We start from the raw sequence: 57671 nt of genomic DNA on the forward strand, positions 1-57671 counted from the left end.
CCACACCACGCCGGACCAACTCACCCGCCAGCCCACGCACCCGCACATCAAGCTCAGCGAACGTCAGCTCCACACCACCACACACCACCGCCACCGCATCCGGCGACAACTCCACCTGCCGCCCGAACAACTCCGGAACCGTCAACTCCGGCCCCACCACAGCCGTCTCATTGAACCCAGCCAGCGCCACCACCTCATCCGCCACCAACACATCCACCGAACCCACCAACAACCCCGGGTCGGCGGTGAACTGGCGCAGGATGGAGAGGAAACGCTTCCCCATGGACTCGATGGTGGAGCGGTCGAACAGGTCGGCCGCGTACTCCAGGACGCATCGCATCCGCTGCCCCGCGGTATCCGCGGCGAAGCCGAACTCGAGGTCGAACTTGGCGAACTGCGTCTCCACCGCCTCAAGGCGGGCGTCCAGCCCGGGCAGGCCGAGGTGCACCGTGTCGTCGTCCTGCCAGGTGAACATCACCTGGAACAGCGGGTGGTACGCCGTGGAGCGCTCCGGGTTGAGCAGCTCAACCAGGCGCTCGAACGGGGCGTCCTGGTTGTCGTAGGCACCCAGGGCCTTGTCCCGCACCCGGTCAAGGACCTGCGCCAGTGACGGATTGCCGGACAGGTCGGTCCGCAGCACCCAGGTGTTGACGAAGAATCCCACCAGGTCCGCGAGCGCCTCGTCGTTGCGCCCCGCGATCGTGGACCCCATGGCCACGTCGTCGCCGGCTCCCAGGTGGTGCAGCAGCACGGCCAGCGCCGACTGCATGACCATCGGCGTGGTCACACCGTGGTCGCCGGCCAGCTTCTCCACCGCGGCCGTGAGGGCGGGGTCGACCTCGAACTCGACCATGCCGCCGCGGTGGCTCGCCACGGCCGGCCGGGGGCGATCGAGGGGCAGCTGCGTCTGCTGCGGCGCCCCCGCCAACTCGCCCTGCCAGTAGTTCAGTTGGGTGGACAGCACACTTTCGGGGTCGTTCTCGTCGCCGAGGAACTCCCGCTGCCACAGGGCATAGTCGCCGTACTGGACCTCGAGCTCCGGCCAGTCCGGGTCCCCGCCGTCCAGGCGCGCCGTGTAGGCGGCGGCCAGGTCGCGGGCCAGCGGCACCATCGACTCACCGTCCGCCGCGGTGTGATGCACGATCAGCACCAGCACGTGCTCCTGGGGGCCGCAGCGAAGCAGTCGGGCCCGTACGGGAATCTCGGCGCGCAGATCGAAGACGTAGGACGCCGCCTCGGCCACCGCGGCGGGGACGGCGCCGGCAGCCACCTCGGCCACCGGCACCTCCCACCGCAGTTCGTCGGACGGCACGGGGCGCTGCGCGGGCGTGCCGTCCGCGTCCTCGACGAAGACCGTGCGCAGGCTCTCGTGCCGGACGACGACGTCACGCAGCGCCGAGGACAGGGCGAGCACATCCAGCTTCCCCGTCAGCCGCACCAGGAACGGGATGTTGTAGATCGCCGACGGTCCCTCGAACCGGTCGAGGAACCAAAGCCGCCGCTGGGCAAAGGACAGGGGGATCATTTCGCGACTACTCCTCGATCAGTCGTCCGGCGGAAGCGGACGAATCACATCGCGCTGCGTTCGAATCTTCGTTTTATGGGGGCTGAACGGAAATCCCGTTCACCGAAGCAGAACTGGGCAGCAATATGCCCAGCGCGACGCTCTCCCCCGAATACTTCCGATGCTTCATCCCTGCACCGCACAGCGTCAAGCTGTTTATGTGGCGCCGTGGTTCACGTTCCCGGTCCGTGCCGCAGGACGGATTCCGCCATCCCGGCCACGGTGGGATTCTCAAAGAGTTCCTGCGTGGTGACCCGTACGGCCAGATCCTGGTCGACCATCGCCAGGAGCCGGGTCGCGCGCAACGAATTGCCGCCGAGTTCGAAGAACGACTCGTCCCGGCCGAGGACCGGGCGGTTGAGGGCCTCCGACCAGATGGCGGCGAGCTGCCGCTCCAGGTCCGTGGCCGGCGCCTCCACTGCGCGCTTCACCCTGCCGGGAACGGCTTCCAGCAGCAACTGGGCGACGTCGGCGGCGCCCGTGGCGTCCCGTGGGATGAGCGGCGTCTCGATCAGCCGTACCGGCACCGGACAGTCGCGGACGCTCGCGGCGACGGCCTCCCGGACAGCTGCCTGGTCGACGCCGTCCCCTGTATAGGCGAGGACGACTTCGCTGACCCGGAGCTGATCCGGCATCAATTCCTCGACCATCGCCGGGTTCGCGAGATCGAGGCCGATGATCAGAGAGTGGTGGGGCATGGTGAGCGTGTCAAGGAACAACTGCAGTCCCCCGGCGGGCTCGATGATACGGAATCCACGACTGCGCGCCGCCGCGGTCGACTGACCGCGGTTCATCCCGATTCCGGTCCACATGCTCCAGGCGAGATACCGAACCGTGCGGCGGCGCTCATGGTGCCAGTAATCGGCGAACCCGGAAAGGAAACTGTTCGCCGCGGCATAGGCGCCGAACGAATGGCCACCGAATTCCGCCGTGACCGAACCGAAGAGCACGAGCGACGCGTCCTGCCGGGTTTCGAGCACGGTCGCGATGGCCAGGGTGCCGTCGACCTTCGCACTGTACTGCTCGGCGTAGGTCGCCATGGTCTCGTTGACCACGGTGTGCGCATCGGACTCGGCCCACTGGGCGGTCGGGTCCGAGCCCGCCAGATGCAGCACGCCGTCGAGCGGACGGCCCCAGCGCTCCTCCGCCGACGTCACCGCCGCCGCCAGTGCCTGCGCGTCGGCGACGTCGAGCTGTTCGTAGACGACCTCGCCGAGTCCGGTCAGCTCGGACAGCCGGTCGGCCTTCTCGCCGTCCGCGGCCGAACGGCCCACGAGCAGCAGGCGGGCGCCGTACCCGGCGACGAGGTAGGCGGCCACGTCGTGCGCGATGCCGCCCAGGCCGCCGGTGACCAGATAGAGACCGCCCGCGATCACGGGCGGACCCGTCATGCCCGGGTCGGCGTCGTCGGCGTCGGTCGGCAGCAGCCGCGGCTGCCACCGCTTGCCCTGCCGTACGGCGACGATCCCGCTGTGGCCCCGGTCGGCGAGCTCGGCACGGAGTGCGTCCCCCCAGCCGGGGCGGTCCGCGGGCAGGTCGACCTGCCTGATCGTCAGCTTCGCGGCCTCGCTGACCGCGGTCCGCACGAGGCCGAGCAGGGCGCAGGTGCCGAGGTCGACGCGGTCGCCGTCCAGGACGTGCACCGCCCCCGAGGTCAGGACGAGCACCGACGGCTGGCCGTACGCGCCGTCCGCGAGCACCCCGAGCAGCGCGGACAGTTCCGCGGTCGCGTCGGTGAGCCGGGCGGCGGGGTCGCCTCCGCGCGTCAGCGGCCGGGCGAACACCACCGTGGCGAGCGGACCGTGCTCGGCGGTGACGGCCTTGAACAGCCGGTGCAGTTCGGCTCGGTCGGCCGACGGGACCCGGAACCTGCCCGCCTCGTCCTCGCCGTACTCCTCGCCCTCGCGGACGGTGACGACCTGCCCGTCGAGCGGGAGGTGCGCCAGCTCCTCGTCCTCGCCGAAGACGAGGCGCACCCCGGCTCCGTCGTCGGCGGACCCGGCGTAGGGGAGCTGCGCCCACTGCCGCCGGACGAACCAGCCCTCCGGCTGCTGCTCCTCCGCGCCGGATCCGGCCACGCGGTCGGCGAAGGAGCCCGCACGCAGTTCGTTGGCCAGGGCCGCCCGCTGGACCTTCCCGCTGCCCGTCTTCGGGAACTCGGCCTCGGTGACCGGGATGAGCAGGTCCGGAGCGAGTCCGGACTCGCGCACCAGGACGGCGCGCATCTCTTCCGTGGTCTTGGCCAGGCGGTCCGGGTCCCAGTTCTGCGGTACGAAGAAGATCACCAGCTGGTCGCTGTCGGCACCCGGCTCCCGCACGCCGACCGCGCCGACGAAGGTGACCCGTACGTTGTCGATCTGTTCGACGACGTTCTCCAGCTCGTGCGCCATGTAGTTGATGCCGCGCACGATGATCTGGTCCTTGATCCGCCCCGCGATCACGACCTCGCCGTCCGTCACGAACGCGGAGTCGCCGGTGCGGAACCAGCCGTCCTCGTCGAACGACTCACGGTTGGCCTCGTCGTTGGCGAAGTAGCCGTGCATCATCGTGCGGCCGCGGATGCGCATCTCCCCCATGCTGCCTTCGGGCAGCACCGAGCCGTCCTCGTCCACGACGCGGATCTGGACCCCGGGGATCGGCTCTCCGACCTTGGAGAGGACGACGGCCCCGTCCGCCGCCGGATCGACGTAGCGGATGGTCGTGTTGAGCGAGGCCGGGTCGATGGCGACGGTGCCGGCGGCCCGGTCGTCCCGGCTCTGCCGGCTGTAGGTCACGGCGGTGCACGTCTCGGACATGCCGAACGCCGGGACCATGGCGTCGGCGGGCAGCCCGTAGGGAGCGAGCAGCTCCAGGAAGCGATGGCTCGTGCCCGCGATCACCGGCTCGGCGCCGTTGATGATCTCGCGCAACGAGGAGAGGTCCCAGGAGCGTTCGGCGTGCTGGTCGGCGAGTTCGTTGACCATGGCGAACGCGAAGTTCGGGGCCCAGGTGGTGGTCACCCGGTACCGGTCGACCCAGTCCAGCCAGAGCAGCGGGTCGGTGAGGAAGTGGGAGATCTTGGCGTTGACGTGCATGCAGCGCAGGAACATGTCACGGACGTTGTAGTGCACGACCGTGACGTGGTCGAACGGCATCCAGATCAGGCTCACGTCGTCACCGGTGAGGCCGAGGTACTGGATGGCGGACAGCGAACGGTCCACCACGCTCGCGTTGGTGTGCTGCACGCACTTGGGCACGCCGGTGCTGCCGGAGGTGAGCAGGTTGAGCACCGGAGAGTCCCGCTTCGCCGGGAACCAGTCGCTGTCCGGCGGGCACGTGGCCAGCTCCTCGACGGTGAGGATCCGTACGTCCGGCTCGTCCCAGAGTTCCCGCACCCCGGCGAGCGGTGCCGCGGTGGCGGCGTCGGTGACGAGCACCGGGCGGCCGAGCAGGTCCCAGGCGTTGCGCAGCTTGCGGTTGACCTCGTTCGGTGTCGCGTACGTCGTGGCGACGGCCACCGGGGTCGGCACGAAACCGCCGAGCACACAGGCCCAGAACGTCGTGAGGTAGCCCCGGTTGTCGTCGAAGACGAACAGCGCGGGGTCGCCGGGGCGCAGCCCGGCCGCCCGCAGCCCCGCCAGCACGCGCTCGGCTTCGGCGAGGAGCTCGGGGTAGGTCTGCAGTACGTCCTCGTTGCCCCGGGTGACGTAGATCGTGCCCTTGTCCGTGGCCAGCTCGGCGGCCGCGCGCAGCGCTTCCTGGAGCGTGGCGGGCGCGCCGTCCGGGATGTGCAGGGGGCCGCCGTCGAGGTCGGCCAGGGGCCGGTCCGTGGCGTCGGCCTCGACCGGGCCGGTCGCCTGCGGGGCGGCGGGGGCGGAGGCGGGGGCGGTGGGGGTCACGGCGCGTACGCCCTTGCGGGCCACGGCGATCGCGTCGCCGACGCCGGGGACGCCCTTGGCCGCGGCGGTGATCTCGTCGAGAACGGCTGAGCCGAGCAGGTCCGCGGCGGTCATGCGGCGCTCCCGCTCCGTGCGGATTCCAGCATCTTCGAGCCGATGAACGACACCACTTCGGCGGCTTTCTCCAGGAAGTAGAAATGGCCGCCCGCATATATTCGTTCGCTGAACTGGGCGTTCGTGTGCTGGCGCCAGCGCCGGACGGAATGAAGCGGTGCCTGCGGGTCCGCATCGCTGCCGAGCGCGGTGATCAGGCAGTCGAGAGGCTCCTCCGACTTCACCTGGTGTCGCTCCCAGAGCCCGAAGTCGGCCCGGAGGACTTCCAGGAGAACACTCATGACGAATTCATCCGCAGCGATTTCGGGGTCGATCCCGCCGAGTTCGAGCACCGCGTTGCTGAATTCTTCGTCGGAGAGCTCGTGCAGCTGCCTGATCCCGGTCACGTCCGGGGCCGCGCGTCCGGAAAGGAAAAGCTGTTCCGGGCCGCGCCGGCCCCGCGCGCGCAGCGCGGTCGTCAGTTCGTAGGCGAGTGCCGCGCCGCAGGAATGACCGAAGAAGGAGAACGAACCATCCATAACCGGGCGAAGGGCATGGGTGAGCGCGTTGACGAGCGGGCCGACCTCGGTGAACGGCTGCTCGGCGATGCGGTTCTGACGGCCCGGCAGCTGGACTGCCACCAACTCGATCTCCGGCGGCAGCCAGCGGACCCAGTCGGCGTAGGCGGCCGCGCCGGCGCCCGCGTGCGGGAAGCAGATCAACCGGTGCGTGTGTCCTGGTTGTTTCGCGCGCCAGATGTACGGGGTCTCGGGGACAAGTTCCCTGGTCTGTACGGTCATCTGCAGGCAACTCCATGCTCGACGTTGTCCCGTCGACAGGACAGCGGAATGTCTTGTGGATCACCGGGGCACGGGCGCACGACGCTGTCACTGACCGCCGTCGGCTTCACCAGCCCAACCACCCGTATTGGCCAGGCGGTCTATTAAATCCGGCCACCACATAACCATCGCACTCACATCGAGCGCAAGGTATCCGCTGCCCCCGCAGAGCAACCTGTCCGGCCGACAGGACAGGAATGGATTGCGGAGAGAAGCATGACGTAATAGGAATCCGCTTGACGGTTGGACGTCCGGCCCCTCCAGTGATCCATGAGCAGCCGGACCGATACGGCTGCGCGTTCCCGGACTCTGGACACAAGCAAATTGGTGGGGTTGTGTCGGGTGCACGCGTGTTGAATCCCACCGAGAATCTGTGAGGCTTTCGATGGAATACCGCATTCTCGGCCCCGTGGACATACAGGACGGCGGCCTCGCGGTGCCGCTGGATGGGGCAAAACAGCGGACAGTCCTGGCTGCCCTGCTCATCGCCGAGGGCTCACTCGTGTCCGACACGGAACTGAGCAGGCTCCTGTGGGGGGAACAGCCGCCGGCGACGCATGGCGCCCAGATCTACAATCACGTCTCCCGGTTGCGCAAGACACTCGGCAGCGAGGTCAGCATCACCCGCTGTTCACCCGGATACCTCATGGAGATCGGCGACGACTCCTTCGATCTCCGCGAGTTCGAGAACCTGGCGATGCGCGGGCAGTCGGCGTTGCTCGCGGGCCGTTTCGAGGAGGCGAGCCAGCCTCTGCACCTCGCGCTCTCGCTGTGGCGCGGGCCCGCGCTCGCCGACGTCTCGGAGGCACTGGCCCTCACCGAGGGACCACGGATCGAGGAGCGCCGGATCTCCGTGGTGGAGAGCAGGATCGAGGCGGACCTCGCGATCGGCAAGCACGCCGAGGTGCTCCCCGAACTGACCAGGCTCGTCGAGCAGTACCCCTTGCGTGAGCGGTTCCGCGCCCAGCTGATGACCACGCTGTACCGGTGCGACCGCCAGGCCGAGGCGCTGGTGCTGTACGACTGGAGCAGGAAGATGCTCGTCGAGGAGCTCGGCGTCGAGCCGGGAGCGCTGCTCCGCCAGGTTCATCACGCCATCCTCACCGCCGACCCCAGTCTGCACAGTCCGTTCGGCCTCCAGCTCGCCCGCTGACGCGTCAGGCCCGTTGGCCGGCCGACACGTCGGCAGGCGACCACCGGCCGTACGAGCGCAGGCCGTACAGCAACGGGCGGCAGGCATCCTGTCCGTGCACGCGCGTCGCCTCGCCGAACACCACCACGTGGTCGCCGACCGATTGCGTCATCGCGACCCGGCAATCCGCGATCGCGTGCGCGTCATCGGGGAGGTGCGGCCCGGCGGCGTCGACGTCCTGCTCCCAGCGGACGCGCTCGAACCGGTCCGGATCGCCGGACGCGAACAGTTCCGCGGTGGCCCGCGCGTCCTCGTGGAGCAGGTTCACCGAGAACGCGCCACGTGCCTCGATCGCCGCCAGCGTAGGGCTGCCCGCGCGCAGGCACACCAGCAGCGTCGGCGGGTCCAGCGAGACGCTGCACACCGACGAACACGTCAGTCCCCACGGCTGTCCGTCGAGGTCGACCCCGGTGACGACGGCCACGCCGGTGGGGAAGCCGCGCATCATCGCGCGCAACCCCTCGGACGCGGACGCCTCGACCGGGCGGGTGATGCTCAAATCAGTCATGGAGAATCATCCTGTGACTTGGATCCGACAGAGGTGCGGACGGGCTGGCCCGGGCTCCATTTGGTCAGCAGCAGCAGGGGTCCGGTCATGACGGTCGTCGCGACCGCCATGACGATGAGGGCGACGAACACCGGACGGGTCAGGATGTCCGCGTTGTAGCCCACCTTGAGCACGATCAGTTCGGTGAGGCCGCGGGTGTTCATGAGGATGCCGACGGTGACCGCGGTCTGCTTCGGCTGGCCCGCCATCCGGGTACCGAAGTAGCTGCCCATCCCCTTGCCCAGAACCGCGAGCAGGATCGCGCCCGCCGTGAGCGCCCAGGGCAGCGGGCCGATGCCGCCCGCGAACACGGTCACTCCCGTCACCACGAAGAAGAACGGGATCATGCCTCGGCCCAGGTTCGTCACCCTGTTGGCCACCTGCTGCCACGGGCCGTCCGGCGGCAGGGCGAGACCGACGAGCACCGCTCCGAAGATCGCGGTGAGACCCAGCCGTTCCACGGTGAGCGCCATGGTGAGCGCGATCGCGCCCAGGAGCACCGCGGTGACGAGGGGCCGCTGTTCGCACAGGTTGTGGGCGGCCCGGGTACGCAGAGCGCTGCGCACTCCCAACGCCGCCGCCGCGCCCCCGCCGAGCACCACGACGGACTGGACGAATCCGTTCAACTCGCCGGTGCTGAGCCCGACCGCCACGGACAACAGCAGCCAGCCGACCGTGTCGATGACCACGGCTGCGGTCATCGACAGGCGTCCCTCCAGGGTGTCGGTCGCGTTCCGCTCGGCGAGGATCCTCGCCAGCACGGGCACCGCCGTGATCGACAGCGCCACGGCGCACATCAACACGAAGGCGGGCAGCGGTGCGCTGCCCCGGACATCGGGGTCGTCCGACAGGAGGATCCAGCCGGCGAACAGCACGCCGGAGAACATGGCGGGCACGAGTCCGCCCGCCACCAGCCACGCGGACGTCCGCAACGAACTCCGGTGGGCACCGAGCCGGAGCTTGTGCGCCAGCCCGACGAGGAACAGCACCAGGCCGACTTCGGCCACCAGCTTCATGATGTCGAGGACGTCGCCCGGCAGCACCGCGTCGAACTTCGAGCGGCCGAGGAGTGCCACCGCGGCAGGCCCGGCGAGCAGGCCTGCCACGATCTCACCCACGGTTTCCGGTTGCCGCAGCAGGCGCGCCGCGCTCCGACCGGCATAGCCGATCACCAGCACGACGGCCAGGGCCGCGGCAACATGGACCCCCGTCAGCAGGAAGTCAGTCACGACCGTTCACGCATCGACGCGAAGTACTCGTAGGTGCTCGGCAGCGTCTCGATCAGGTGCCGCGACTTGTCACGGATGGCCGCGAACTCCTTGTGGGCCGCCGCGGTGTCGGACATGCCCAGGGAGGGCGTCGCCCTGGCCGGGATGGCGCCGGTGCCGAGCAGGATGCACATGTAGGAGTACGGCGGCAGGCCGTGGTAGTAGGGGAAGACGTTCTCCGAGTCGGGCAGCTGCACCTTCCAGCGCTCCAGGCGCTCGGCGAGCCCGTCCGGGACGGCCCGGGTCTTGGTGTCCTTCCAGTACTGGGTGTCGTCGCGACCCGCGCCCTGGTAGTGCAGGACCAGGAACTCCCGTACGCCGTCCATGACGTTGGCGATGGACGAGTTGTAGCTCTTGCGCAGCTCCGGGCTCCAGTCGGCGGCCGGGAAGTGCTTCACCATCTGCTCGATCGCGTGGTGGATGAAGAAGATCCCGGTCGACTCCAGCGGCTCGACGAAGCCGCTGGCCAGGCCGATGGCGACACAGTTGTTCTTCCACGACTGCTCGCTGCGGCCGATCCGCATCCGGATGTGGTTGGCCTCGACCTCGGCGGCCTCCGGGCCGACGAACTCGCGCAGCGTGCGCTCGGCCTCCTCCGGCGAGAGGTAGTCCTTGGCGTAGACGTAGCCCGTGCCGATCCGCCCGAACAGCGGGATCGTCCAGATCCAGCCCGCGTCCTGCGCGGTGGCCTGGGTGTACGGGTTGATGCCGCGCTTCTCCATGTCCAGCGGGACCTGGAGGGCGACCGCGCTGTCGTTGGGCAGCGTGTCCTGGTAGGAGATGAACGGCACTTCGAGCGCCTTGTTCAGGAGCACGCCCCGGAACCCGGTGCAGTCGACGAACAGGTCGCCCTCGAGGGACCCGTGGTCCTTGGTGACGATGTGGTCGATCCACCCGCGCTCGTCGAGCCGCACGTCCTGGACCTCGTCGATGATGTGGTGCACACCGCGGTCCGTCGAGTACTTGGTGAGGTACTTGGCGAGCAGCGCCGCCTCGAAGTGGTAGGCGTACGGGAACTGCGTCTTGCCCTGGTGCTCCGACATGGTGAGACCGGAGAGCTCCTTGGCGCCCTCGGCGAACCCCTGGTCGATCAGCGAGCCGTCCAGGAAGCGCGGGCTGCGTCCGGCGTCACAGAGGTTCGCCATGACGAAGCAGTCGGTGTCGAACCGGTCGGTGGGGCCGTCCTGCAGCCACCAGTCGGTCAGCGGGAACCCGTTGACCGTGGGCATCTGCTCGAACGGGTGGTAGAAGTGATGCCCCTTGCGCCGCCAGTCCTGGAACCGGACGGCCAGCTTGTAGGTGGCGTTGCACGCCGGCATCCACTCCTCTTCCTTGAGGTCGAGGAACTCGAAGAAGTGCCGGATATCGCTGAAGGTCGCTTCGCCGACCCCGATCGTGCCGATCTTGCCGGACTCAACGAGGGTTACCGAAATCTTGTCGCCGAATGCCTTCTTCAAGTAAGAGGCAGTCATCCACCCCGCCGTACCGCCGCCTACGATCACGACCCTGTCAGGGTTCTTCGTACTCATCCCAGCACCTCTGGTCCAGTTGTCGGCCTGAATTCCAGGCGCGTGCGTCACTTATCGCCAACACTGACGCCGGGATCTATCAAGCTTCTATTCTCGGGCCACTTTTGAGGACCGCTCGGGATTCCGAGGTGCTTACCGGAGCTGCCGCCGTCGGCGCGCTATTCATGAGCACACAAAACGGCCGCCGCAGGATGTTCCCGCGACGGCCGCTTTGTGCGATGCGATGTGTTTCTCAGCCGAACAGTTCCGCAAGGGCTTCCATGTCCATCGGCACCGGAGAGAGCCGGTAATCGGCCGGAGGCTCCACACCGAGGAGATGGCGGACGAGGAAGTCCCACTTACGCCGGTTCACGTAATGCTCGTAGCCGAAGTACATGTGATCGGCTCCGGGGACGATGACCAGATCGAAATCCTTGTCCGCGGCGATCAGGGCATCGGCGAGCCGGAGCGTCAGGTCGGGCGAGACACGGTCGTCCAGGCCGCCGTGGAGCAGCAGCAGCTTCCCTTCGAGGCGGTCGGCGATGTCCACGTTGGACGTCGCGGCGTAGGCGGCCTCGTCGAAGGGGCCGTGGTAGGCCTCGGCGTGCTCCTTGTCGAGGTAGCGGAAGTCGTGCATCCCGGACTCCGCGACGCCGACCTTGAACAGCTCGGGGAAGTCGAGCAGCGCCCGCAGAGCGGCGAACCCGCCCGCCGAGGTGCCGGTCGCCCCCACCCGGTCCAGGTCCATCCAGGGCCGGGTCGCAGCCAGTTCGCGCACCGCCGACACGTGGTCGGCCAGGCCGGCGGCCAGCTTGCCGTAGGTGGCGTCGTGGAACTCCTTGCCGCGCCCGGGCGTGCCCGCCCCGTCCACCGCAATCACGACGAAGCCCAGCGCGGCGAGCGCCTCGGCTTCGTACCCGTACCAGCCGGGATCGAACGACGGGCTGACCCGGTTGTCCATCGGGAGGGCGTGGGGGTGGTCGATGACGGGGTACCGGCGGCTGGGGTCGAACCCGTGCGGCCGGTACAGCAGGCCGTATATCTCCGTCTCCCCGTCGGCGCCGGTCGCCCGGAACCGCTCCGGCGCGCTCCAGCCGCACGCGGTGAGCCGCGTGATGTCGGCACGCTCCAGTTCGACGAGCGCCTTTCCGTCCCAGTCGCGGACGGTGGCGGTCGGCGGGGTGTCCGTCGTGGACGCGGAGTCGATGAAGAACTCCCCGTTCTCCGCCACCGTGACGACGTGGTCGAACGCGTCGTCAGTGACCTTGGCGAACCCGGTTCCGTCCAGGTTCACACGGCACACGGTCCGGCGGTAGGGGTCCTCCTCGACGAGCCCGGACGCGATGAAGTGGACCACCCGCCGCTCCTCGTCGACGCGCAGGATCTCCTGCACCGCCCACGGGCCCGACGTCACCTGCCCGCGCAGCTCACCGGAGTCGGTCCCGTACAGGTAGAGGTGGCCCCACCCGTCCCGCTGCGAGTACCAGAGCAGCTCCCGCCCGCCCGAGAGGAGCCTGACCATCGGCTGCTGCAGCTCCCGCTGCGCGGGCTCCACCCGCGTCTCACCGGTCTCGCTGACCACGGTCCGCACCTCGCCGGACTCCGGGTCGAGCCGGTACAGGCTCAGGGTGTGGACGCCTTCTTGTCCCCAGCCCAGGTAGTACACCGCGGACCCGTCCTCCGCCCACCACGCCCACCGGCGGAAGATCGGCGACATCACCGACATCCCCACCGGGTCCGCCTGTGCGGTGACGACCGTGCCGTTCTCGATGTCGATCACCACGAACTCGGCGACGGTCGAGCTGTCGTCCCCGGGGTGGGGGTACCGCTGGCTCAGCAGCCTCGGCTCGCCCCCCGCGGCGGGGGCGGAGTCCACCAGGTGCGTGCGGCGGACACCCCGGTTGTCGGTGCGGTGGGTCAGCAGCCGCGTCCCGTCGGGCGACCACGCGACGCAGGGCGGCAGGTGGGGAAGTCCGACCTTCGCCAGCAGGGTGGAGTACATGAGGTAGTCGGGGCTCGCGCCGTAGTCGACGTCCTCGGTGCCGTCGGACGTCAGCGCCCAGTCGCGGCTGCCGTCCAGGGAACGCGCGCGGAGATCGTGACCGGCGCGGTACACGGCGAATTTACGGTCCGGCGAAGGGACTTCGAGAGGGTTTCCGGGCGGGGCACCCTCGGTCTTCCGGCATGCGTAGTCGTCGAGGGATACCCGCCAATGCTCGCCGAAAGCATCGAATTCCACCGCACCCGTGGTCAGTTCGACAGCGAAGAACGGCAGTGCAGCCGCATCGACTTCCTGTCCCGATTCCTTGGCCAGCGCGCCCGCGAGCCTCTTGTGATCGAATGCGACATCCCTGACACCCGCTTTGGTGTCGACCTGAATGAAGCGCTTCCCCTCGGGAGTTCCGACGGTGTACCAGAAGCGAGACCCGTCCTCGATCCAGCGCGGCCTGATATTGGTCCCGAGGACGAGGTCCCGGCGATTGTGCCGCAGCAACCGTTCTGCCGTCTCGTAGACCCGCCCGTCGAGTCGAGTCGCATGCATTGGTTGACCTTCTTTCGAGGTGGTTGCCGTGCAATCCGGGCCGGGGCGCATTACCCGCGGATCACCGGCCGCGCCGATCTGGGATGACCTCATTGCTATCAGTCGGCATCGATCGCGTCGACGAGAAGCGGGACAAGAGGAGGCACGCGGCGGGGAGGCGGCGCGGCAGGGGCAGCAGGAGGGGGAGTTGTCCCGTCGGCAGGACAGGACACACGAGTGCCCTGAGCCGGAGGTCTCCGGCTCAGGGCATCAGTATGTCGGCTCTCGGACGCGGCCCGCCCGGCCCACGGGCTAGCGCGTGGTCTCGCGGTTGAAGACCGCCCGCGCCCACAGGTAGCCGACCACGATGAGGCCGAGGCACCAGGCGATGGCCTTCAGACCGTCGTTGCCGATCTCGGTGCCCAGCATCAGCCCGCGGAGCGTCTCGTTGATCGGGGTGAAGGGCTGGTACTCGGCGAACCAGCGGAGCCCGACCGGCATCGAGTCGGGGGTGACCACGGCGCTGCCGAGGAACGGCAGGAACGTCAGCGGGGTGGGCGCGTTGCTCGCCGTCTCGATGGTCTTGGCTCCCATGCCCATCGCGGCCGACAGCCAGGTGACGGCGAAGGCGAGCAGCACGAGCAGGCCGATGGCGGCGAGCCACTCGATGGGGGAGGCGTCCGGCCGGAAGCCCACCACGAACGCGAGGCCGAGGACGAAGACAAGGCTGATCATGGTCTGGATGACGCTGCCGACCACATGCCCCACCAGCACGGAGGCACGGGAGATGGCCATGGTGCGGAAGCGGTTGATGATGCCTTCGGTCATGTCCGTGCACACGGACACCGCGGTCGTGACGCCGCCGGAGGTGACCGCCATCAAGATGATGCCGGGAACGACGAAGTTGGTGTATTCGCCACGGTCGTTCGAGGCGCCCGGCAGTCCGAGGCCGTTTCCGATCGCACCGCCGAAGACGTACACGAAGAGCAGCAGCATCACGACCGGCATGGCCGCGACGGAGAGCGTGATCGTGGGATAGCGGTACATGTGCTTCAGATTGCGGCGCAACATCGTCATCGAGTCACGCACGGCGTACGCGGAAGTGCTCATCGCAGGGACTCCTTCGCAAGTTCCGTGTTGTCAGATACCTGGCCGGGAACCTGGTTGCCGGTCAGAGCGAGGAAGACATCGTCGAGATCGGGTGTGTGCACCGTCAGCGCCTCGGCCTCGATCTGTGCGGCGTCCAGCCGGTCGAGCACGGTGCGCAGCGCCGGGATGCTCCCGTCGTTGGGGACCTGGAGCGTGAGCGCTTCGTCGTCGCGCAGGGCCTGGCCCAGGGCGCGGGCCGCCACGTCGAGGCGGTGCACATCGGCGAACTGGAGTCGGATGTGGCCACCCGGGATGCGCCGCTTGAGCTCGGCCGCCGTGCCCTCGGCGACGATCTTCCCGCCGTCGAGGACGGCGATCCGGTCGGCGAGCTGGTCGGCCTCTTCCAGGTACTGCGTGGTGAGGAAGATCGTCGTGCCCTCGGCGACGAGGTCGTGGATGATCTGCCACAGGTTGCGGCGGCTGCGGGGGTCGAGGCCGGTCGTCGGCTCGTCGAGGAAGATGATGCTCGGCCTGCCGACCAGGGTCATGGCGAGGTCGAGCTTGCGCCGCATGCCGCCGGAGAAGGTGATGGCGGGCTTGTCGGCGACCTCGGTCAGGTCGAACCGCTCGAGCAGCGCGGCGGCCCGCTGCTTGCCCTCGTTGCGGGGCAGGTGGTGCAGGTCGGCCATCAGGATGATGTTCTCCCTGGCGGTCAGCAGGTTGTCCACCGCCGAGAACTGCCCGGTCACACCGATCTCGGCCCGGACCGCGTCCGGCTCCCGGTCCAGCACGTGCCCCGCGACCTGCGCCTGCCCCGCGTCGGCGGAGATGAGCGTGGACAGGATCTGCACGGTGGTGGTCTTTCCCGCACCGTTGGGACCGAGCAGGGAGAAGACCGTTCCCGCCGGCACCTCCAGGTCGACCCCGTCGAGTACGACCTTCTCTCCGTATGCCTTGCGCAGTCCGAGGGCTGAGATCCCCTTGGGCTGGCCGGCCATATGGGCGGTCGCGGTCATGATGCCCCTCCTTTTCGTGGCTGTTGCGAAGGTCGGTCTGTGCGGTTCATGGTCGTGTCACCGGCCTGGGCGGTTGGCGAACGGCCTGCTCGTACAACGGTGTTGTGCGTGGTGGACGCGGTGCGCAAGGCTGGTGCGACGCCGGCCGCGCCCCGGCGTCGACCGTCCTCGGCCCGGCTTCGCGGGTGAGCGCGACCGAGACATCCCGGCGGGGTGTCCGCCGGGGCCGGCTCAGCGGCCGACTCCAGCGATCCGGCGGGAGATCCTGCGGGGGCACACAGGTCCGCACCGCCCGCGACAGCGACGGCCACGAACGTGCGCCGGGGACTGTCCACATGCAGCGCGAGGTCCATGCCGCCATCATGACACAAATCTTGGCGCCATGACGAGCCATGATGGCGCCACATACGTTCAGACGTACGGGACGGGTCGCCAGAGTAGGCGGTTCAGCCCTCCAAGAAGGCCGGACAGCACCGGGAGTTAGATGTAACCTCTGGCCATGCCACAGGCGCCAGGATGGCGCAGTCGAGGCACCCCCGCACCCATGGCACACGTCGGAGACGCCGCCGGAGGAGGGCACGGGGGTGAGTTCGTCTCGTCAGGACACAGTGCCACGGCCACCGGGCCATGAGCTGGCAGCATCTTGGAGCCATGCATGGCGCGACGCGAAAGCGCTCCATGTCCGGCGTGCGCACGAGAGGCGCCCGGCGGGCGAGCGGCCCGGCAGGGAGAGTCCGAGGGGCGACGCGGAGAATCCGAGGGTTGGCGTGGAAAAGCCGACGCGGAAGAAGCGGAAGAAGCAGACGAGCCGAGCTGTACGCCGGGTTCTGTTCCCCGGGGCCTCGCGGCCGTCGGGGCGACGGCCATCCATCTAGGGCCGGCATTGCTGCCGGCCTCGTGCGGTCTACCCGCGGACTCGGGCGGGCAGCCCTCGGTCGTCCGCGCAGAAGCGCCTTTCTCGCGAAGAGGCGCTTCCTTTTGACCTTGCTCCAGGTGGGGTTTACCTAGCCGCCTGAGTCACCTCAGGCGCTGGTGGTCTCTTACACCACCGTTTCACCCTTACCGAGGACCGAGGTCCCCGGCGGTCTGTTCTCTGTGGCACTGTCCCGCGGGTCACCCCGGGTGGCCGTTAGCCACCACCTTGCCCTGTGGAGCCCGGACGTTCCTCGGGGAGATCCACAAGGACCTCCACGCGGCCGTCCGCCCGGCTCGTCTGCCGTGTCGACCATGGTACCCGCCGGGGTGCGGGCCGGGTGCCGGTGGCTGCCGTGGCCAGGAAGGATCCGGCGAGGATCAGGGTGAAGGCGGCGGCGAAGGCCGCCGTGAGGGACTCGTCGAGGAAGGCGAAGCCCGCCGCTGCGGCGACGGCGGGGTTGATGTACGTGAAGACCACCGCCCGTGTCGGGCCCGCCTCGCGGATCAGTTCGAGGAAGACGATGAAGGCGAGCGCCGTGCAGATGACTCCCAGGCCCGCGAGCGCCGCCAGGGTCTTGCCGTCCGGGAGCGTGTCGGGCCAGGTCGCCGCCGCCGCGGGGGCGTAGACCAGGGCGGCGAGGGTCAGGCAGGGCGCTATCAGTTGCAGGGTGGGGACGTCCTTGAGGTGGCGGGCCACGATCAAGGGGGCGATCGCGTAGCCGAGCGCCGTGAGCAGGACCTCCGTCAGGGACCAGGCGTCGCCGCCCGTCAGGTGCGGGACCGTCAGCACCGCCACCCCGGCGAAGCCGAGCGCCAGGCCCGTCACCCGGCGCGGTCCGAGGCGTTCCGTGTCTCCGAAGAAGCGGGCCAGGAGGGCGCCGATGATCGGGACGGCGGCGATCAGCAGGCCGGCGGTGGAGCTGGACAGGTGGCGTTCCGCGTCCGTCAGGGTCCACCACGGGCCGAGGATCTCCACCGCCGCGAAGGCCAGCATCGGACGCCAGTGCGTACGCAGTACGGCGGGCATGCCGCCCTGGCGCATCGCGAACGGGAGCAGCAGCGCGGCGCCCAGGGCGCAGCGCGTGAACACCACCATCGACGGCGTCAGATCGCTGTCCACCGCCACCTTGATCATGAGGTACGGAATGCCCCACAGGACACCCATGAAGGAGAAGAGAAGCCAGCCGCGTGCAGTCATGCGGCGAGTTTCGGACAGGACGGTTGGTTACGTCTTGAACGTCGTTGCGGTCGCCGGGCCCGCCTCGTCCCGGCGCGTCGGGGCCGTCGCGGCGCGCACGCTGTCGCGGTACGCCGCCGGTGTCACCCCCACCACCCGCCGGAACCAGCGCGTCAGATGCGCCTGGTCGGCGAAGCCCACCAGGCCCGCCACCGCCGCCGGGCGCAGTCCGCGTTCCAGGAGGCCGCGCGCCCGCCCGACGCGGTACTGCGCCAGCCACGCGTACGGCGGCATCCCCGTCGTCGTACGGAAGGCGCGCAGGAGTTGGTAGCGGGACAGGCCCAGTTCGGTGGCCAGTTCGGTGAGGGTGGGGGGTGCCAGGACGCTGTCGGCCAGACGGTCGCGGACGGTCCGGGCGATGGCGGTGGTGCCCGGGACGGCGGTGCCCTCGCGGCCGCGGTCTCCGGCGCGGAGGGGGCGCGCCTCCGCGTGGCGTCGCGCCAGGGCGGCGAACAGTTCGGTCAGGCGGGTCTCGGCGGCCAGGGCGGTCAGGAGGTCCGGGACGTCCGCCGCCGGGTCCAGGATCTCCGCTCCCCGGGCCGGGGCCCTGCTCAGCCCCGTGTGCGCCGCCCGCAGCGCCGCCGCGAGCTGCGGGTCGTCGAGGACCGCCTGCCGGAAGTGCGGCAGGGCGCGGGCGCCGTCGGCGAAGAGGTGCACCGCGGGGTACATCGCGCGGTACGCGTAGCCGCCGCCGGGGCCGGGGCGGCCGGTGTGGGTCTCGCCGGGGGCCAGGACGACGACGGCGCCGGGGCCCACGTCGAGGCGGCCGCCACGGTAGTCGATGATCTCGCTGCCGCCGACGCAGACGCCCACGGTGAACTCCTCGTGGTAGTGCGGGGCGTAACGGTGGCGGTCGAAGCGGGCGGTGAGGAGATCGAGGGTGGTGTCGGTGCCCAGGGGGGCACGGGTCCAGATTGCGCGGTCGGCGGGGGTGAAGGCCTGCTTCGTGTGCGCCATGTGCCCTCGTCCTCTCCGCGTCCGGTTCACCGTTCAACGCTTCCACGCCCGTTTTTCATGCCGCTGCCGGGTCCACGCCGTTCCGGACGGACCCTGCGGGGCTCTCCCCGATCCCGCCCCTTCCCGAAACCGGGGCTCCGCCCCGGACCCCGCTCCTCAGACGCCGGAGGGGCTGGATGGTTGCCGGAGGGGCCGCGCCGCGAAGCGTGCTTGACCTTGCCGTAGCGTCAACGTTTCTACTGGAGGCATGCGGATCGGAGAGATCGCGGCTGCCGTCGGGCTCACGACGCGCGCCATCAGGCACTATCACCATCTCGGGCTGTTGCCGGAGCCCGCGCGGCGGCCCAACGGGTACCGCGAGTACGGGCTGCGTGAGGCCATCCTGCTGGCGCGCGTGCGGCGGCTCACCGAGCTGGGTCTCGGCCTCGACGAGGTGCGGGACGTGCTCGCCGACGACGTGGGGCGTGAGCTCACCGAGGTCCTCGCCGAGCTGGACGATGATCTGGCCCGGCAGGAGGCGGACATCAGGGCGCGGCGGGAGCGGCTCGCCGAGCTGCTGCAGATGTCGCGGGAGGGGCTGCTGCCGGGCGAGGGGCCGGTCTCGCCGGGGCTCGCGGAGCTGTTCGGGCGGTTCAGCCCGGCCGAGTCGGCGACCGCCGCCAAGGACCTGGAACACCTGGCGCTGTTCGACGCCACCGCCGACCCGGACCGCCGCGACCGCATCTACCAGGCCCTGAGCGAGCTCGCCGACGACCCCGAACTCGCGGCTCGGCTACGGGAGTTGTACGCCCGCATGGACGACATCGCCGACGCGTCGCCGGACGACCCGCGGGTCGAGCCGCTCGGCAAGGACCTCGCGGCCATCGTCCCCGACGACCTCCTCGCGGCCCTCGTACACGGGGGCGAGGGCCGCGAGGACGGCTCCCCGGCCCGGACGGACCCCGGCCCGGGCAGCGCCTTCGGCGAGGCGTTCCTCGACGACTTCGCGCCCGCCCAGGCGGCGGCCGTCCGGGAGATGCTGACGGTGCTCACCGGGCGGACGGGGTGGACGCCGTGACGCGCCTGGTCCGGGTCGTGCGGCGGCTCGCCGCGCACGAGCTGCGGGGGTTCCACAGTCTCGCGCTGTGGGTGGCCCGGCGGCGGCACGGCGTGGGGGCGGGGGCGCGCCCGGCGGCGTACACCGGGCCGCAGACCGCCCTGCTCTTCGGCTTCGCCTTCGTGGCGGTCGTGGAGACCGTCGTCCTCGCGCTGATCGTGCCGTGGCCCCTCGTGCACGCCGCGCTGCTGTTCGTGGACGTCTACACCGTTCTGCAGATCGTGGCGCTGCACGCGGCGTCCGTGACCCGGCCCCATGTGGTGGGCGTGGACGGGTCGTTGCGGGTGCGGTACGGGCAGTTCGTCGATCTGCGGATTCCGGCCGCCGACATGGCGCGGGTCAGGGTCGAGCGGCGTTACCCCGAGGGGCGCACCGTTCAGATCCATGCGGACGGCGTCGTCGACATCGCCGTCGGCAGCCAGACCACCGTCACCGTCGAACTCGCCCGGCCCGTCGCCTTCGTACGGCCGCTGGGACTGCCCGCGCGGGCCCGCGTGGTGCGGCTGCACGCCGACGACCCGCGCGCCCTGGTCGACGCGCTCGCACGGACCCGTACCGAGGAGGCGGGCAGGACCCGTCCGGGCGACCGCACGCCGACCGCCTCGCACCCCCTCACGCCGGAGCGAACAGCACCTTCGCCCGTCCCGGATCAGCCTGCGTGAGCCGCACCCGCAGCCGCTCCCCCAGTGGCAGCCCGGCGGAGCCGCCCGCACCGCCGGGACCCGCCTCGATGCGGGCGACCACCGCGGGCTCCGCCAACTGCACCGTCCCCACCCCCGGTTCGCGTTCCTTCACGTCGACCACCACCCCGTCGAACACCTCCCCCACCCGGTCCTTCAGGAGCGCCGCCTCGACGATGTCGACGCAGCCGCGCTCCACGGCGTTGGCGCGGCGGGTGCCGTCGGCCATCTCCCGGGGCAGCTCGGGCAGGGCGGCGAGGACCCAGTCCGGCGGCTCGGCGCCCGCGCAGGCGGCGAGGCAGAGCTCGGCGGCGTAGCGGTCGACGAGGCGGCGCAGCGGGGCGGTGCAGTGGGCGTACGGGGCGGCCACCGCGGCGTGCGTCGTCAGTTCGGGGACCTCGCCGCCGCTGAACGCCGTGTACCCGGCGCCGCGCAGCAGCGTCGTGCACTCCTGGAGGAACGCCGCGTGGTGCGGGTCGCGCGGGTCGAGGGAGCGGACGAGGCCGGCGTACGGGACGTGGTGCGGCCAGTCGATGCCGAGGGCCTTCGCGGTGTGGCGCAGGCGGGTGACGGCGCCGTCGGGGGCGAGCGGCAGGGTGCGCAGGACGCCGGTGCCGGAGGCGATCATGAGGTCGGCGGCGGCCATGCCGGTCAGGAGGGAGATCTGGGCGTTCCAGCCGTCGGCGGGCAGCGGGGCGCGGAAGCCGAGCGCGTAGGTGCCGTCCTGCTCGGTGACCTCCTGCTCGGGCACGTTCAGGGAGATGCCGCCGCGCTCGGCCTCCCGTTGTTCGCGCAGCCGCCCGATGTCGGCGAGCAGGGCGACCGGCTCCTCGGCGGTGCCCGCGTCGATGGCGCGCTGGACGCCCTCGTAGTCGAGTTTGGCGCGGCTGCGGACCAGGGCGCGGCGCACGTCGGTGCGGGCGGTGCGGCCCTCCGCGTCCAGGTCCAGGGTCCACAGGACGGCCGGGCAGGTCTGGTCCGGGAGCAGGCTGGCGGCGCCCTCGCTGAGCGGGGTGGGGTGCAGGGGGACCTTGCCGTCGGGGAAGTAGAGGGTGGTGACGCGGCGGTGCGCCGTCGCGTCCAGCGGTCCACCCGGTGTGACGTACGCGGCCACGTCCGCGATCGCGTACCGCACCCGGAAGCCGCCGCCCGCCCTTCGCGACAGGTGCATCGCCTGGTCCAGGTCGACGGACGTCGGCGGGTCGACGGTGAAGAAGGGGACGCCGGTCGCGTCCTCGGCCGGGAGCCGCGGCGCCGCCGCGGCGCGCTCGGCCTCGGCGAGCACGTCGGCCGCAAAAGCCTCCGGTACGTCCAGCTCGGCGCGCAGAGCGCGCAGCGCGGCCCGCAGCGGAGCCTCGGCTGCGCCGGTCACATGCAGGTGGCGGCGGGGCATGCACCGAGCGTATGGCGGGGGCCGGGGGTCGGCACCCCGTACGCTTTCGCGGGGGCCGCACCCCCCCCGCACGCACCCGGCTGACAGGGCCCGTATCCGGCCGCGAGGACGGCCGACGGGTCCCGTGCCCGGCCAAGAAGGAAAACGGAGAAGCGATCGTGCTCGTCCTGTTGCCGCCGTCCGAAGGCAAGGCCCCGTCCGGACGCGGAGCGCCCCTGAAGCCGGAGTCGCTGTCCCTGCCCGGGCTCGCCGACGCGCGCGCCGCCGTCCTCGACGAACTCGTCGAGCTGTGCGTGGCCGACGAGGACAAGGCGTGTGCGGTGCTCGGGCTCAGCGAGGGGCTGCGCGGGGAGGTCGGCAAGAACGCCGAGCTGCGGACCGCCGGGGCGCGGCCCGCCGGGGAGATCTACACCGGTGTCCTCTACGACGCCCTCGGCCTCGCCTCCCTCGACGCCGCCGCCAAGCGGCGTGCCGCCCGCTCGCTCCTCGTCTTCTCCGGCCTCTGGGGTGCCGTCCGCGTCACCGACCGGATCCCCTCCTACCGCTGCTCCATGGGCGTCAAGCTGCCCGCTCTGGGCGCCCTCGGCGCGCACTGGCGCGGGCCCATGGCGGCCGTGCTGCCCGAGGCCGCCGGCGACGGGCTCGTCCTCGACCTCCGCTCCTCCGCGTACACCTCCGCGTGGAAGCCCAAGGGGGAGGTGGCCGGGCGGACCGCCACCGTGCGGGTGCTGCACTCCCAGGTCGTCGACGGGGTCGAGCGGCGGTCCGTCGTGTCCCACTTCAACAAGGCGACCAAGGGGCGCCTGGTGCGGGGCCTGCTGACCGCGGGCATCTCCCCCGCGGGGCCCGCCGAGCTCGTCTCCGCGTTGCGGGATCTGGGGTACGTGGTGGAGGCGGAGGCGCCCTCGCGGGCCGGGCGGGCGTGGGCGTTGGACGTGGTGGTGCGGGAGATCCACTGAGGGTGCGGGGGGGTTCCTGCCGGGGCAGCCCCGGTCCGCGTTGCGGAGAATGCAACGACCTTTGCGCAGGGCGCGCGCCGCGGGCACGATGAGGCCATGAACCCCGCTGCCGCCGCCAAGGCCTCCGTGCTGGACCTCGCCCCGGTCGTCCCCGTCGTCGTCATCGACGACCCGGCGGACGCCCTCCCCCTGGCGCGCGCCCTGGTCGCGGGCGGCCTCCCGGCGATCGAGGTGACGTTGCGGACACCCGTGGCCCTGGACGCGATCCGGGTCATCGCGGACGGGGTCCCGGACGCGGTCGTCGGCGCGGGCACGGTCATCTCGGCGGGGAACGTCGAGGACGCCGTCGACGCGGGCGCCCGTTTCCTGGTCAGCCCCGGCTGGACGCCGACGCTCCTGGCGGCGATGAAGGCGTCGGGCGTACCGTTCCTGCCGGGCGTCTCGACGACCTCGGAGGTCGTCGCGCTGCTTGAGCACGGTGTCGAGGAGATGAAGTTCTTCCCGGCCCAGGCGGCGGGCGGTACGCCGTATCTGAAGTCCCTCGCGGGTCCGCTCCCCCAGGCCCGCTTCTGCCCGACGGGCGGCATCTCGGCGGCCTCCGCCCCGGACTACCTCGCCCTGCGGAACGTGGGCTGCGTGGGCGGCAGCTGGATGCTCCCGGCGGACGCGGTCGCGGCCAAGGACTGGGCGCGGGTGGAGTCCCTGGCCCGCGCGGCGGCGGCCCTGCGCTGAGGACCGCCGCGTACGGCCGACGCCGCGTCGGCCCCGCCCCGCGCCCTCAGCGCAGATGCGCCGTGTCGTTCAGCAGCCGCACGCTCGCGTTGCCGTCCGTGTAGTACGCCACCGCCGACAGCGAGGCCGCCGAGAGCTCCATGCGGAACAGGGACTCGGGCGGGGCGCCGAGGGCGAGGCGGACGAGGGTCTTGATGGGGGTGACGTGCGTGACGAGCAGCACGGTGCGGCCCGCGTAGGCGGCCAGGAGCTTTTCGCGGGCGGCCTCGACGCGGGTCGAGACCTCGGCGAAGGACTCGCCGCCGGGCGGCGCGACGTCCGGCGAGGCCAGCCACGCGGTCAGCTCGTCGGGCTGCCGTTCGCGCACCTCCGCGAAGGTGAGACCTTCCCAGTCCCCGAAGTCCGTCTCGCGCAGGCCCTCTTCGAGGTGGACGTCGAGGCCGAGCCGGGCGGCGACGGTACGGGCGGTCTCCTGGCAGCGCAGGAGCGGGGAGGAGACGACGGCCTGTACGGTGCCGCGCGCGGCCAGCGCGGCGGCGACGCGGACGGCCTGCTCCCGGCCGGCGTCGGAGAGGGAGGGGTTGCTCCCGCCGCTGCCGGAGAAGCGCTTCTGGGGCGTGAGGGGGGTCTCGCCGTGCCGGAGGAGCACGAAGGTGGCGGGCGCGCCCAGGTCGGCGGCGGCGCCCCAGCCGACGGGCGGCACCGCCGTACCGGGCACGTCGGCCGCGGCGACCGCACCGGCCCCGCTCGCGGCAGCACCCGCGCCGGACCCGGCCGCCACGGACCGCGCGGCCCGCACGTCGGCCACATCGGCCACGCCCGCCGAGCCCTGCGCCCCCGCGGTCGCGTCGCCGAGGGAACCGGCGGTGAACCCACCGCCCCCGGCCTCGGCGCCGCGCCCCGCGGCCGCCCCGGCCAGCGCGGCCCGCGCCTTCGCCGCCCCCGCCGCCGCGTCCCCGGGCGGCCCGGCGGGCGCACCGGCGCCCGCCGTGCGCACGGGCCGGTCCAGCTCGGCGGTGGACGCCGACGGCGACCACTGCTCGCCGCGCTTGCCCGCGTCCATGGCCTCGTTGGCGAGCCGGTCCGCGTGCTTGTTCTGCTCGCGCGGGATCCACTCGTACGTCACCTGGGTGCCGGGCAGGACCCGCGCGGCCTCGGCGGCGAGGGGCTTCATGTCGGGGTGCTTGATCTTCCAGCGGCCCGACATCTGCTCGACGACGAGCTTGGAGTCCATGCGGACGTGCACGCTCGCCGCCGGGTCCAGCGCGCGGGCCGCCTTGAGGCCGGCGACCAGGCCCTTGTACTCGGCGACGTTGTTCGTCGCGACGCCGATGTACTCCGCGGCCTCGGCCAGGGTCTCCCCGGACGCCGCGTCGATGACGACCGCGCCGTACCCCGCGGGCCCCGGGTTGCCCCGGGACCCGCCGTCGGCCTCGACGATGAACTCCCGCACCGTGCGCGCCCCTTACAGACCGGACTCGGAGGTGCGCACCAGGATGCGGCTGCAGTTCTCGCAGCGCACGACCTTGTCGGGCGACGCGGCCTTGATGTCGTTCACCTCGGTGATGTCCAGCTCCAGGCGGCAGCCCTCGCAGCGCCGCTGGTGGAGCTTGGCCGCACCGACGCCGCCCTGCTTCGCGCGCACCTTGTCGTAGAGGGCGAGCAGGTCGGCGGGGATCGAACCGGCGACGAGCGCGCGCTCCTTGGTGATGTTCGCGGCCTCGCTGTCGAACTCGGAGGTCGCCGCGTCCCGGCGGCCCGTCGCGTCGTCGATCTTCGACTGGACGGAGCCGACGCGCTCGGTCAGCTCGGCCACCCGCTCCTGCGCGGACTCACGGCGCTCCATGACCTCCAGGACGACGTCCTCCAGGTCGCCCTGGCGCTTGGCGAGGGAGGCGATCTCCTTCTGGAGGTTCTCCAGGTCCTTCGGGGAGCTGACCGCGCCGGAGTCGAGGCGCTTCTGGTCGCGGGCGGCGCGCTGGCGCACCTGGTCCACGTCCTGCTCGGCCTTGGTCTGCTCGCGGGCGCAGTCGCTCTCCTCCGTCGTCGCGGCGACGAGCAGGTCGCGCAGTTGCGTGAGGTCCTTCGTCAGGGACTCGATCTCGGCGTGCTCGGGCAGCGACGCGCGCTTGTGCGCGAGCTGCGCGAGGCGTACGTCCAGGTCCTGGAGGTCGAGGAGACGGATCTGGTCGGCGGGCGCGGCGTTCAGTTGGGGGCTCCAAGGGATTCGGGATCGGAAGGCGCGCGCGTAGCGCTCGCTGCGAGAGTGGTGGTGGACGACGCCGCGTGGGCGGTCCAGGGATCGGTGACGGTCTTCGACACGTGGACGCGCAGGCTCCAGCCGTGCCGGTCGGAGATCTCGTCGAGCTGCGCCGCGGCCAGCTCGCACCAGGGCCACTCGGTGGCCCAGTGCGCGGCGTCGAGCAGCGCGAGCGGCGCCTCGGCGCGGGCCTCCGACACCGGGTGGTGGCGCAGGTCGGCGGTGAGGAACGCGTCCACGCCCGCGGCCCGCACGGCGCCGAAGAGGCTGTCACCGGAGCCGCCGCTGACGGCGACCCGGCGGATGGTCTGCGCGGGGTCGCCCGCGACCCGGATGCCCTGCGCCGTGGCGGGCAGGCGGGTGGCCGCACGCTCGGCGAACTCCGCGAGCGGCAGCGGGTGTTCGAGCTCGCAGACCCGGCCGAGGCCGCGCCGCCCGGCGGTGTCCGCCGGGTCCGGCACGAGCGGGCCGACGACGCGCAGGCCGAGGGCGCCCGCGAGGGCGTCGCTCACCCCCGGGTCGGCGGAGTCGGCGTTGGTGTGCGCGACGTGCAGGGCGATGTCGTGCTTGATCAGGTCGTGCACGACGCGGCCCTTGAACGTCGACGCGGCGACCGTCGTCGTACCGCGCAGATAGAGCGGGTGGTGCGTGATCAGCAGGTCCGCGCCGAGGCGCACCGCCTCGTCGACGATCTCCTGGACGGGGTCGACGGCGAACAGGACCCGCGAGACCTCGGCCTCGGGAGCACCGCACACGGTGCCGACGGCGTCCCACTGCTCGGCCCGCTCAGCGGGCCACAGGGCGTCGAGAGCGGCGATGACTTCAGACAGACGGGGCACGGACAAAGGCTACCTGGCCCCCCTGTGCGCCTGAACCGGCGCGGCGCTCGCGGACCTGGCCGATCAGCGTCCGGGTGCCGCTGTCGAGGGCGGCGGTGATCTTCACCGGCGGCTGGAGCCCCTTACTTGGCGAGGTGGTTCCTCAGGTCGTCCAGGACCTTGTCGGCCGCCGTCACGCCGAGGCCCAGGTACCAGGTCTCGTCGGGGACGTCCTTGGCCCGGCCGTCCTTCACCGCGCCGAGCTTCTTCCACAGGGGGTTCTTCTCGGCGCCCGCGCGGCCGGTCTTCTTGGCGTCGCCGTAGACGCCGGTGAAGATCCAGTCGGCGTCGGCATCGTCGATGTTCTCCGGGCTGATCTCCACGGCGAGGTCGTTGACCTGCTGGTTCTTGGGCCGCGGCAGACCGGCGTCGGACAGGATGGTGCCGACGAACGAGGCCTTCGCGTACAGCCGGATGCGGTCGGGCATGTAGCGCAGCATCGTGATGGTGGGCTTGTCGGGGCCGAGGTCCTTGCCGAGGGCCTTCGCCTTCTTCTCGTACGCGCCCAGCTCGGCCTTGGCGTCGGCGGTCCTGTCGAGCGCGGCGGCGTTGAGGAGGTAGTTCTCCTTCCAGGTGAAGCCCGGGCGGACGGAGAAGACGGTCGGGGCGATCTTGGCGAGCTGCGGGTAGAGCTTGGCGGCGCGCAGCTCGCTGCCGAGGATCAGGTCGGGCTTGAGGTTCGCGATCGCTTCCAGGTTGAGCGCGTTGATGGTGCCGACGTTCTTCGGGCTGCCGGCGTCCTTCTTCAGGTACGCGGGGATGCCCTCGTCGCCCTCGGTGGGGGCGTAGCCGACGGGCCGCACACCGAGGGACACCACGTTGTCGAGCTCGCCGACGTCCAGGACCACGACCCGCTTCGGCGCCCGCTTCAGCTCCGTCTTGCCGAGGGCGTGCTCGATGGTGCGCGGGAACTGGCCCGGCTTGGCGCTCGTACCCATCTTCGCCGTCTTCTCGGCCGCCTTGGCGAAGTCGTCACCGCCCTGCGCGACGGCCTTGCTGCCGGTGCCCCGGTCGGACTTCCCGGAGCCGTCGTCCGACCCGCAGGCGGACAGGGCGAGCGCACCGGCCACGGCGAGGGCGACGGCGGCGGTACCGCGGTGGGGGCGGGGGCGTGCGGACATCGGTGCTCCAGGGGCTGTGCGGTGGTGCCGTGCGGGGGCGACCGGCACCGGGCTCGGGCCGGGCGCGGACGCCGACCCGGAGCGGACTTAGGTTCCCCTAACCATAAGCGCCGGTTTCCAGCCAGCACAGTCGCCCCCTCCCCCTCAGGCGAATCGTCACTTCGCCACACGTACGCGTGAAGCGGGTGGCCTCGCCCGCCCCGCCACCACGTACGAAAACTAGCGTCGCGGACGGAGGTGACCCCAGATGACAGCCCCTGTGGCCGAGCCCTCACCCGTGTCCCCGCCCCCGCCGTCCGCCTTGCCGGGGAGTGGGACCGCGGCCGGTTTTCGGACGAAGCGTGTTGCCGGGGCGGGGGTGGTGGTCGTCCCGGGTCCGGCGCGGGACCCGGACCCGGTCTCGACCCCGGGCCCGGCGGAGAGCAGCAACGGGAGGACCGCGCCGCCGGGAGGTGGGCGTGGCGTGCGGGAGGCAGGCGGGGCGGACCGTTCCGGCCGGGTGAGCGCACCGGCTTCTCCCGGCTGGGTACGCGTACCCCTTGCTCTCGGCGAGACGGGCATACCGGTTGCGCTCAGCCCGGCGAGCACCACGGCTCCCCCCTGCGGGGCGGACACCCCGGCCGACCGTCACGGGGCAGCCGACCCGGCCCCGCCCGAGCAGGCGAGCCCTCGGCCCGCACCCGTGCCGCCCCCGCCCGCACCCACCCAACCCGCACCCACCCAACCCGGACCCACCCAACCCGGACCCAAAGCAGCCGCATCCCCCGCGACCAGCACCCCAACCCCCCAACATCCCCCCACACCCGCTCCCGCCCTCGGCCCCACCCTCAGCCCCCCGCCCCCCGCCATCACCGCCGACGGCGCCTACGCGGCGCGGCTCGCGCACCGGAACGGGTGCTGGTTTCCGGAGCGGTGGACGTTGGACTGCAGTGAGCCGTACGCGGTGCCGTTGCCCGCGCATCAGCCCGAGGAGCCCGGTACGCGGGTGCTGCCGATGGCCGACGGGCGGGTGCTGGTGCACCGGCGGGCGGCCGGGCGGCATCTGTTCTCGCTGCTGTATCCCACCGGGCCGAGCACCGGGGAGGTGCCGCTCGGCGGCGTGGAGTGCGAGGGCGCCGACCTGACCCTGCTGCCGCCCGCCCCGCGCGGCGCGTACGCCTACGCGCTGGCCGTCGGGGCGCGGTCCACCGCCGTGTGGCTGGTCGCGGGCGGCTCGTTCGGGCCCGAACACCTCGCCGAGATCCCCGGCCGCTGCACCGGCGGCGTCTGGCTCGACCGCACCAACCGCATGCTCGCCCTGGACCGCGAACTGGACGGCCCCACGAAGACGGTGGCCGTCGACCTGGAACGCGGCGGCGAGGTGACCCCGCTGCTCCAGATCGCCGCCGACAGCGACGACCGGCTGCTCCTCGCCGACGCCGACAGCGGGCTGCTCCTCATCCGCTCGGACGCGCCCGGCGAAACACGGCTCGGCTGGGGGGTGTTGGGGAGTAAGCGGCCCGTACGTTTTCCCGAATGCCTGCGGATGCCCGGGCGGGCGGTGACCCCGTTCGCCATCCAGCCCGGGCAGGTGCTCATGCCGGAGAGCTGCACCGTGGCCCTCCGGGTGGACGACGGATCCGGCAACTCCGCCCCCCGGCTGTGCGGTTGGCGGCCCGCCGAACGGCGCGTCCACCAACTCCCCGCCCCCGAAGGGTGGTTGTCCGGAGCCGGGCGGTGCACACGCGACGGCATCCTGGAGTTGCCGTACGTCACCGGGACCGTGCCCTGCGGGATGGCCCGCGTCGAGGTGCCCTCGCCCCGGCCGCCCGACGAACCCGTCACCGCCGCGTCCGCCGAGGTCACGGGGGTGGTGGGTGCCGTGCGGGCGACACGGCCCGTGCCCTTGCAGCAGGCGCCTCTCGGGGAGCGGGACGGGTCCGGTTAGACTCGCCCGGCTGTACGAACGATCTTTGGTACGGGGTGAGTTTGTTGATGACCGAGAATGTGGCTGTCGAGCCGTGGGAGCAGGGTGGCCCGGATCCCCGGGAGCGGGTTTCGCTCGCCGGGAGCGCCGATCCCACGGGGGCCGGTCGGCACCGGGGGCCGGTGTCGGAGCACGACGAGGAGGCGGCTCCTCGGGGCCGTCATCGGCGTGAGGCGGGCATGAGCTGAGGCCGGGGCCCGGCTGGGGGCTCCCCGCTGCGTCCATCAGCGCGCTCCGCGCGCGGGCACCCCTTCCCGTAGCCCGTCCGGCGTTTGAGGACGAGGCGCGAAGCGCCGACAAGCGGGGTTCCGGGGGCGGCAGCCCCCGGTTTCGGGAAGGGGCGGGGTTGGGGAAGCCCTCGGCAGGGCCCCCAGCTCACCCCCTCCGCAACCCCAATACCTCCGCCGCCCCGAACGTCTCCCCCTCCGGCCGGGACGCGAAGTAGGGCGACACCGCCTCATCCAGCTCCCGGAACGTGAACACTCCGTCCACGGAGTCGAACTGCGCCGCGACCCGCGGCCGTTCGACGACGGCGACCATCCCCCCGTGGACGACGAGCACCTGCCCGTTGACCCGCCGCGCGGCAGGCGAGGCGAGATAGCCGACGAGGGGGGCGACATGCTCCGGAGCGAGCGGATCCAGCTCGCCCGCGCCCGGCTCGGCGAACCCGGCGAAGACGTCGGAGGTCATCCGGGTCCGGGCCCGGGGGCAGATGGCGTTGGCGGTGACGCCGTACTTGGCGAGGGCCAGCGCCGTGGAGGTGGTGAGCCCGACGATCCCTCCCTTGGCGGCGGCGTAGTTGGGCTGCCCGGCGGACCCGGCGAGGAAGGCCTCGGACGAGGTGTTGACGATGCGCCCGTACACGGGCCCACCGGCCTCCTTGGAGCGCTCGCGCCAGTGCGCGGAGGCGAACCGGATGGTGTTGAAGTGGCCTTTGAGATGGACCCGGATCACCGAGTCCCACTCGTCCTCGGTCATGGAGAAGATCATCCGGTCCCGCAGGATGCCCGCGTTGTTGACCAGGACGTCGAGCTTGCCGTACGTGTCGACGGCCAACTGGACGAGCGCTCGGGCCTGTTGGAGGTCGGCGACGTCCCCGGTGTGGGCGACGGCCTTGCCCCCGGCCTCGCGGATCGCCGCCGCGACCTCCTCGGCGGGCGCGGCCGACGCCTCGCCGGACCCGTCGCGGCCCGGTTGCCCGAAGTCGTTGACGACGACGCTCGCGCCGAGCCGGGCGAGTTCCAGGGCCTCGGCCCGGCCGAGCCCGCGGCCCGCCCCGGTGACGACGGCGGTGAGCCCTTCAAGTGGCAGTGACATACGGGTACGTACTCCTCTCACCTGGCAACGACCAGCGACCGACGGAACCGCGCCTCAGATCTCGATGCACGTCCGCAGCGCCACTCCCGACCGCATCTGCTCCAGCGCCTCGTTGATCTCGGTGAGGCGCACCCGGTGCGTGATCATGCTCTCCAGGTCGACGCGCCCGGCGCGCCACAGCGCGATGGCCCGCTCGTACGACCGGAGCACGTCCCCGCCCCCGTACAGCGACGGCAGGATCCGCTTCTCGTCGAAGAACAGCTCGAACATGTTGAACTGCACCTGGTCGTCCATGGCGCCCGCGCCGACGACGCAGAGGGTGCCGCCGCGCCGGGTCGCCTCGTACGCCTTGCGGGTCGTCGCGGACTTGCCGACGACCTCGAAGACGTAGTCGAAGCCCTCGCCCTCGGTCAGGCGCTGGCCGACGTCGGAGAGTTCGTCGGGGGCGACGGCCTGGGTGGCGCCGAAGCGGAGGGCGGCCTCGCGCCGGGACGCGACCGGGTCGACGGCGACGATCTCGGCGGCGCCCTTGAGCCGGGCGCCCTGGATCGCGGAGATGCCGACGCCGCCGCAGCCGATGACGGCGACGGCGGAACCGGCGGCGACGTCGGCGGTGTTGATGGCGGCGCCGAGGCCGGTCGTGACGCCGCAGCCGATCAGCGCCGCGATGTCGAACGGCACGTCGTCGGGGATCGGCACGGCGCAGGACGCGTCGACGACGATCTCCTCGGCGAAGGTGCCCGTACCGGCGAAGCCGAAGACGTCCGAGTTGTCGCCGGAGCGGCGGAAGTTGGGGGTGCCCGCGTTCATGAATCCGGCGAGGCACAACTGGGTCTGGCCGCGGCGGCACGCGGGGCACTGCCCGCACGCCGGGAGCCAGCACACCAGGACCCGGTCGCCGGGCTTGACGTGGGTGACGCCGTCGGCGACCTCCAGGATCTCGCCCGCGCCCTCGTGGCCGGGCACGAACGGCGCGGGCTGCGGCAGTACGCCGTTCATCGCGGATATGTCGGAGTGGCACAGTCCGGTGGCCCGTACCCGGATCCTGGCCTTGCCCGGACCGAAGCCCACCGCCTCGACGTCGTCGAGCACATCGAGCTTCTCCTGGCCTGTCTCGTGCAGTACGGCTGCGCGCATGGCTGTGCGGCTCCTCTCGTTCCGGCGGGTCGTGCCGCCAGGTCGTCCCGGCGGGTCGTCCCAGCGGTGCGTGACGTCAGTTGAGCTCCACGACGGTGTCCGTGAGGACCGGTGCGTCCTGTCGTTCGACGGCCGTGACGGCGACCCGCACCAGGCCGTCGGACTCCCACATGCCGACGCGCAGCGTCTCGCCGGGGAAGACGACCCCGGCGAAGCGCGTGCGGTAGGCCCGCACCCGGCCCACGTCGCCGCCGAGGACGGTGTCGACGACGGCCTTGAGCGTCATCCCGTACGTGCACAGGCCGTGCAGGATCGGCCGGTCGAAGCCCGCGAGCTTGGCGAACTCGGGGTCGGCGTGCAGCGGGTTCCAGTCGCCGGACAGGCGGTAGAGCAGGGCCTGGTCGGGGCGGACCGGGCGCAGCACGGTGTGGTCGAAGGGGCGGTCCGGCGCCTCGGGGCGGCCGGACGGGCCGCGCTCGCCGCCGAACCCGCCCTCGCCGCGCACGAAGATCTGCGCGTCGCTGGTCCACAACGGCCCCTCGTCGTCGGCCGCTTCGGAGCGCAGCACGAGGACGGCCGCCTTGCCCTTGTCGTACACCGCCGCGACCTTGGAGCTGGTGGTGGCCCGGCCCTTGACGGGGATCGGGCGGTGCAGTTCGACGCGCTGGCCGCCGTGCAGCACGGCGGCGAGGTCCACGTCGATGCCGGGCGCGGCGAGGCCGCCCATCATGCCCATGCCCGCGCCCGCGACGGTGGCGAAGCTGGGCAGGACGTGCAGCCGGGACTCCAGGGTGTAGCGGAGTTCGTCGGCGTCGGTGGCGGGGTCGGCGAGGTCCGGGTTGGCGCCCGCGCCGAGGCCCAGGTGGTAGAGCTGGATGTCCTTGTGGTCCCAGGTGATCTCGGCGCTGCGGGGCTTCGCGGCCAGGGCCTGCGCGGCATCGATGGGCATGGGCTGGTGGCTCCTCGCGGGCTGCGGGTGAGGGTCCTGCGGGGTGCGGCGTACGGGGCGGGGTTCCTGGCGTGCTCCGGAGCAAGACCTCGGTGCGACCGTCCGCACCGTCGGCCGCACCGAGGTCGTCCGCGACGGCCGGGGCGTCCGTTCCGCCGGTTCGCCGGGGTGCGGTCCACCGGTCGTTCTAGAACGCGTTCTAGGCCGATGGCCCCATGTATAGCCCAGCGTCCTACGGTTGGGAAGAGTGCTGACGTCACGTCAGATCCAGTGCCGGGAGCTGTCCGGGACCGCCATCGGTGACATTTGTCCCGGTCGAAGCGGTACGGACCTCACTGCCGCCGCGGCGCCCGTGCTCCGTACTGTCGGAGCGGGGACCGCGGGGGACGCGGGCCCGGCCGAACGGGGAGCGAGTACATGTCCTGGAAGCGCGGAGTGACCTGCCGGACGCACGACCTGCGGGAGCAGCGTGCGTCCTGGCGGGAGCAGCGGGGTTCCTGGCGGGAGCAGAAGGCGCTCTGGCGGGAGCAGCGGCGGGCGGGCGAGGCGGACGCCGTCGTCCAGTCGGGCCCGCCCAACGGCTTCGCGCTGCTGCCGTGGCTGCTCATGGGCCTCGGCGCGTTCTCGCACCTGCTCCAGGGCAAGACGCCGAACCCGTGGATCGGCGGCATCGGCCTGTTCGTCTTCAACTCCCTCTACATCGGCGTGGCCTTCCGCGCCTTCGACAAGCGGGCGCGGGAGTCGCGCGCGACGCTGGTCGCGCTGCTCGCGATGGGCGCGCTCACCGTGGGTCTCGCGGCCGGGTACGGCGGCAACTGGCTGATGTACTTCCCGCTGTACGGCCTGGCCGTGGGCGCCGTCGTACGGGGCCGCCACCTGGGTCCGATCGGCCTCGGCCTGAGCGCGCTCGCGGGTGCCGTCGCGGGGCTCCGGGAGGGCTGGGACGGCATCAACATCGCGTACGGCACGTTCCTGTCCACGATGGTCACGGCCGCGATCCTGTCCCTGTCGGAGGCGGTACGCGACCTGCGCGCCGCCCGCGAGGAACTGGCGCGGCGGGCCGTGGCCGAGGAGCGGCTGCGCTTCTCCCGCGACCTGCACGACCTGCTCGGCCACACCCTGTCGCTGATCGTCGTGAAGTCGGAGGCCGCGCGCCGCCTCGCCCCGCGGGACATGGACGCGGCCCTGTCCCAGATCACCGACATCGAGTCGGTCGGCCGCCAGGCCCTCACCGAGATCCGCGAGGCCGTCACCGGCTACCGCGACGCCGCCCTCGCCGCCGAGCTCGACCGGGCCCGCGAGCTGCTCGACGCGGCCGGTGTCGAGGCGGTCGTGCGGCAGTCGGGGCGGCCGCTCGACCCCCGCTCGGAGGCGCTGCTCGGCTGGGTGGTGCGGGAGGCGGCCACCAATGTCGTCCGGCACGCGCGCGCCCGGCGGTGCGAGATCGAGGTCGCCGCGACCTCCGAACAGACCCGTCTGACGATCACGGACGACGGCCGCGGGCTAGGCTCGACCACGCCCGGCAGCGGGCTGAAGGGCCTGGCCGAGCGCCTCACGGCGGCGGGCGGCGCACTGGAGTCGGGGCCCGAGCCGCGCGGTGGCTTCCGGGTCACGGCCGTGCTCCCGGTCGCCGAAGGCGGTGACGCCGGCGATGCCACCGACGTCACCGATGCGGAGCCCGTGCGGGCGGGCACCCACGAGGAGCGCACCCCATGATCAGAGTCCTGCTCGCCGAGGACCAGGGCATGATGCGCGGCGCGCTCGCCCTGCTGCTCGGGATGGAGACGGACATCGAGGTCGTCGCGCAGGTCGCCGCGGGCGACGACATCGTGCACACCGCGCTCACCTCACGGCCCGATGTCGCGCTCCTCGACATCGAGCTGCCCGGGCGCAGCGGGCTCGACGCGGCCGCTGATCTGCGGGAGGAGTGCCCCGACTGCCGGGTGCTCATCCTCACCACCTTCGGCAGGCCCGGCTATCTGCGGCGCGCCATGGACGCGGGCGCGGCGGGGTTCCTGGTGAAGGACGGGCCCGTGGAGGAGCTGGCCGAGGCGATTCGCGCCGTGCTGCGCGGGGAGGTCGTGGTCGATCCGGCGCTGGCCGCGGCCGCGCTGGGGGCCGGGCCCAATCCGTTGACGGCTCGGGAGGCCGATGTGCTCAGGGCGTCTGTCGACGGGGCCACGGTCGCCGACATCTCGGCGGCGCTGCATCTGTCGGAGTCGACGGTGCGGAACTATCTTTCCGCGGCCATCGGCAAGACGGGGACGCGGAATCGCATGGAGGCGGTGCGGGTCGCCCGGCGTGAGGGGTGGCTGTAGGCGGTGCCTCGCCGTGGGGCGGGGTTGCCCTCCGGGGCCCGCCCCGGGCCCCCGCTCATCGGCGCTCCGCGCCTCGTCCTCAGTCGCCGGACGGGCTTGATCTGTCCGGCCTCGGCATCCACAGCAGCACCACCACCACGGCCGCCGTCAGGAACACCGCCGCCCACAGGAACGCCTGCGCGTAGCCCTCCGCCAGGGCCTGGGTGCCGGGGCGGTCGCCGGTGCGGGAGGCGGCGATGGTGGAGAGGACCGCCAGGCCGAGGGAGCCGCCCATGGTGCGGGAGGTGTTGATGAGCCCGGCCACCAGGCCCGCGTCGCCGGGGTCGGCGCCGCTGGTGGCGAGGGCGGCGAGGGGGGTTCCGGCGAGTCCGGCGCCGAGCATCATGAGGATGCCGGGCAGCATGATCGAGGTGACGTAGGCGCCGTCGGCGTCGAGGACGCGCCACTGCCAGACGAAGCCCACGGCGGCGACGAGGACGCCGATGACCGTGACACTGCGGGCGCCCATGACGCGCATCAGGCGGGGGGCGACCTTGGAGCCGACGACCACGCTGACGGAGCTGGGGATGAGGGCGAGCCCGGCCTCGAGGGGGGTGTAGCCGAGGACGTTCTGGGCGTACAGGGTCATGAAGAACCACATGGCGAACAGGCCCATGCCGCAGACGAACATGGTGGCGTTGGCGGCCGACACGGAACGCACGCGGAACAGCGCGAGCGGCATCAGCGGGGCCTTGGCGCGGGCCTCGACGACGAGGAACGACCCGATCAGCGCGAGGCCGACGACCAGGGGCACCAGCGTGGTGGCGGCGGTCCAGCCCTCGACCTCGGTCTGCACGATGCCGTACGCGAGGGTGGCGATGCCGCCGGTCACGAGGACGGCGCCGGGCAGGTCGAGGCGGCGCGCTCCCCCGGCGCGGCTCTCGGTGATCCAGCGCAGGGCGGCGGCGAGGACGAGGACGCCGATGGGGACGTTGACGAGCAGCACCCACCGCCAGGACAGGCCGTCGGTGAGCACGCCGCCGACGAGTCCGCCCGCGGCGCCGCCGCCCGCGCCCACCGCGGACCAGGTGGCTATGGCCCGCACCCGGGCGGGCCCCTCCGGCACGGCGGACGTGAGGATCGTCAGGGTGGAGGGCGCGAGCACGGCCGCCCCGAGGCCCTGCACCGCCCGCGCGAACAGCAACTGCCAGCCCTCCTGGGCGAGCCCGCCCGCGAGCGACGCCAGCGTGAAGAGCCCGAGGCCCACGAGGAACATCCGCTTGCGCCCGAAGAGGTCCCCGGCCCGCCCGCCGAGCAGCATGAACCCGGCGAAGGCGATGGAGTACGCGTTCACGACCCACTGCAACCCCGTGGCGCTCAGGCCGAGATCGGTCCGCATCGACGGCAGCGCCACGTTCACGACGGACACGTCGAGGACGACGAGGAACTGTCCGGCGCAGGCGGCGGCCACGACGAGCCAGGTGGGCGGGGCGGCGCGGCCCGATATCGGAGTGTCGACGGGGGTCTGGAGCATGGCCCCCATGCTGACAGCAGGCGTATGCCCCGTACATCGGAAAAACGGGGCACGGGTCGTGGGTCGCGAGACCTAGGTCCCGCGGAATCCCGAGGTCAGTCTGCGGCAGTGGGGGTGCGACGTCCGGCCTGCCACTCCGGCCGCGTGAGCAGCGTCACCACCGCCGCCCCGCCGAGGCCGATGTTGTGCGCGAGCCCCACCCGCGCCCCCGGCACCTGGCGCGGCCCCGCCTCGCCCCGCAACTGCCAGCTCAGTTCGGCGGCCTGGGCGAGGCCGGTCGCGCCCAGCGGGTGGCCCTTGGAGATGAGACCGCCGGAGGGGTTCACCACCCAGCGGCCGCCGTACGTCGTCGCGCCGGACTCCACGAGCTTGCCGGATTCGCCCTCCGCGCACAGGCCGAGGGCCTCATAGGTGAGGAGTTCGTTGATGGAGAAGCAGTCGTGCAGCTCGATGACGTCCAGGTCGTCGGCGGTCAGGCCCGACGCCTCGTACACCTGGCGGGCGGCCTCGCGGGACATGGGGCGGCCGACGACGTCGACGCAGCTGCCGGAGGCGAAGGACTCCTCGGTGTCGGTCGTCATGGCCTGCGCCGTGATCTCGACCGCCCGGTCCGCGAGGCCGTGCCGGTCCACGAACGCGGCGGAGGCCACGAGCACGGCCGCGGCGCCGTCCGACGTCGGGGAGCACTGGAGCTTGGTGAGGGGGGCGTGCACGGTCCTGGCGGCGAGGATCTCGTCGGGCGTATAAGCGTCCTGGAACTGGGCGTTGGGGTTGTTCGCCGAGTGCCGGTGGTTCTTCGCCGCGACCGCCGCGAGCTGCGCGGGCGTCGTGCCGTACCGGTCCATGTGCTCGCGGGCCGCGTTGCCGAAGATCTGGGCCGTGGGCGGTGTCATCTCGAAGCCGTGCCGCGCGGCCATGACGCCGTAGTGCCGGGCCACCGGGGAGGTCGCGAAGTCGCCGTCGCCGCCGCCGCCCAGCGGGCCGCGCTTCATCTTCTCGAAGCCGAGCGCGAGCACGCACTCGCTCTGCCCGCCCGCGACGAACTGCCGGGCCAGCATCAGGGCGGTGGAGCCGGTGGCGCAGTTGTTGTTGACGTTGTGCACCGGCACCCCGGTCAGGCCCAGCTCGTACGCCGCGCGCTGGCCCGCCGTCGATGCCTGGAAGCAGTATCCGGCGACGACCTGTTCCACCTGCTCGTACGCGATCCGGGCGTCGGCGAGGGCGGCGGTGCCCGCCTCCTTCGCCATGTCCCAGTACTGCCAGTCGCGGGTCTCGGGCTTCTCGAACTTCGTCATGCCGACGCCGACGATGTAGCTCTGCACCGCTGGGCTCCTTCCGTGAGCTTGCTCAGGCGGGTCTGCGGGGGTGCGGGGCGGTGGCCGTTGCTGGGCGGCGCAAGACTAGAACACGTTTCAATCCGACGGAAGGCCAGGCGCCGGGCGGGATGCCCCTCGGCGGCGCGAACCCGGCCCGGCTCCCATGGCCGCGTACAGAGCCGGTCAATGGCGGGTCAAGACTTGCCTTGGTTCGACGTCCGCCGGAATAGTCGCCCAGGGATACAGGTTCATCGTGCATATACCTGCGGGTGTCCCACCCCACCCCCACCTTCGTCCCGGAGGCCGCACGCCCATGTCCCACGCGACGACCCACCCCGGCGGTGACCGCGCAGCGCGCGGCTCCGGCGCCGTCGTCCCCGTCCTCGCCTTCGCGGGCATCGTCGTCGCCGTCATGCAGACGCTGCTCGTCCCCGTCATCAAGGACCTGCCGACGCTGCTCGGCACCGCACCCTCCAACGCCACCTGGGTCATGACCTCGACCCTGCTCGCGGGCGCCGTCTCCACGCCGATCATGGGCCGCCTCGGCGACCTGTTCGGCAAGCGCCGGATGCTGCTCACCAGCCTCGCCGTGATGGTCGTCGGCTCGCTGGTCTGCGCGTTCACCGACGACCTGCTCGTGATGATCGTCGGCCGCGCCCTGCAGGGCTTCGCGATGGGCGCGATACCCCTCGGCATCGGCCTGATGCGCGACGAGCTGCCGCGCGAGAAGCTCGGCTCCGCGATGGCCCTGATGAGCTCGTCCGTCGGCGTCGGCGGCGGCCTCGCGCTGCCCGCCGCCGCGCTCGTCGCCCAGCACACCGACTGGCACGCCCTGTTCTTCGGCTCCGCGGGCCTCGGCGTCCTCGCGATGGCGCTCATCTTCTTCCTGGTGCCGGAGAGCCCGCTGCGCGCGGAAGGCACCTTCGACGTGGCCGGGGCCCTCGGCCTGGCCACCGGACTCGTGCTCTTCCTGCTGCCCATCACCAAGGGCAGCGACTGGGGCTGGAGTTCGGGCCTGACCCTCGGGCTCTTCGGGGCGTCGGCCGTCGTCCTGCTGCTGTGGGGCGTACTGGAACTGCGCCTGCAGGCACCGCTGGTGGACCTGCGCACCACCGCCCGGCGCGAGGTCCTGCTCACCAACCTCGCCTCGATCATGGTCGGCGTCGCCTTCTACGCCATCTCCCTCGTCCTGCCCCAGCTCCTCCAACTGCCCACGTCCACCGGGTACGGCCTCGGCCAGTCCATGGTCGTCGCGGGCCTGTGCGTGGCGCCGCTCGGCCTGACGATGATGTTCACCGCGCCGGTGTACGCGCGCCTGTCGGCGAAGTACGGCCCGAAGATCACCCTGATCCTCGGCCTGCTGATCATCGCCATCGGCTACGGCGCGGGCCTCGGCCTGATGGGCGCCGCCTGGCAGACCATCGTCATCTCGGTGATCGTGGGCGCGGGCATCGGCCTCGCCTACTCCTCGCTGCCCGCCCTGATCATCGGCGCCGTCGACCCGTCCGAGACGGGCGCGGCCAACGGCCTCAACACCCTGATGCGGTCCATCGGCACGTCCGTGTCGAGCGCCGTCATCGGCATGGTGCTCGCCAACACCGCGGACCACGTGGGGCCGGTCGACGTCCCCACCATGGAAGGCTTCCGCACCTCCTTCCTCATCGCCACCGGCGCGGTCGCCGTCGGCCTGCTGCTCGCCCTGTTCCTGCCGGGCCGCCAGCGCGCCCCCGCGCAGGACAAGCCGCAACTGCGGGCCAGCAGCGAGGAGGACGCGGGCATCGAACGGGCCGAGCGGGCCCTCGGCGGCTTCCACGGGCGGGTGCTCGCCGCCTCCGGCGCGCCGGTCGCGCGGGCCAAGGTCACGCTGATCGACCAGCGGGGCAAGCAGGCGGGCGCGGCGCTGACGGACGGCGCGGGGCGGTACGCCCTGGACGTCCCGGCCGACGGGTCCTATGTGCTCGCGGCGACGGCGGCGGGGCACGCGCCGCTCGCCGCTTCGGCCGCGCACCCCGGTGGGGAGCGGCCGGTGGAGGTCGACCTGGCGCTGCCGGGCGAGAGCGAGGTCCTGGCCTGAGGCCCAGGCCCTGACCTGGGGCCCGGGCTCTGACCTGAAGCCGAGGTCCAGGCCCGCGCCCGCCACACGAACCACCACACCCCCGTCACCACCCCCATCACCCCTGTGACGGGGGTGTGGTGCACGATGGGGCGCCCCGCCGATCCGTACGCGGGGCGCCCTGTCCGTACGCGGGTGCCCAGCACGCCCGTACGCGCGGGCCTGTTCACCACGCGCACCCCGCGGGCCCCCACGCGCCCGCCCCGAGGAGGAACCCATGGCCGTCGAGCCCGGTCCTGACGTTCTCGACGCCTTCGAGGCCGCGAAGGGCTTCATGCCCGTGCGGGAGGGCCTCGCCCTGTACGCGGCGGCCACCGAGGCCGCGGCGCTCGGGCTGCCCCTGCTCGAAGTCGGCACGTACTGCGGCCGCTCCACGATCCTGCTCGCGGACGCGGCGCGCGCCGCCGGTGTGAGCGTGATCACCGTCGACCACCACCGGGGCAGCGAGGAGCAGCAGCCCGGCTGGGACTACCACGACCCGGCCACGGTCGACCCGGAGATCGGCCGCATGGACACGCTGCCGACGTTCCGCAGGACCCTGCACCGGGCCGGTCTCGAAGACCACGTCATCGCGGTCGTCGGCCGATCCCCGCAGGTCGCGGCGGTGTGGAACACCCCCGTCGCCCTCGTCTTCATCGACGGCGGCCACACCGACGAGCACGCGAACGCGGACTACGAGGGGTGGGCGCCGCACCTCGCGGAGGGCGGGCTGCTCGTCATCCACGACGTGTTCCCCGACCCGGTGGACGAGTGGACCGGACAGGCGCCGTACCGGATCTATCTCCGCGCCCTGGAATCCGGGGCATTCACGGAGATCTCGGCCACCGACTCGCTCCGCGTCCTGCGCCGAACCGGCGCGGCCGACCTACGGCGCGGCTAGGCTCGCCCCGTGTCGTACGTAGGTCCGGACAGCCATCCACCGCGCCCGCCCCGCCGCTTCCGCGGCGGCCGCCCGCTCGCGGTCGCCCTCGCCGTGCTCGTGCCCGGCGCCCTCGCCGGATATCTCCTCATGGACACCGCGAGCGACTCCGACGACGGCAAACCGGCCAGAACCCTGCCGTCCGCCAGCCGCTCGGAGCAGGGCTCGCCCTCGAAGCCGAGCGCCGACGCGACGAAGTCCGCCAAGTCCCCGAAGCCCGGCAAGCCGTCGAAGCCGTCGAGGTCCTCCAAGCCCGACGACGACCCGAAGCCGTCGGGCCGCCCCGCCGGGGGCCGTCCCGCCGCGTCCGGCCCCCTCAAGGGCAAGGTCGTCGTGGTGGACCCCGGCCACAACCCGGGGAACTTCCAGCACACCGCTGAGATCAACCGCCCCGTGAACATCGGGACGAACAGCAAGGAGTGCGACACCACGGGCACGTCCACCAACAACGGCTACACGGAGGCCCGGTTCACCCTGGACCTCGCCCACCGCCTGCGCGACCTGCTGCACCGGCAGGGCGCCACGGTCCGCTTCACGCACGACGCCGACCGCGCCTTCGGCCCCTGCGTCGACGAGCGCGCCCGGATCGGCAACGAGGCCCGCGCCGACGCCGTGGTCTCCCTGCACGCGGACGGCTCGGCCGTCGGCAACCGCGGCTTCCACGTCATCCTGCCCGCGAAGGTGCGGGGCGGCGCCGCGGACACCACCGCCATCGTCGGCCCCTCCCGCGACCTGGGCGAGCGCATCGCGGGCAAGTTCCTGAGCGTCACCAAGAGCGCCCCCTCCAACTACGTGGGCGGCGGCACCGGCCTGGACGTCCGCGGCGACCTCGGCGGCCTCAACCTGTCGAAGGTGCCGAAGGTGTTCATCGAGTGCGGCAACATGCGCGACCCGAAGGACGAGGCCCTGCTGACGAGCGGCACCTGGCGGCAGAAGGCGGCCCAGGGCCTCTCGGACGGCATCGAGAGCTTCCTGCGCGGGTAGACACAGGCGGGCGCCGGGCGGAGGGCGGGCGTTCGAGGGGGGGCGGATTCCGGGGTATCGCCCCATGTCGTGATGTGTTCGATGCCGTCTCGTCACGGGACGGCAACCGGCAGATCTTCACTGAGTGACGATCTTTATCCCAAGCAGACACCCCGGCTGACCGGAGGATAGTGTCCTCCCTACGATGAGGGGCCACCCCCGCGCTTCGCGCACCGCGACACGACCGCGACTACGGCGACAGCGACGCCTCTACCGACGAGACGACTGACGAAGGACCCTGAAGTGAATTTCCGCTCCCTCACTCGAGGCGACGGCGTGGTGATCGGAGCAGCGGTGTTGCTCTTCATCGCCTCGTTCCTCGACACCTTTGACGACGCGGGCGATGACGCCCCCAATGCCTGGGAAAACGGCAGCCTGCTGATGGGCATGTACCTCATCGGCATCATCGGCGCCGCGTGCATCGTTCTCGGCCGTGCCACGGGCGGGCAGCGCAAGATCGTCGGCCTGGACCTCATCCAGGTCGGCATCGCCTTCGCCATTGCCTCCGCCTGGAGCTCGCTCGGCGCGATCTTCGACACGGACCAGTCGTTCGGCTTCTTCTTCGAGGCGCTCAGCAACAGCGGCCTGGGTGGCCAGCGCAGCGGTGGCTCCGACTCTCCCGACGCGGGCATGGGTCTGATCCTCGGCCTGATCGGCGCCCTCGCACTGGCCGCCGCCGCGGTCGCCACGAACATCGTCCCCGCCCTCAAGGCCCCCCTCGCGGGCGGCGGCGGCCCCAAGGCCCCGCAGCCCTACGGCGGCCAGCCGCAGGGCGGCTACGGCTACCCGGGCGCGCAGGGTGCCCAGCCGGGCCAGCCCGGTCAGCCCTACGGCGCCCAGCCCGCCGCCCCGGCGCAGCCCTACGGCGGCCAGCCGCAGGGTGGCGGCCAGACGCCGCCGCCCGCGCAGGCGCAGCAGGCCGGCGCCCCGGCCGGGGACTTCTCGCCGTTCTGGTTCGCCGTACCGGTGCCGCGTCCGCTGTACGCGGAGGACGGTTCGCCGACCCCGATCGCGGAACTGGCTCCCGGCACCTGGTACTTGGCCGTGGAGCAGCGCGGCCAGAGCCTGGTGGCGCAGACGCAGGACGGCCGTCGCGGCGTCCTGCAGGACACCACGGGGATCCAGCGCGGCTGAGTCCGCGCGCTCCCGCAGCACCTCAGCGGCCCCTCGCCCCTTCCGGGCGGGGGGCCGCTGGCGTACAGTCCTCCAGTCGATCCGAATCTGACGAACCGTCAGCTCTCTTGGTCTGCTCCCTGGAGGACCCATGCGGCTCGGGCTCGCGCTCGGATACTGGGGCCGCGGCCCCGAACCCCGGCACCTGGAACTGGCGCGGGCGGCCGAGCGGCTCGGGTACGACTCGGTGTGGACGGCGGAGGCCTGGGGGTCGGACGCGTTCACGGCGCTGACGTGGATCGCCGCGCACACCTCGCGGATCCGCCTCGGCACCGCTGTCGCGCAGATGGCGGCCCGCTCCCCCACCACCACCGCCATGCACGCCCTCACCCTCGACCACCTCTCCGGCGGGCGGATGCTGCTCGGGCTCGGCCTTTCGGGGCCGCAGGTCGTGGAGGGCTGGTACGGGCGGCCGTTCCCGAAGTCGCCGCTCACCGCGACGCGGGAGTACGTCGACGTCGTACGGCAAGTGCTCGCGCGGGAAGGGCCGGTGGCGCTCGACGGACGGTTCCACCCCCTCCCCTACCCGGGTGCGGACGGCACCGGACTCGGCAAGCCCCTCAAGTCGATCACCCACCCGCTGCGCGGCGACCTGCCGATCCTGCTCGGCGCCGAGGGGCCCAGGAACATCGCGCAGACCGCCCGGATCGCGGACGGCTGGCTGCCGCTGTACTGGTCGCCGACGCGCACGGACGTGTACGAGGCGTCGCTCGGCGACGGGCTGCGGCCCGGGTTCATGGTGGCGCCGCTGGTGCGGGCCGCGGTGTGCGACGACGTGACCGAGGGGCTGCTGCCGGTCAAGGCGATGCTCGGCTTCTACATCGGGGGCATGGGGCACGCGGCCCGGAACTTCCACGCCGATCTGATGGGGCGGATGGGGTACGAGGAGGAGGCGCGGCGGGTGCAGGAGCTGTTCCTGGCCGGACGGCGCGAGGAGGCGGTGCTCGCGGTGCCGGACGCGTTCGCCGACGAGATCTCGCTGGTCGGGCCGCGCGCACGGATCGCGGAGCGGCTCGCGGCGTGGCGCAAGGGGCCGGTGACGGATCTGCTGGTGCTGGCGCGGGATCCGGGGACGCTGCGGGTGCTCGCGGAGCTGAACGCGTAGCCGCCGGGCGGCGGCCGGGCGCCCCGCGTCCGGTCCGGGCGGGCCCCGCCCCCGCCCCCGCCTCAGCGGAAGATCGCCACCGCGCCCAGGGTCAGCTCGCCCGTCGCGCCGAATGAAGTGGGATCACCCGCGGGCCAGCTCCCCCGCCGACGGCACCTTGTTCGTCACCTCGGCCCCCGCCCCCTTCCCCGCGTCCTTGACCTTGTTGATCGCGCCGTCGAAGGAGTTCACCACGGACTCCGTGGAGTCACCCTTGCGGAGTTTGGACGGGAGGTTCTTGAGGGCTTCGACCCCGACAGTGAGGGGGGCGACCGCCTTGGCCAGGGTCGGGTCGCCCTTGGCGTTGCGGAGGGCGGCCTTGAGGCGGTTGTAGGTGAAGGCGCCGGCCAGGCCCGCCTTGATGAGGGCGAAGCGGCGGCCGTCGGCGCCGGAGGCGAACGTGCCCGCGCGGTAGGGCTTCACGATCCACTGGTACGTCGCCCCGGCGGCGAGCCCCGCGTTGGCGACGAACCGGGTCTTCGCGAGCTTCTGGCGTTCGACCGTGCTCGTGGGCGTCGCGGCGGAGTCCTTGTCGTCGCCGTCGCACGCCGCCGTCGTGCCCGCGAGGAGGGCGCAGAGGAGCAGGGGGACGAGGGCGCGGAGCAGGGAGCGGGGCACGGTGACCTCCGGGCGGGTGGGGGCGGCCGCCGCCAGCCTCACCCGGTGCGGCCGGGCCCGCCACCGGGGCGCGGCCAGCGGGGTGGACGGGCCACGGCACGGCTGGATCGACACCCCGCGGCCCACGTGACCGCCACCCCACGGCCCGCATGACGGCCACCCCACGGCCCGCATGACGGCCACCCCGCGGCCCACGTGACGGCCACCCCGCCCCAGCCGAAGCGGCACCCCACCGCCCCCAGGTTTCGGCCACCCCTCCCCCGGTACCCGCCCCCCATGTCCCCCGTACACAAACAACGCACGACGGAAGCCGCCAAGGTCGTCGTCGTCATCGCGGACGTGATGGCCTTCATCCTCGCCCTGTGGGTCCTGATGGACCTGCTGGACGCCAACCGTGCCAATGACCTCGTGCAGGTCGTGCATGATTCCGCCCGCTGGCTCGCGAGCTGGTCGCACGATCTGTTCACGTTCGACGAGCGCTGGGCCCGCGTGGTCGCGGGGTACGGCCTCGCGGCGGTCGTCTACCTCGTCGCGGGGCACTTCCTCGCGGGGCGGCTGCGGCGGCACTGAGCGCCGCGCCGACCCGGCCGCACCGCCCCCGGGGCCCGGGGCCTCAGCCGCAGCAGTCCGGCTCCAGGCCGACCGGAAGTCCCGCTCCCGAGAACACCCCGCACGTCGCCTCGTCCCCGCCCAGCGCCGCCACCGCGAGCAGCAGGGAGCCCGCCGTCCACGTGGTCAGCTCGACGGGCCAGATCGCGGCGTCCTCGAAGACGTAGCCGGTCCAGTAGAGGCCGGACTCGGGATCGCGGAGGTGCTGGATGGACTTGAGGATGTCGAGGGCGCGGTCGGACTCGCCGAGGGCCCAGAGGGCGAGGGCGAGTTCGGCGCTCTCGCCGCCGGTGACCCACGGGTTGGGGTGCACGCAGCGGACGCCGAGGCCGGGGACGACGAAGCGGTCCCAGCCTTCTTCTATGCGGGACTTGGCTTCCGGCCCGGTGACCGCGCCGCCGAGGACCGGGTAGTACCAGTCCATGGAGTAGCGGTCCTTGTCGAGGAAGCGCTCGGGGTGGTGGCGGATGGCGTGGCCGAGGGCGCCCGTCGCCAGCTCCCAGTCCGGCTGCGGGTCGTCGCGCAGGTCGGCGAGGGCGAGGGCGCAGCGCAAGGCCTGGTAGACGGAGGAGCAGCCGGTGAGGAGCGCGTCCGGGACGGGGGTGCCGTCGGGGTCGCGCTTCCAGCCGATCTGGCCGCCGGGCTGCTGGAGTGCGAGGACGAACTCGACGGCCGCGACGACGACGGGCCACATGCGGTCGAGGAAGGCCTCGTCGCCGGTGCTGAGGTAGTGGTGCCAGACGCCGACGGCGACGTACGCGCAGAAGTTGGTCTCGCGGCCGCGGTCGGTGACGTCGTCGGGGTCGCCGTCGGCATAGGCCGCGTACCAGGAGCCGTCCGGGTTCTGGTGCCGGGCCAGCCACTCGTAGGCGCGGGCGGCGGCCGCGTGCTCGCCGGCGGCGTCCAGGGCCATGGCGGCCTCGGTGTGGTCCCACGGGTCGAGGTGGTGGCCGCGGAACCAGGGTATGGCGCCGTCCGCGCGCTGGACGGCGAGGATGCCGCGGACCGTGGCCGTCGCCTGATCGGCCGTCAGAACGCCCGGCAGGACCAGGTGTTCGGTGCGCTCGGGAATCGTCACGCCCCGGCCTTCGTGTCGGCGGCCGGGTCGGTGGTGGCGGTGCGGGGCAGGTGCGGCTTGGTCGCGTACGCCACGAAGCTCTTGCCGACGACCGGGTTGAGGAGCTGCTCGGCGACGCGGGTGGCCCGGGGCTTCTTCATGATGTCCCAGACCAGGAGCTTGTGGTACGCCCGCACCGGCAGCGCTGCGTCTTTGCCGTCCTTGCCGACTCCGAACGCGCACTTCAGCCACCAGTACGGCGAGTGCAGCGCGTGCGCGTGGTGGGTGCCGTACGGCTTGAGGCCCGACTCCCGCATCCTGGCGAGGAGTTCGTCGGCCTTGTAGATGCGGATGTGGCCGCCCTCGACCTCGTGGTAGGCGTCGCTGAGCGCCCAGCAGACCTTCTCCGGGCCGTAGCGCGGCACGGTCACGGCTATCCGGCCGCCCGGCTTGAGGACCCGGACCATCTCGGCGAGCACGCCCTTGTCGTCGGGGATGTGCTCCATCACCTCGGAGATGATGACGACGTCGAACGACTCGTCGGGGAACGGCAGGTTGAGGGCGTCGCCCTCCATGGCGGTGGCGGTCGCGCCCGCCGGGGCCTCGCCCGCCTCCTTCATCGCCGCGAACCACTTGGCGACCTCGCGGATCTCGTCCGCGTTCTGGTCCAGGGCGACCACCCGGGCGCCGCGCCGGTAGCACTCGAAGGCGTGCCGGCCCGCCCCGCAGCCCAGATCGAGCACGCGGTCCCCCGCGGCGAGCGGGAAGCGGGTGAAGTCGACGGTCAGCACGTGGCCCTGCTTTCGGGTTGAGGTCCTGCAACTTCGCCGGAGACCGCGGTGGCGGCCGTCGGCAGCGCGGGTGCGCCGGTGGCCCCGGCCGTCGGCAGCGCCTGCCCGCGGGCCACCGCGCGGGCGGCGCCCCGGCTCGCGGAGCGGTCGATCGCCTCGCGGTACAACTCCGCGGTGCCCTGGGCGGCGCGGGCCCAGGTGAACCGGTCGAGGACCCGCGCGCGGCCCGCGGCGCCGAGCCGCGCCCGCAGTGCCGGGTCGCCGAGGAGCCGGGTGAGGCCCGCGGCGAGCGCGCCCGCGTCGCCCGGAGGCACCGCGAGGCAGGTGTCGCCGTCGCGGCCCGCGACCTCCGGGATCGCCCCGCCGGTGGTGGCGAGCAGCGGTGTCCCGGTCGCCATGGCCTCGGCGGCGGGCAGCGAGAAGCCCTCGTACAGGGACGGCACGCAGGCGATCTGGGCCGAGCGGACCAGGTCCACCAGTTCCTCGTCGGTGATGCCCTTGACGAACTCGACGGCGCCCTGGAGGCCGTACTTCTCGATGGCCTGTGCCACCGGGCCGTCCTCGGCGCGCTTGCCGACGACGACGAGGTGCGCCGCGGGGTTCTCGGTGCGGACCTTGGCGAGCGCCTCGACGAGGTGGATCAGGCCCTTGAGGGGTACGTCGGCGCTGGACGTCGTCACGATCCGGCCCGGCACCTCGGGCACCGCCGGGTCGGGCGAGAAGAGGGTGGTGTCGGCGCCGATGTGGACGACGTTGACGCGGTCGCGGCGGACGCCGAGGTGGTCGACGATCTCCTGGCGCGAGGTGCCGGACACGGTGAGGATCGACGGCAGGCGGCGCGCGACGCGCTTCTGCATCCGCGTGAACGCGTACCAGCGGCGCACGGACGCCCGGCGCTTCCAGTCGGGCGCGGCGTCCAGCTCCAGGCGGCGGTCGACGGTGATGGGGTGGTGGACGGTCGTCACCAGGGGGGCGCCCAGGTCGCCGAGGAGGCCGTAGCCGAGCGTCTGGTTGTCGTGCACGACGTCGAACTCGCCGCGCCGGGCGCGCAGGTGGCGGCGGGCGCGCAGGCTGAAGGTGACCGGCTCGGGGAAGCCGCCGGTCCACATCGTGCCGACTTCGAGGGCGTCGATCCAGTCGCGGTACTCGTCGCGCTTCGGGGTCCGGAAGGGGTCCGGGGAGCGGTAGAGGTCCAGGCTCGGCAGCTCGGTGAGGCTGAGCCCGCGCAGGTCCTCGCCCTCGTCGAGCACGGGGTAGGGCTGCGCGCCGATGACCTCGACGCGGTGACCGAGGCGGACCAGCTCACGGGAGAGGTGGCGTACGTAGACACCCTGGCCGCCGCAGAACGGGTTCCCCTTGTACGTGAGGAGCGCGATGCGCAGCCGGCGGCCGCCGTCGGCGGCCGTGCCCGGCGGCACGTCCGGCGTCGTCCCCGGGGTCGCGCCCGGCACCGGCCCCGGCAGGGGACCCGCCTCCATGGCCTCAGCGGTCACTCTGGCCCCCTTCTGCCTTCAGTTGTCCGCGAGATTACGCCGGGACGGTAATCTAGAACAAGTTTCAGACTTGTTCCCGTCATGATCGTCCTTGATCGCCGGACCCGCTCGAATCTACCGGCAGGTAGCCGGGCCGGAAGGTCCGGATCAGGTGATTCGCGCCACGGCGGCCGCCCTGCCATGCTGTGCGGTCCCGATGAACGGGCACGGCCGGGCACGGCCAGGAACGGCACGGGGACGGGGCGGGACTGACGGACACCGCTGACGGGACTGACGGGGCGACGGGACTATGACGGCTGACGCGAAGACGGCGGCGGGAGCGGGCGCGGCACATCCGGCGTCGCCGCCCCTCACCGAGCGCCAGGAGGCGCGCCGCCGCCGCATCCTGCACGCGAGCGCCCAACTGGCGAGCCGAGGCGGCTTCGACGCCGTCCAGATGCGGGAGGTGGCGGAGTCGTCGAGCGTCGCACTCGGCACGCTCTACCGCTATTTCCCGTCGAAGGTGCACCTGCTCGTCGCGACGATGCAGGACCAGTTGCAGCACATGCACACCACGCTGCGCAAACACCCCCCGGCCGGACGGACCCCGGCGGAGCGTGTCGCCGAGACCCTGATGCGGGCCTTCCGCGCCCTGCAGCGCGAGCCGCACCTAGCGGACGCGATGGTGCGCGCCCTCACCTTCGCCGACCGGTCGGTGAGCCCGGAGGTCGACACGGTCTCGCGGCTCACCACGGCGATCGTCCTGGACGCCATGGGCCTGGACGGGCAGCCCACCGCCGCACAGCTCTCCGCGGTGCGGGTCATCGAGCACACCTGGCACTCCGCGCTGATCACCTGGCTGTCGGGGCGCGCCTCGATCGCCCAGGTCAAGATCGACATCGAGATGGTGTGCCGGTTGATCGACCTGACGGTGCCCGAGTCCGCCTGAGGGTGCCCGAGCCTGCCGGACGGTGCCAGGGTCCGCCGGATGGCACCCAGTCCGCCGGATGGTGCCGAGTCCGCCGGATGGTGCCCGATTCGTCCCGATGGCACGCCCGCCGGACGGCGCCGACGCGGCGGCCGACGCATCGTAGGGGCTCAGTGACACCACGTAGGGGCAGAGTGCGTTCTTCCGGCCGGTGAGCTGTCGCACGGGGGGCGCACTTGGTTCGGACATATGCGCCCCCTGGCATCGCGTTGGCCAGTTCTCAGCGTCCATGACAGCCACACTTCGGCTTTCAATGGTCTGCGCAATGCTCGGCACGCCGGCGAACAGCCGGGGCCGGGACACCAGGTGGGGTTCGGACGGCGTTCGGGTGGGACTCGAAGCAGGAGGGGCGAGTAACGCGGCCCGGACCGGAACCTGGAGGAGCACGGGGCTGGAGGGGCAGAAACGTGATCCGGGTACTTCTCGTGCACGACGCCTGTCTGCTGCGATCGGCTCTGGCGGAACGACTCGCCCGTGAGCCCGACTTGGAGGTGTTCCACACGCCATGGGGTGCCGCCCGACGCCGCCTCGGCTCGGTGCGGCCCGATCTGTGCGTCGCCGATCTCGACTGCGAGACCGGGTACGCGCTCGCGCCGCTCGGCGAGCTCAAGACCACCGCGACCGGCACGGGCACCCGCTGCCCGCTGCTCGTCCTCGCCTCGGCGCACCGGCCGGGGCTGCTGCGCCGGGCCCTGGACGCGGGCGCGGTCGGCTTCGTCGACAAGGCGAGCGTGCCCGAGCAGCTGCTCACCGCGATCAGACAGGTGGCGGCCGGGGTGCGCTACGTCGACGACTCGCTCGGCTTCGGATTCCTGAAGGCCGCCCAGATGCCGCTGACCCAGCGGGAGTTGAGCGTGTTGACGCTGGCCGCCGGAGGGGCGTCCGTCGCGGAGATAGCGCACCGGCTACATCTGTCGAACGGCACGGTACGCAACTACATGGCCGCGATCACCCGGAAGACCGGGGCCCGCAACAAGGTCGACGCGATCAGGATTTCCTTAGGGGAGGGCTGGGTGTGATCAGGGCAGGACCGGGTGCGCGACGGCCGTCGGGTTCCAGTTGCCCGCCAGGTCGCGGTACAGCTCCGAGCGCTTGAGCAGTTCGCCGTGCCGGCCGCAGTCCGTACGGGGTCCGTCGAGGACCAGGACGCGGTCGGCGCGGCGGGCCGAGCTGATGCGGTGCGCGACGACGATGAGCGTGCCGCCGGGCCGGGCGGCGAAGGCGCGCTCGGCGCGGGACTCCGCCTCCGGGTCGAGATGACAGGTCGCCTCGTCGAGCACGGCGAGTTCGGCGTACGCGACATAGGCGCGGGTCAGGGCGATGAGCTGGCGTTCGCCCGCCGACAGCGCCGCCGGTTCGAGCCGCGCCCCGAGCCCGCCGAGGCGCTCGGCGAGCGGGCCGAGGCCGACGGCGTGGGCGGCGTCGAGGAGTTCGGCGTCCGGCACCGGGTCGGAGCGCAGATAGCGCAGGTTCTCCCCCAGGGTGCCGCCGAAGACGTACGCCTCCTGCGGGATGAGGACGCGGCGCGCCACCGCCCCCTCGTCCCGCGCGTCCCGCCCGGCCACCAGCACGCTGCCGCTCCCCGGCGCCAGCATCCCCGCGACGAGGCCCGCGAGCGTCGACTTGCCGACCCCGCTGGGCCCGACGACGGCCAGGTGCCCGCCGCGCGGCAGGACCAGGTCGAGGTCGCGGATGACGGGTTCGGCGTGGGGGCCGTAGGCGAAGGTGACGGAGGTGAGGTGGAGGGCGGGGGGTGCCGTCGTCGGGGATGGTTCCGGCTCGGCGGGGGTCTTCGTCAAGGCGGGCGCGGTGGTCCCGGCCTCGGACCCGGCCCCGGCCCCGGTCACCGGCACCGAGCCGCCGGTCTCCGGAAGTGCCGCCGCCCCGGAAGCCCCCTCGGCCCCCCGGACCTCCCCCGTCTCCTCCGGCACCAGCCGCCGCAGGATCACCACCAGGCGTGTGCCCGCCGAGCCCAGGCCGTGGACCAGGTTGTGCAGGGCCGGGAGGAGGGCCTGGGTGACGTAGGTGAGGGCGCCGACGAGTTCGCCCGGGGTGACGTCGTGGGACAGGAGCCAGGGGCCGGTGGCGAGCAGCAGCACGAGGGGGAGCTGGCCGCCCAGCGCGAGGGAGCCGATGCGGACGACGGACCAGCGGGCCAGGGTGCGTGACGTCTCGTACTCGGTGCTGAGGCGGTCCTCGACGGCGGCGGCCGTCGGCTCCTCGGCGCCCGCGGCGGTGACGTCCCGCAACCCGGGGCAGACGGCGCCGAGTTCGGTCGCGATGCCCTCGTCGGCGGCGAGGTAGTCCTCCTGGCGGCGGGCCAGCGGGCGCAGGGTCAGGACGAACAGGCCGACACCCGCGACCAGCGGCGGCGCCACGACCAGGACGAGCAGCGGGGCCAGGGTGCACAGGCCGATCAGCGCACCCACGGCCGTGAACACGAAGGACCGCGACACCATCACCAGGCCCGCGAAGGTGTCCCGCGCGGTCTCCACCTGCTGGGTGAGCCGCGACACGGCGGCGCTGTCGGCCTCCTCGATGCCGCGCGCCACGACGTGCCGCACGAGCACGTCCCGCATCGGCTCGACCAGCCGGGCCACCGCACGGAACACCTGCCCGGTGCCGTACGCCGCGACCAGCACCCCGCCCGCGGCGGCGAGCAGCCAGCCGAGACCGACGGCTCCGTCTCCGGCGAGGAACCCGTCGTCGAGGGCGTGCGCCAGGGCGTACCCGGTGAGGAAGGTCTGGCCGGTCTCCAGGACGGACCAGAAGGCGATCTGGGCGACCACCCACCGGCGCTCGCGCAGGAAGCGGGCGCCGCGGGCGTAGGTGCCCGTGCCGCCGCCTGACGCTGCGCCGCTCCCGCCCTTGCGGCTCACTCGCCTCCCTCCCCTTCCTCGGCTCCGTCCCCGTCCCCGTCCTCCTGCTGCTCGAACGCCCCTCTGTAGTCCGGGAGTTGCCACAGCCGTTCATGCGCGTCGAAGGCACGGATCCGGCCGCCTTCGAGCCAGGCCACGGCGTCCGCGCGGGCGGCGGTGGCGGCGCGGTGGGCGACGATCAGGCGGGTGCGGGACGGACCGGTGCGCAACAGGGCCTCCGCGACGCGGTGCTCGGTGACCGTGTCCAGGCTGGAGAGGGCGTCGTCGAGGATCATGAGCCGCCCGCCCCGGGCGAACGCGCGGGCCAGGCCGAGGCGTTGGGCCTCACCACCGGACAGGGGCGCGGCCGTGCAGGTGGTGGCGTAGCCCTCGGGGAGGCTGCGGACGAACCCGTCGGCGCAGGCGGCGTCGGCGGCGCGCCGGACGCTGTCGCGGGTGGGGCGGGGTTCGCCGAAGCCGATGGTGTCCTCGATGGTGGCGCCGAGCAGCGCGGGCCGCTCGAAGGCGTAGCCGATGTGGCGGCGCAGCTCCGCGCGGGTGAGGTTCCCGAGCGGTACGCCGTCCAGGAGGACCGTGCCCTGATCGGGGTCGGCGAGACGGCCCGCGAGGGCGGCGAGCAGTGACTTGCCCGCGCCGGAGCGGCCGACGACGGCGACGGTGCGCCCGCCGGGGACGGTCAGGTCGACGCCGTCGAGAACGGTGCGCCCGCCGCGCCGGGCGGTGACGCCTCGTAGCTCCAAGGCGCCTTTTCCTGCGGGGAGTCGGGCGTCGCCGTGCCGGGTGGCCGGTATCTCCTGGACCTCGGCGAGCCTGCCCGCCGAGGCCTTGGCCCGCACCAGGCCGCCGAGCTGGCCCACCAGCACGCCGACGCCGGTGGCGAGGGCCGCGTACCGGATGGCCGCGAGCAACTCCCCCACCGACAAGCGGTGCTGGAGGATCAGGTAGCACGCCATGGCGACGACGCCGATCTGCAGGAGCGGCGCGAGGGCGACGGCCTGGGCCTGCGAGCGCGCCTGCACGTGCCACATCCGGACGCCCTGCCGGGCGAGTTCGGGCAGCGGCGCGAGCACCCGCGCCGCCTCCTTGCGCTCGGTGTGCGCGGCGGCGATGGTCCGGGCCCCGCCGATCGCCTCGGTGAGACGGCCCGCGATGTCGCCCTGGATGGTCTGGTACTGGGCCACGCAGTCCGACGACGCCCGCGTGAACGCCCGCAGGAGCAGCACCAGAACCGGGGCCCCGCCGAGGAAGACGGCCGCGAGCCAGAAGTCGATGAGGCCGAGCGCCACGACGGCGCCGACGGGTGCGGCGACGGCCGCGAAGAGCCCGGCGAGCACGGCGGGCGCGGTACCGGCCTGCGCCGCGTTGCCGACCAGGCGGGCCACCAGGTCACCGGCCGGGAAGCGGGCGGTGGCGCGCGGGCCGACGGCGAGAACATGACGTACGAGACGGCCGCGCAGCCACAGGGTGGTGCGGGCGGCCGTGGTCGCGGAGAGCACTTCCTCACCGGCGTCGAGGGCGGCCATGAGGCCGACGAGGGCGGCGCACCACAGCACCCAGCCGGTCGCGTCGTTCCCGGCGAGCACGGCGTCGAGGGCGCGGCCGATGGCGAGCGGAAGGAGCAGGCCCGCTCCCGTGCCCGCGAGGCTGAGCAGGCACAGGACGAGGCAGCGCCCCGTGTTGTACCGGGTGGACTCGGTCAAGAGGCGGCGCTGTGCGGCCTGTTCGGTGGTCGGCATGGCGGGGCGGGACCTCTCGGAAGCCGTCGAGCCCGGGCGGCCCACCGAGGTGGCGCCGCCCGGGCCCGTCACTGACTTGAGCTCACAGACAAAGCAGGAAGCTCGCCTGGCTGGCGCACAGCAGCAGGCTGACCTGGCTGCCGCCGCCGTGGCCGCCGCCGCCACCGGTCATCTCGTCGGACTCCATGTTCTGCAGGTCGAGAAGCGCCATCGTCGTGCCTTTCTTTATGGGGACATCGTGCGTTGTGGTGGTACTGGCCGTGCGGGTGGTGCGTTTTTCACGGCCCCGCCTCGCGGTGGGGCCGGTCGGTGGGCCGCCTCAGGGGCGGCAGGAACGGCAGGTGGGCGCGGGCGCCGGGGGGCCGTTCGGTGTCGAGCGCGGCGCCGAGGGCGAGCAGGCAGCCCGCGGTGCCGGTGTGCAGGTCCATGGACAGGCGCAGCAACTGGTTGCCGGGGAAGGCGAGATGGCGCTCGTACGGCATGGCGAACCAGCCGAGGCCGTCGATCTGGCCGTCGAGGCGGGCGGCGGTTTCCGCGCTCGGCTCGGTCGCCCCCGGCGCGTACTGCGTGCGGCTCAGGTGCAGGATCATCCCCGCGCGGCCCTGGACGAGCCCGGGGTGCGCGCAGAAGCGGGAGCTCGCGGCGGTCAGGATGCCGGTGCGGGCCGCGGCGAACTGCTCGTCGTCGCGGTACGTGAGGTAGTCGTCGAGGACCATGCCGATGCCGACGCTGCCGTCACCCAGATAGGGCATGGTGCGCCAGCCCTCGTCCACGGCGAGCCCCCCGTCGCGCTGCGGCACGCACCGGGCGAGGTCCGCGCGCAGGGCCTGGGCGGCCAGGTCCAGGAAGCCCGGGGCGCCGTGGCGGTCGTACAGGCGCAGGAAGAGCAGGGCGGGTCCGGCGGCGCCGTGGAGGAGCCCGGCGCGCCGCGAACCGGCCGGTGAGCCCGACCCCTGTGCGGACCCCGCGGCAGCCGCGCCCTCCCTGGAAGCGCCCCCGGAAGCCCCGGGCGCTCCCTCCGAAGCCGCCTCCGCCGCCACCATCCGGCTCGCCAGGATCCGCGCCGCCCGCAGCGCGTGCTCGTCCAGGTCCCGCTCCCCCGTGGAACGGGCCAGGCCGTCCAGGGCGAGGCCGAGACCGGCGAGGCCGCCGTACAGGTCGGACGACAGGCGCTCCCAGTTCTCCTCCAGGACCAGGCCGACGAGGTCGAGGGCGCGGGTGCGGTGGCCGAGGCGGTCCAGGACGTGGGCGATGCCCGCGATGCCGTCGTGCAGGCCGAGCGGGGTGCCCTTGGGCACGGGGTCGGTGTGCTTCAGGAGCCAGTGCTCCCCGTCCTCGTACCGCTGCGCGCCGGTCTCGGCGAGCGCGTACAGCACTCCGGCCGCGCCGTACGCGAGGCCGAGCCCGCCGCCCTCGGCGAACTGCCCGACGTCACCGGGGAAGAGCCGGTCGTCACGCTCCGGTGTGGCGGAGGTGAGGAGGGCCGCGGTCATGGAGTCGCGGCTGCGGGGCCAGTCGGACGGGTCGACGACGAAGTCCCGTACGCGACAGGCCGAGGCGGTCCGACTCCCGGGGATCGCCTCACTCCCCACGGCCTCGCTCCGGCCGGTCCCGCTCCAGGCGGCCTCGGGCTCGGCAGCCTCCGCCTCGACGACCTCCGGCTCCACGGCCCCCGTGATCTCGGCGACCGCCTGGTCCAGGAACTCCCTCGGCACCTCCGGGAATTCGCCCGCGATCACCTCCGCCAGATGCGCCGCCTTCTCGCGGTCGATGACCAGGAGCGTGGTGACGGGCAGGAACAGGGCCAGGCGCAGGCAGGCGAGGGCGTAGCGGTCGATGCCGGTGCCGCTGCGGTCGGCGGGCGCCACGAAGCCGGGGTGCGCGACGGCCTGGCGTCCCGGCTGGTCCACTCCGGCGGCGGCCTCGAAGTCGAGGAGGGAGACGGACTGTTCGTCGGGCGCGACCATGATGTTGAACAGGTGCAGGTCGTTGAAGACGACGCCGCGCTCGTGCACGGCGGCGACGGCCTCCTCCACCAGGGCGTGGATCCGCAGGGCCCAGCGCGTGTACGCGGAGATGTCCTCGGCGGACGGCTCGTGGACGCACAGCGGATGGCGGTCCGCGAAGAAGGAGTTGAGGGTGCGGCCCGCCAGGAAGTCCATGACGAGGAAGCGGTGGCCGCCGAGTTCGAACCAGTCCCGCACCTCGGGGGCGATGCCGAGCCCCGACAGCTTCTCCAGGGCGTCCTTCTCGCGTTCCAGGCGGGTGACGGCGTCGGCGCCGTCGGCGGCGAGGCCCGCGTGCGGACGGCCCTCCTTCAGGACGACCTTCCGGCCGTCGCGGGTGTCCGTACCGACGTACACGCCACCGCCGTTGGAGAAGTGCAGGGCCTTCTCCAGGCGGTACGGGAGGTCCTTGACGTTGGTCGCGTCGCGGGCGTCGAGGTGCGGCTTCAGGAAGTCGGGCAGCGTCACCCAGGACGGCACCTTGAAGGCCGGTTCGCGCGAGTCCGGCACGAGCCGGCCCTCGCCGTCCTCGATCGCGGAGACCATCCGGCCGCGCCCGTCGTCGCACACGCGGCGCGTGAAGGCGCCGTAGCGTACATACAGCGGGCCCTCGCCCCAGCGCAGATCGGTGAGGATGTAGGGACCCTCGCGGCCGTCGAGTATCTCGCCCAACTCACGTAACACAGTGTGTAGTTGCTGTTCGTCGGCGGGGTACACGGTGACGAACTTGCCGCTCTTGTCGCGGCCCGCGTACTTGCTGTTGCGCAGCAGGAGCAGCGGCGGGCCCGGCACGAACTTGAACGGCACCCGGCGCGGCACGCAGTAGTCCCAGACGGCCGCGGCGATCTCGTCGGCGTTGGCCCGGGTGGCGGAGACGTGGATCT

At 72.5% G+C, this 57671-nt stretch carries 44 protein-coding genes, 1 other RNA gene and 1 pseudogene (1 of these 46 running past the window's edge); 16 read left to right on the forward strand and 30 right to left on the reverse strand.

From position 1 onward, the window contains the following. From IE274_RS00005 to IE274_RS00015, 3 genes are all read right to left on the reverse strand, one after another. The coding region (locus IE274_RS00005) for a condensation domain-containing protein (protein ID WP_229909047.1) at nt 1–1525 on the reverse strand (1525 nt) is incomplete at its 3' end. 212 nt (nt 1526–1737) lie between these two features. After that, nucleotides 1738–5556, reverse strand: coding sequence for an SDR family NAD(P)-dependent oxidoreductase (locus IE274_RS00010; protein WP_190113436.1), 3819 nt, complete (start codon nt 5554–5556; stop codon nt 1738–1740). Beyond that, entirely contained in the window at nt 5553–6335 is a 783-nt protein-coding gene (locus IE274_RS00015; RefSeq protein WP_190113437.1) for a thioesterase II family protein, read from the reverse strand. Before IE274_RS00015 ends, IE274_RS00010 begins: the two co-directional genes overlap by 4 nt. A 448-nt stretch (nt 6336–6783) precedes the next feature. Between IE274_RS00015 and IE274_RS00020 the strand changes: the two genes are divergently transcribed. Beyond that, nucleotides 6784–7527 (forward strand): AfsR/SARP family transcriptional regulator, encoded by a 744-nt coding sequence (locus IE274_RS00020; protein ID WP_198898057.1) that lies wholly within the window; start codon nt 6784–6786, stop codon nt 7525–7527. A 4-nt stretch (nt 7528–7531) separates the two neighbouring features. Here IE274_RS00020 and IE274_RS00025 read toward each other — a convergent pair whose 3' ends face one another. From IE274_RS00025 to IE274_RS00065, 9 genes and pseudogenes are all read right to left on the reverse strand, one after another. Continuing rightward, nucleotides 7532–8074: a flavin reductase family protein gene (locus IE274_RS00025; RefSeq protein WP_190113439.1), complete on the reverse strand. Its 543-nt coding sequence runs from the start codon at nt 8072–8074 to the stop codon at nt 7532–7534. After that, complete coding sequence (locus IE274_RS00030; RefSeq protein WP_190113440.1) at nt 8071–9342, reverse strand: cation:proton antiporter; 1272 nt, start codon at nt 9340–9342, stop codon at nt 8071–8073. The genes IE274_RS00025 and IE274_RS00030 overlap by 4 nt, the downstream gene beginning before the upstream one ends. Further along, entirely contained in the window at nt 9339–10910 is a 1572-nt protein-coding gene (locus tag IE274_RS00035; protein WP_190113441.1) for a tryptophan halogenase family protein, read from the reverse strand. Before IE274_RS00035 ends, IE274_RS00030 begins: the two co-directional genes overlap by 4 nt. A gap of 232 nt (nt 10911–11142) precedes the next feature. Then, nucleotides 11143–13482 carry a S9 family peptidase gene (locus tag IE274_RS00040; protein ID WP_372447297.1) on the reverse strand — a complete coding sequence of 780 codons (2340 nt, stop codon included), beginning with the start codon at nt 13480–13482 and terminating at the stop codon, nt 11143–11145. 240 nt (nt 13483–13722) lie between these two features. After that, nucleotides 13723–14520, reverse strand: a complete 798-nt coding sequence (locus tag IE274_RS00045) for an ABC transporter permease (protein ID WP_190113443.1) — start codon at nt 14518–14520, stop codon at nt 13723–13725. Then, a complete protein-coding gene (locus IE274_RS00050; RefSeq protein ID WP_190113444.1) occupies nt 14517–15515 on the reverse strand; it encodes an ATP-binding cassette domain-containing protein in 999 nt (332 codons plus the stop codon). Before IE274_RS00050 ends, IE274_RS00045 begins: the two co-directional genes overlap by 4 nt. 800 nt (nt 15516–16315) lie before the next feature. Further along, nucleotides 16316–16727, reverse strand: an RNA gene (gene rnpB, locus IE274_RS00055) — RNase P RNA component class A. Between the two features lie 70 nt (nt 16728–16797). Beyond that, nucleotides 16798–17628: pseudogene (locus IE274_RS40275) on the reverse strand (DMT family transporter); the annotation flags it as partial. 27 nt (nt 17629–17655) lie between these two features. Then, nucleotides 17656–18624, reverse strand: coding sequence for an AraC family transcriptional regulator (locus IE274_RS00065; protein WP_190113445.1), 969 nt, complete (start codon nt 18622–18624; stop codon nt 17656–17658). 247 nt (nt 18625–18871) lie between these two features. On the opposite strand from IE274_RS00065, the gene IE274_RS00070 reads away from it, so the two are divergent. Beyond that, nucleotides 18872–19681, forward strand: coding sequence for a MerR family transcriptional regulator (locus IE274_RS00070; protein ID WP_190113446.1), 810 nt, complete (start codon nt 18872–18874; stop codon nt 19679–19681). Beyond that, entirely contained in the window at nt 19678–20382 is a 705-nt protein-coding gene (locus IE274_RS00075) for a hypothetical protein (protein ID WP_190113447.1), read from the forward strand. The genes IE274_RS00070 and IE274_RS00075 overlap by 4 nt, the downstream gene beginning before the upstream one ends. Here the strand turns inward: IE274_RS00075 and IE274_RS00080 are convergent. Continuing rightward, entirely contained in the window at nt 20333–21793 is a 1461-nt protein-coding gene (locus IE274_RS00080) for an RNB domain-containing ribonuclease (protein WP_190113448.1), read from the reverse strand. The two genes, IE274_RS00075 and IE274_RS00080, sit on opposite strands and share 50 nt — an antisense overlap. 158 nt (nt 21794–21951) lie before the next feature. Between IE274_RS00080 and yaaA the strand changes: the two genes are divergently transcribed. Continuing rightward, complete coding sequence (gene yaaA / locus IE274_RS00085) at nt 21952–22752, forward strand: peroxide stress protein YaaA (protein ID WP_190113449.1); 801 nt, start codon at nt 21952–21954, stop codon at nt 22750–22752. Between the two features lie 96 nt (nt 22753–22848). Beyond that, nucleotides 22849–23484 (forward strand): bifunctional 4-hydroxy-2-oxoglutarate aldolase/2-dehydro-3-deoxy-phosphogluconate aldolase, encoded by a 636-nt coding sequence (gene eda / locus IE274_RS00090; RefSeq protein ID WP_190113450.1) that lies wholly within the window; start codon nt 22849–22851, stop codon nt 23482–23484. Nucleotides 23485–23530: 46 nt separating this feature from the next. On the opposite strand, the gene IE274_RS00095 is transcribed toward eda, so the two are convergent. From IE274_RS00095 to IE274_RS00110, 4 genes are all read right to left on the reverse strand, one after another. Beyond that, on the reverse strand, nt 23531–24937 hold the full coding sequence (locus tag IE274_RS00095) for a bifunctional RNase H/acid phosphatase (RefSeq protein ID WP_190113451.1): 1407 nt from the start codon (nt 24935–24937) through the stop codon (nt 23531–23533). A 12-nt stretch (nt 24938–24949) separates the two neighbouring features. Further along, nucleotides 24950–25693, reverse strand: coding sequence for a zinc ribbon domain-containing protein (locus tag IE274_RS00100; RefSeq protein ID WP_190114046.1), 744 nt, complete (start codon nt 25691–25693; stop codon nt 24950–24952). Further along, nucleotides 25690–26583 (reverse strand): Nif3-like dinuclear metal center hexameric protein, encoded by an 894-nt coding sequence (locus IE274_RS00105; protein WP_190113452.1) that lies wholly within the window; start codon nt 26581–26583, stop codon nt 25690–25692. Before IE274_RS00105 ends, IE274_RS00100 begins: the two co-directional genes overlap by 4 nt. A gap of 122 nt (nt 26584–26705) precedes the next feature. Further along, nucleotides 26706–27743 (reverse strand): ABC transporter substrate-binding protein, encoded by a 1038-nt coding sequence (locus IE274_RS00110; RefSeq protein ID WP_190113453.1) that lies wholly within the window; start codon nt 27741–27743, stop codon nt 26706–26708. Nucleotides 27744–28590: 847 nt separating this feature from the next. On the opposite strand from IE274_RS00110, the gene IE274_RS00115 reads away from it, so the two are divergent. After that, nucleotides 28591–29670 carry a hypothetical protein gene (locus tag IE274_RS00115; protein WP_229909144.1) on the forward strand — a complete coding sequence of 360 codons (1080 nt, stop codon included), beginning with the start codon at nt 28591–28593 and terminating at the stop codon, nt 29668–29670. 414 nt (nt 29671–30084) lie between these two features. Here IE274_RS00115 and IE274_RS00120 read toward each other — a convergent pair whose 3' ends face one another. The 3 genes from IE274_RS00120 to chsH3 form a co-directional block, all read right to left on the reverse strand. Next, on the reverse strand, nt 30085–31026 hold the full coding sequence (locus IE274_RS00120; protein WP_190113454.1) for a 3-oxoacyl-ACP reductase: 942 nt from the start codon (nt 31024–31026) through the stop codon (nt 30085–30087). Between the two features lie 54 nt (nt 31027–31080). After that, on the reverse strand, nt 31081–32163 hold the full coding sequence (locus IE274_RS00125) for a Zn-dependent alcohol dehydrogenase (RefSeq protein ID WP_190113455.1): 1083 nt from the start codon (nt 32161–32163) through the stop codon (nt 31081–31083). A 76-nt stretch (nt 32164–32239) separates the two neighbouring features. Beyond that, on the reverse strand, nt 32240–33112 hold the full coding sequence (gene chsH3 / locus IE274_RS00130) for an enoyl-CoA hydratase ChsH3 (protein ID WP_190113456.1): 873 nt from the start codon (nt 33110–33112) through the stop codon (nt 32240–32242). Between the two features lie 417 nt (nt 33113–33529). Here chsH3 and IE274_RS00135 point away from each other — a divergent pair, with 417 nt between their 5' ends. Further along, nucleotides 33530–34828 (forward strand): sensor histidine kinase, encoded by a 1299-nt coding sequence (locus IE274_RS00135; RefSeq protein WP_190113457.1) that lies wholly within the window; start codon nt 33530–33532, stop codon nt 34826–34828. After that, complete coding sequence (locus tag IE274_RS00140; protein WP_190113458.1) at nt 34825–35430, forward strand: response regulator transcription factor; 606 nt, start codon at nt 34825–34827, stop codon at nt 35428–35430. The genes IE274_RS00135 and IE274_RS00140 overlap by 4 nt, the downstream gene beginning before the upstream one ends. 79 nt (nt 35431–35509) lie before the next feature. Here IE274_RS00140 and IE274_RS00145 read toward each other — a convergent pair whose 3' ends face one another. Together IE274_RS00145 and IE274_RS00150 are read right to left on the reverse strand one after the other, a co-directional pair. Further along, nucleotides 35510–36943 (reverse strand): MFS transporter, encoded by a 1434-nt coding sequence (locus tag IE274_RS00145; protein WP_190113459.1) that lies wholly within the window; start codon nt 36941–36943, stop codon nt 35510–35512. Between the two features lie 95 nt (nt 36944–37038). Beyond that, nucleotides 37039–38265, reverse strand: a complete 1227-nt coding sequence (locus tag IE274_RS00150) for a thiolase C-terminal domain-containing protein (RefSeq protein ID WP_190113460.1) — start codon at nt 38263–38265, stop codon at nt 37039–37041. A gap of 307 nt (nt 38266–38572) precedes the next feature. On the opposite strand from IE274_RS00150, the gene IE274_RS00155 reads away from it, so the two are divergent. From IE274_RS00155 to IE274_RS00175, 5 genes are all read left to right on the forward strand, one after another. Then, nucleotides 38573–40333, forward strand: a complete 1761-nt coding sequence (locus IE274_RS00155; RefSeq protein WP_190113461.1) for an MFS transporter — start codon at nt 38573–38575, stop codon at nt 40331–40333. Nucleotides 40334–40589: 256 nt separating this feature from the next. Next, nucleotides 40590–41252: a class I SAM-dependent methyltransferase gene (locus tag IE274_RS00160; protein WP_190113462.1), complete on the forward strand. Its 663-nt coding sequence runs from the start codon at nt 40590–40592 to the stop codon at nt 41250–41252. A 9-nt stretch (nt 41253–41261) separates the two neighbouring features. Beyond that, nucleotides 41262–42275 (forward strand): N-acetylmuramoyl-L-alanine amidase, encoded by a 1014-nt coding sequence (locus IE274_RS00165; RefSeq protein ID WP_190113463.1) that lies wholly within the window; start codon nt 41262–41264, stop codon nt 42273–42275. 282 nt (nt 42276–42557) lie between these two features. Then, nucleotides 42558–43448, forward strand: coding sequence for a hypothetical protein (locus IE274_RS00170; protein WP_190113464.1), 891 nt, complete (start codon nt 42558–42560; stop codon nt 43446–43448). 130 nt (nt 43449–43578) lie between these two features. Further along, nucleotides 43579–44592 (forward strand): LLM class F420-dependent oxidoreductase, encoded by a 1014-nt coding sequence (locus IE274_RS00175; RefSeq protein WP_190113465.1) that lies wholly within the window; start codon nt 43579–43581, stop codon nt 44590–44592. A 123-nt stretch (nt 44593–44715) separates the two neighbouring features. Here IE274_RS00175 and IE274_RS00180 read toward each other — a convergent pair whose 3' ends face one another. Further along, the gene (locus IE274_RS00180; protein WP_190113466.1) at nt 44716–45249 is read right to left on the reverse strand and encodes a hypothetical protein; all 534 of its coding nucleotides are present in this window, start codon (nt 45247–45249) and stop codon (nt 44716–44718) included. Nucleotides 45250–45525: 276 nt separating this feature from the next. Here IE274_RS00180 and IE274_RS00185 point away from each other — a divergent pair, with 276 nt between their 5' ends. Beyond that, nucleotides 45526–45819, forward strand: coding sequence for a hypothetical protein (locus IE274_RS00185; RefSeq protein WP_190113467.1), 294 nt, complete (start codon nt 45526–45528; stop codon nt 45817–45819). A gap of 43 nt (nt 45820–45862) precedes the next feature. Here IE274_RS00185 and IE274_RS00190 read toward each other — a convergent pair whose 3' ends face one another. Genes IE274_RS00190 through IE274_RS00200 form a run of 3 tightly spaced genes read right to left on the reverse strand, consistent with a single transcriptional unit; the run spans nt 45863 to nt 49199 of the window. Further along, nucleotides 45863–46936 carry a prenyltransferase/squalene oxidase repeat-containing protein gene (locus IE274_RS00190; protein WP_190113468.1) on the reverse strand — a complete coding sequence of 358 codons (1074 nt, stop codon included), beginning with the start codon at nt 46934–46936 and terminating at the stop codon, nt 45863–45865. After that, on the reverse strand, nt 46933–47706 hold the full coding sequence (locus IE274_RS00195; protein ID WP_190113469.1) for a class I SAM-dependent methyltransferase: 774 nt from the start codon (nt 47704–47706) through the stop codon (nt 46933–46935). Before IE274_RS00195 ends, IE274_RS00190 begins: the two co-directional genes overlap by 4 nt. Beyond that, complete coding sequence (locus IE274_RS00200; protein ID WP_229909054.1) at nt 47700–49199, reverse strand: glycosyltransferase family 4 protein; 1500 nt, start codon at nt 49197–49199, stop codon at nt 47700–47702. Before IE274_RS00200 ends, IE274_RS00195 begins: the two co-directional genes overlap by 7 nt. Nucleotides 49200–49488: 289 nt before the next feature. On the opposite strand from IE274_RS00200, the gene IE274_RS00205 reads away from it, so the two are divergent. Next, nucleotides 49489–50127, forward strand: coding sequence for a TetR family transcriptional regulator (locus tag IE274_RS00205; protein WP_190113470.1), 639 nt, complete (start codon nt 49489–49491; stop codon nt 50125–50127). Between the two features lie 446 nt (nt 50128–50573). Next, nucleotides 50574–51185 carry a response regulator transcription factor gene (locus IE274_RS00210; RefSeq protein WP_190113471.1) on the forward strand — a complete coding sequence of 204 codons (612 nt, stop codon included), beginning with the start codon at nt 50574–50576 and terminating at the stop codon, nt 51183–51185. Here IE274_RS00210 and IE274_RS00215 read toward each other — a convergent pair whose 3' ends face one another. The 4 genes from IE274_RS00215 to lanKC all read right to left on the reverse strand — a co-directional run. Further along, nucleotides 51186–53045, reverse strand: coding sequence for an ATP-binding cassette domain-containing protein (locus IE274_RS00215; RefSeq protein WP_229909057.1), 1860 nt, complete (start codon nt 53043–53045; stop codon nt 51186–51188). Beyond that, nucleotides 53042–54781: an ABC transporter ATP-binding protein gene (locus IE274_RS00220; RefSeq protein ID WP_190113472.1), complete on the reverse strand. Its 1740-nt coding sequence runs from the start codon at nt 54779–54781 to the stop codon at nt 53042–53044. Before IE274_RS00220 ends, IE274_RS00215 begins: the two co-directional genes overlap by 4 nt. Nucleotides 54782–54863: 82 nt before the next feature. After that, nucleotides 54864–54992: a SapB/AmfS family lanthipeptide gene (locus IE274_RS00225; RefSeq protein WP_190113473.1), complete on the reverse strand. Its 129-nt coding sequence runs from the start codon at nt 54990–54992 to the stop codon at nt 54864–54866. 67 nt (nt 54993–55059) lie between these two features. Continuing rightward, nucleotides 55060–57671 carry the 3' portion of a class III lanthionine synthetase LanKC gene (lanKC, locus tag IE274_RS00230; RefSeq protein ID WP_190113474.1) on the reverse strand. Its footprint extends 214 nt past the window's final position, so the window shows 2612 of its 2826 coding nt (coding positions 215–2826); its start codon lies beyond the right edge, outside the window; it ends in the stop codon at nt 55060–55062.

Source organism: Streptomyces flavofungini (assembly GCF_014650815.1).
GTDB classification, from domain to species: domain Bacteria; phylum Actinomycetota; class Actinomycetes; order Streptomycetales; family Streptomycetaceae; genus Streptomyces; species Streptomyces flavofungini.

Coding starts and splice junctions, on each gene's coding strand:
- IE274_RS00010 (WP_190113436.1), bottom strand. CDS start 5,556: ATGACCGCCGCGGACCTGCTCGGCTCAGCCGTTCTCGACGAGATCACC.
- IE274_RS00015 (WP_190113437.1), bottom strand. CDS start 6,335: ATGACCGTACAGACCAGGGAACTTGTCCCCGAGACCCCGTACATCTGG.
- IE274_RS00025 (WP_190113439.1), bottom strand. CDS start 8,074: ATGACTGATTTGAGCATCACCCGCCCGGTCGAGGCGTCCGCGTCCGAG.
- IE274_RS00035 (WP_190113441.1), bottom strand. CDS start 10,910: ATGAGTACGAAGAACCCTGACAGGGTCGTGATCGTAGGCGGCGGTACG.
- IE274_RS00040 (WP_372447297.1), bottom strand. CDS start 13,482: ATGCGCCCCGGCCCGGATTGCACGGCAACCACCTCGAAAGAAGGTCAA.
- IE274_RS00045 (WP_190113443.1), bottom strand. CDS start 14,520: ATGAGCACTTCCGCGTACGCCGTGCGTGACTCGATGACGATGTTGCGC.
- IE274_RS00050 (WP_190113444.1), bottom strand. CDS start 15,515: ATGACCGCGACCGCCCATATGGCCGGCCAGCCCAAGGGGATCTCAGCC.
- IE274_RS00065 (WP_190113445.1), bottom strand. CDS start 18,624: ATGGCGCACACGAAGCAGGCCTTCACCCCCGCCGACCGCGCAATCTGG.
- IE274_RS00070 (WP_190113446.1), top strand. CDS start 18,872: ATGCGGATCGGAGAGATCGCGGCTGCCGTCGGGCTCACGACGCGCGCC.
- IE274_RS00080 (WP_190113448.1), bottom strand. CDS start 21,793: ATGCCCCGCCGCCACCTGCATGTGACCGGCGCAGCCGAGGCTCCGCTG.
- eda (WP_190113450.1), top strand. CDS start 22,849: ATGAACCCCGCTGCCGCCGCCAAGGCCTCCGTGCTGGACCTCGCCCCG.
- IE274_RS00110 (WP_190113453.1), bottom strand. CDS start 27,743: ATGTCCGCACGCCCCCGCCCCCACCGCGGTACCGCCGCCGTCGCCCTC.
- IE274_RS00120 (WP_190113454.1), bottom strand. CDS start 31,026: ATGTCACTGCCACTTGAAGGGCTCACCGCCGTCGTCACCGGGGCGGGC.
- IE274_RS00125 (WP_190113455.1), bottom strand. CDS start 32,163: ATGCGCGCAGCCGTACTGCACGAGACAGGCCAGGAGAAGCTCGATGTG.
- chsH3 (WP_190113456.1), bottom strand. CDS start 33,112: ATGCCCATCGATGCCGCGCAGGCCCTGGCCGCGAAGCCCCGCAGCGCC.
- IE274_RS00135 (WP_190113457.1), top strand. CDS start 33,530: ATGTCCTGGAAGCGCGGAGTGACCTGCCGGACGCACGACCTGCGGGAG.
- IE274_RS00140 (WP_190113458.1), top strand. CDS start 34,825: ATGATCAGAGTCCTGCTCGCCGAGGACCAGGGCATGATGCGCGGCGCG.
- IE274_RS00145 (WP_190113459.1), bottom strand. CDS start 36,943: ATGCTCCAGACCCCCGTCGACACTCCGATATCGGGCCGCGCCGCCCCG.
- IE274_RS00155 (WP_190113461.1), top strand. CDS start 38,573: ATGTCCCACGCGACGACCCACCCCGGCGGTGACCGCGCAGCGCGCGGC.
- IE274_RS00160 (WP_190113462.1), top strand. CDS start 40,590: ATGGCCGTCGAGCCCGGTCCTGACGTTCTCGACGCCTTCGAGGCCGCG.
- IE274_RS00175 (WP_190113465.1), top strand. CDS start 43,579: ATGCGGCTCGGGCTCGCGCTCGGATACTGGGGCCGCGGCCCCGAACCC.
- IE274_RS00185 (WP_190113467.1), top strand. CDS start 45,526: ATGTCCCCCGTACACAAACAACGCACGACGGAAGCCGCCAAGGTCGTC.
- IE274_RS00205 (WP_190113470.1), top strand. CDS start 49,489: ATGACGGCTGACGCGAAGACGGCGGCGGGAGCGGGCGCGGCACATCCG.
- IE274_RS00220 (WP_190113472.1), bottom strand. CDS start 54,781: ATGCCGACCACCGAACAGGCCGCACAGCGCCGCCTCTTGACCGAGTCC.
- IE274_RS00225 (WP_190113473.1), bottom strand. CDS start 54,992: ATGGCGCTTCTCGACCTGCAGAACATGGAGTCCGACGAGATGACCGGT.